Raw genomic sequence first — 54,236 nt, 5'->3', positions numbered from 1 at the left:
GGCCGGGGACCGGCCGCCATCACGATGAGATCGCCCTACAGGCTCGAGCCGACGAGCTTGACGAGGTCGACGAGGCGGTTGGAGTAGCCCCACTCGTTGTCGTACCAGCCGACGACCTTGACCTGGTTGCCGATGACCTTGGTGAGGCCGGAGTCGAAGATGCAGGACGCCGGGTCGGTCACGATGTCGGAGGAGACGATCGGGTCCTCGGTGTAGTGCAGGTAGCCCTTGAGCGGGCCCTCGGCGGCGGCCTTGAACGCGGCGTTGACCTCTTCGACGGTGGTCTCGCGGGCGAGGGTGACGGTGAGGTCGGTGGCCGAGCCGGTGGGGATCGGCACGCGCAGCGCGTAGCCGTCGAGCTTGCCCTGCAGCTCGGGCAGGACCAGGCCGATGGCCTTGGCGGCGCCGGTGGAGGTCGGGACGATGTTCAGCGCGGCGGCGCGGGCGCGGCGCAGGTCGCTGTGCGGGGCGTCCTGGAGGTTCTGGTCCTGGGTGTAGGCGTGGATGGTGGTCATCAGGCCCTTCTCGACACCGAAGGTGTCGTTGAGGACCTTGGCCAGCGGCGCCAGGCAGTTGGTGGTGCAGGACGCGTTGGAGATGACGGTGTGGGCCGCCGGGTCGTACAGGTCGTCGTTGGCGCCCAGGACGATGGTGATGTCCTCGTTCTTCGCCGGGGCGGAGATGATGACCTTCTTGGCGCCGTTCTCGGCGTGCACCTTGGCCTTGTTGGCGTCGGTGAAGAAGCCGGTGGACTCCACGACGATGTCGACGCCGACCTCGTTCCAGGGGAGGTTGGCGGGGTCGCGGTCCGCGAAGACCTTGATGCTCCTGCCGCCCACGACGATCTCGCCCGAGCCCGCCTTGACCTCCTCGGGGAAGCGGCCCAGGATGCTGTCGTACTTGAGCAGGTGGGCGAGGGTCGCGGTGTCGGTCAGGTCGTTGACCGCCACGATCTCGATGTCGGCGCCGCTGGCCTTAACGGCGCGGTAGAAGTTGCGGCCGATCCGGCCAAAGCCGTTGATTCCTACTCGGATGGTCACGACTCTCCTCAAGCGTTACGTCTACTAGCCAGGACCCGGACGCGCCCTGTTCCAGCCCGACCCTACCGAACGGGCGACGTGAACTCCGCCACTGGCAGGGGGTGAAGGGACGGGTGAGCGCACTACCCCGGACCAGGGGAGATGCCGTCCCCGAAGGAGTGATCGAAAAGGTCTAGACCGTATTGGTATAGAGGATTGGTCCAGACCAAGCGCGTGAGCAGGAGGGCTCTTCCCGTCAGCCCCGCGGCCTCGGAGGAGTGACGCGGGGCTGACGGGAAGTCCGTCACTGTACGAGCATGTCCGGGGTGAGATTCGCCTCTGTCCCGGGAAGTCCGAGATCGGACGCGCGCTTGTCGGCCATCGCGAGCAGCCTCCGGATCCGCCCGGCGATCGCGTCCTTGGTCAGCGGCGGGACCGCCAGCTGTCCCAGTTCCTCCAGCGACGCCTGCTTGTGCTCCAGCCGCAGCCTCCCGGCGGCGATCAGGTGCTCGGGCGCGTCGTCGCCGAGGATCTCCATCGCCCGCGCCACCCGGGCGCCCGCCGCGACCGCGGCGCGGGCCGAACGGCGCAGGTTGGCGTCGTCGAAGTTGGCCAGCCGGTTGGCCGTCGCCCGGACCTCGCGGCGCATCCGCCGCTCCTCCCAGGCGAGCACGCTGTCATGGGCGCCCAGCCGCGTCAGCATCGCGGAGATCGCATCGCCGTCCCTGACCACCACCCGGTCCACCCCGCGCACCTCGCGCGCCTTGGCGTGGATCTTGAGCCGCCGGGCGGCGCCCACCAGCGCCAGCGCGGCCTCGGGCCCCGGGCAGGTGACCTCCAGCGACATGGAGCGCCCCGGCTCGGTCAGCGAGCCGTGCGCCAGGAACGCGCCCCGCCACGCCGACTCGGCGTCGCAGGCCGCGCCCGCCACCACGTGCCGGGGCAGGCCGCGCACCGGCCGCCCGTGGTTGTCGATCAGCCCGGTCTGACGGGCCAGGGACTCTCCCTCCCTGATCACCCGCACCACGTACCGGTTGCCCTTGCGCAGCCCGCTGGGCGCCAGCACGATGACGTCCGAGGTGTGGCCGAAGACCTCCGCGACGTCCTTGCGCAGCCGCCGGGCGGCCGAGCCGGTGTCGAGCTCCGCCTCGATCACGATCCTCCCGCTGACCAGGTGCAGACCCCCCGCGAAACGCAGGATCGTGGACACCTCGGCCTTGCGGCAGCAGGGTTTGAGGATGGGCAGCCGGCTCAGCTCGTCCTTCACCACGCCGGTCATCGCCATGGGCATTCCCTTCTTCCCCCGCCGGCACGGCTTTGACCGTGCCCGTCAGACAGCTTCACCAGTGTCCCGGATTCCGCGGCCCACCGGCGCCGGTGGAGAAGATCTGTACGAAAGCTTGGGCGAGCAGCGCCGGATCATGGCGGGGAGAGCCGTCCTGCATGGCGACCTCGGCCAGCAGCAGGGAGCCGCCCAGCTCCTGCACCGCCTTGTCGAGCACCTCGGGCTCCTCCACCACGCCGGAGTCGGCCAGCACCACGTCGATCCTCAGATCGGGCGCGTGCCGGGCCAGCACCTCCAGGTGGGCCTGCTGGGAGAAGTCGTCGGTCTCGCCGGGCTGCGGCGCCAGGTTCAGCGCGACCGCCCGCCGGGCCTTCGTCTCCACCAGGGCCCGCTGCAGCTCGGGCACCTTCAGGTGCGGCAGCACGCTGGTGAACCAGGACCCGGGCCCGAAGACGACCCAGTCGGCCTCCTCGATGGCCTGCAGCGCCTGCGGGCTGGCCGGCGGGTCGGGCGGGACGAGCGAGACGCCCAGCACCTTGCCCGCGGTGCCGGCGCAGGCGACCTGGCCGCGCACCTGGGTGATCACGTCGGGCAGCTCGGGGTCGGCGCCCAGCACGTCGGCGACGATGTCCAGCGGGACCGTCGCCATGGGCAGCACCCGGCCCTGCGCGCCCAGCAGCCTGCCGACCCAGCCGAGACCCTCGACGGTGTCGCCCAGCAGCTCCCACAGCGCGACGATCAGGAGGTTGCCGACGGCGTGCTCGTGCAGGCCGCCCTCGCTGCGGAAGCGGTGCTGGATGACCTCACTCCACGTGCGGCCCCACTCATCGTCGCCGCACAGCGCGGCCAGGGCCATGCGCAGGTCACCGGGCGGGATGACGCCCAGCTCCCGGCGCAGCCGCCCGCTGGAGCCTCCGTCGTCGGCGACGGTGACCACCGCCGTGAGCCGGTCGGTGACCGTGCGCAGCGCGGAGAGGGAGGCGTAGAGGCCGTGGCCTCCCCCCAGCGCGACCACCTTGGGGTTCTTCAACTCATTCCCTGCCGAGGTCTCGGTGGCCGACCTGGACGTCGATCCCCTCGTCGCGCAGCCGCTGGCCCAGCTGCTCGGCCATCGCCACGCTCCGGTGCTTGCCGCCGGTGCAGCCCACCGCCAGCGTCACGTAGTGCTTGCCCTCGCGCTCGTACCCGGCGGTCAGCAGGCGCAGGACCTCGGTGTAGGAGTCCAGGAACTCCTTGGCGCCGCGCTGGCCCAGCACGTAGTCGCGGACCCCGGCGTCCCTGCCGTTCTGCGGGCGCAGCTCGGGGATCCAGTGCGGGTTGGGCAGGAACCGGCAGTCGACGACGAGGTCGGCGTCGACGGGCAGGCCGTACTTGTAGCCGAAGGAGACGACGGTCGCGCGCAGGCTGGACTCGTCGCCCGGCTCGCCGAAGTAGCCGACGACCTTGGCCCGCAGCTGGTGCACGTTCAGGTTGGAGGTGTCGACCACCAGGTCGGCCTCGGCCCGGATCTCCAGCAGCAGGGCCCGCTCCTGGGCGATGCCCTCGACGATCCGCCCGTCGCCCTGCAGCGGGTGCGGCCGGCGCACGCTCTCGAAGCGGCGCACCAGCACCTCGTCGGCGGCCTCGAGGAAGAGCACCCGGGGCCGGACCCCGCGCTGCTCCAGGTCCTTGATCGCCGACTCCAGGTCGGAGGTGAAGGCCCGGCTGCGCACGTCGACGACGACCGCGATGCGCGGCACCGCGTTCTGCACCCGGCCGCCCAGGTCGGCCATGGTGGCCAGCAGCCCGGGGGGCAGGTTGTCGACCACGAACCAGTCCAGGTCCTCCAGCGCCTTGGCCGCGGTGCTGCGCCCGGCACCGGACATCCCGGTGACGATCACTATGTCCGGAAGATGTGCTCCGGTGGTCATCCCACTCCCCCTTGGAGGGCCTTCACGATGGTCTCCGCTGTCTTGAGCCCGATTCCGGGCACCTCCGCGATCTGCTCGGCCGAGGCCTCCTTCAGCCTGCTGACCGAGCCGAAGTGCTTCAGCAGCGCGGTGCGGCGGGCCGGCCCCAGCCCGGGCACGGTGTCGAGCTCGCTGGTGGTCATGCGCTTGGAGCGCTTCGCCCGGTGGAAGGAGATCGCGAAGCGGTGCGCCTCGTCCCGGGCGCGCTGCATCAGGTAGAGGCCCTCGCTGGCGCGCGGCAGGATCACCGGGTCCTCCTCGCCGGGCAGCCAGACCTCCTCCAGCCGCTTGGCCAGGCCGCAGACGGCGACGTCGTCGATCCCCAGCTCGTCCAGGGCCCGCTGGGCGGCCGCGACCTGCGGCGGACCGCCGTCGACCACCACCAGGTTCGGCGGGTAGGCGAACTTGCGGGGCCTCCCGGTCTCGGGGTCCAGCGGGCCGTTCCGCTCGTCGCCCTCGTCGCCGAAGCCGTAGGAGGCCAGCAGGCCCTCGCTGCTCTCCCCGGTGATGCCCTCCGGGGAGAGGTCGCCCGCCTTCTGCGACTCGGCCAGGTAGCGCTTGAACCGGCGGGTGAGGACCTCGTGGATGGAGCGCACGTCGTCCTGGCCCTCGAACGTCTTGATCGTGAACCGGCGGTACTCGGACTTGCGGGCCAGCCCGTCCTCGAAGACGACCATCGAGGCGACCACGTCGGTGCCCTGCAGGTTCGACACGTCGAAGCACTCGATGCGCAGCGGCGCCTGGTCCAGGCCCAGCGCCTCCTGGATCTCCTGGAGCGCGCGGCTGCGGGCGGTGAGGTCGGAGGCGCGGCGCAGCCGGTGCTGGCGCAGCGACTCCCGCGCGTTGTGCTCGACCGTCCCCAGCAGGTCCTTCTTGTCGCCGCGCCGGGGCACCCTGATGCGCACCTGGCCGCCGCGCGCGTCCGACAGCAGCCTGTTCATGGCCTCGACGTCCGGCGGCTCCTCGGGCACCAGGACCTCGCGCGGCACCGCGTCGTTCTCGCCGTAGCACTGCAGCAGGAAGTCCTCGACGAGCTCGCCGGTGGTGCGCTCCTCGACCAGGTCGACCACCCAGCCGCGCTGGCCCCGGATGCGCCCGCCCCGCACGTAGAACACCTGGACGGCGGCCTCGAGCTGGTCGCGGGCGAAGGCGACCACGTCGCAGTCGGTGCTGTCGCCCAGCACGACCGACTGCTTCTCCAGCGCCCGCTCCAGGGCCTTGAGGTCGTCGCGGCGGCGGGCGGCCGTCTCGAACCGCTCCTCCTCGGCGGCGGCGTACATCTCCTGCTCCAGCCGCTTGAGGAAGCGGCCGGTGTTGCCGGCCATGAAGTCGCAGAAGTCCTCGGCCAGTGCCCGGTGCTCGGCCTGGCTCACCCGCCCGACGCAGGGCGCCGAGCACTTGCCGATGTAGCCGAGCAGGCAGGGGCGGCCGATCTGCCCGTGCCGCTTGAAGACCCCGGCGCTGCAGGTGCGCACGGGGAAGACCCTCAGCAGGAGGTCGACCGTCTCGCGGATGGCCCAGGCGTGGGAGTAGGGGCCGAAGTAGCGCACGCCCCGCCGCCTGGCGCCCCGCATGACCGTCACCTTGGGGAAGTCCTCGTTCAGGGTGACGGCCAGGTAGGGGTAGGACTTGTCGTCCCGGTAGCGGACGTTGAAGTGGGGGTCGTACTCCTTGATCCAGGAGTACTCCAGCTGGAGCGCCTCGACCTCGGTGCCCACCACCGTCCACTCCACGGACGCCGCGGTGGTCACCATGTTCTGGGTCCGGACGTGGAGGCCCGCGTGGTCGGCGAAGTAGGAGTTCAGCCGGGCCCGCAGGTTCTTGGCCTTGCCCACGTAGATGACCCGGCCGTGCTCGTCACGGAACCGGTAGACCCCCGGGGTCTCTGGGATCGTCCCGGGGGCCGGTCTGTAGGACGCGGGATCTGCCACCCCGTCAGACTAAGGGTTCAGATGACCGCAGCGCAGCGAGGACCATCCGAACCTCAGAGGACGACCACGGCTCCGTTCTTGACCTCCGCCGGGTACTCCCTCAGCCCGGTCTTGGCCGGGCCCTTCTTCACCGAGCCGTCGGTGATGTCGAACTCGCTGCCGTGGCAGGGGCAGTCGGCGAGGCCGTCCTTGGGGGTGCTCACCCCGCAGCCCTGGTGGGGGCACCTGGAGGTGAAGACCTTGAAGACGCCCTCGGTCGGCTGGGTGACCAGCAGTTTCAGCTCCCCGTTCAGCCTTCCGCCGCCGACGGGGACGTCGGCGACCTTGGCGGCCTCCTTGCCGGAGAGGTTGACGGGGGTCTCCGGCCCGCTGCCGCCCGCGCAGCCGGTGATCCCCGCCAGCCCGGTCAGACCGGCCACCCCCAGCGCCGCACGTCGTGTGAGTTGTTCAGACATGCGACCATCTTGGCCGACGGTTTCCGATGCCCCGCACCGGGTCGTCCCGCGACCGGAGGCTCAGTACCTGGCGGTCTTGCTCACGGCCTTCTTCGTGCCGGTGAACACCGCGCGGTAGGTGCCCTTCTTGTTCGCCTTGGCCTTGGCGGTGCCGTTGGCCGAGGTCAGCGCGGACGCCACGCGCACCCACTTGCCCTTCTTCTTCAGCTCGAAGTAGACGCGCTGGCCGCCCCAGGTGGCCTTCTTCCCGTTCAGGGTGTGGGTGAGGACGACGTTCAGCCTGCCCTTCTTGGCGCCGAGCCGGCCGAACTTCGAGGCGCCCAGCCTGCCCACCCGGGCGGGGATCAGGACGTCCTGGCCGCGGTCTTCGGTGGCGAAGTGGTCGTTGCGGCTGGCCAGGACGCACTTGACCTTGGTGCAGTCCAGCCCCTCGCCCTTGGCCGCCACGGTCAGCTTCACGCTGAAGGTCCCCTTGGCGCTCAGCTTGGAGGCCCCCATGGACTGGGACAGCGCCGAGCCGCTCACCCAGGCCTGCGAGGTGCCTTCCCGGCCGCCGTAGCAGGGACCGGGCTTCTGGCCGGCGCCGTTGTCCTGGCACAGGGCGACGTAGACGCCCTTCTTCGGGTCGTATCCGGAGCCCTTCACCGTGACCGCGGTCCGGCCTGTGGGGGCGACGACGTCGGTCGAGACCGTCAGCTTGGGCTTCTTGCCCTTCTCGGTCTGCGCCAAGGCGGTTCCGGGCATCATCGTCGCCATCATCGCCGCCACACCGGCCACTACCAGCACACGCTTCATTCCGAGCTCTCCTCTAACTTAGGTTCGCCTAACTTAATTTAGGTAAGGCTTACCTTTCAAGACAGGGAGCGCTTTTCCCTAGAAGCATCACTCTTGGTGGCATAACGGACACTCGACTCGCCCTTCCCGGCCGTCCGCGCGGATCCCCCGCCGCGGGACCAGAGGTTCTGGAGGACGTCGTAGCCCGTGACGGCCCCGTCGACGATGAGGACCACCGTCCACAGCCCGGCCAGGCTGAGGAACGGCTGGGTCCGCTCGGCGTCGCCGACGTACCAGACGCCCAGCATGAGCAGGGCCGAGCCGACCGCCCAGGCGACCGCGTGCCGCCCGAACTGCACGGCCTCGTACCGGGCGCGCGCGGCGCTCCCCTTCTCCGGCTTGACGGGCCGGGGGGCGCCGTCGAAGCGGTACGCGGCCCAGGCGTCCATGCGCCCGATGATGTGGTGCCCGAAACCGACCGAGACACCCAGATAGACGGCCGCCAGGCCGTGAACGCCCCCCACGTCCCCGCCCCCGCGCAGATCGAGGAAGGTGACCGCCAGCAGGACCAGGTCGACCAGCGGGACGGCCAGCAGCAGCGCGCCGCCCAGGCGGGGCATTCGCAGCGCGTACCGGACCAGCAGGCCCAGGGCGAGGATCACCCAGAAGGCGACCTCGGCTCCGATGATCATCGCGACCAGCATGGGACCCCCAGTTTTCGCACAGCTGTGTTTTTTAGATTAAAACACAGCTGTGCTATAAAAGGCCATGCCCAGGATCGTCGATCACGAGGCCCGGCGCAGAGAGCTCACCGAAGCCCTGTGGCGGGTCATCTATCGCGACGGCATCGAGACGGTGTCCGTGCGGTCCGTCGCGGCCGAGGCCGGCTGCTCCCCCGGCGCGCTGCGCCACTACTTCCCCGAGCAGAAGGACCTCATCGTCTCGGCGATGGACCAGATGAGCGGGCGGGCGGGCGAGAGAATCACCACCCTGGACCCGGCGGGGACACCGGTGGACCGGCTCCTGGCCTACTGCGAGCAGCTCATCCCGATGGACGCCGAGCGCCGCTTCGAGGCGGAGGCCTGGCTCGGCTTCATCACCCGAGCCCGGCGCGACGCCGACCTGAAGGAGCTGTCCACCCGCGTCCAGCACACCCTGCGGGGCTTCCTGTCCCACCTCCTGGACGAACTGGGCTTCGATGTCGGCGAGGCCGTACGACTGCACGCCCTCGTCGACGGGCTCACCCTGCACCTGCTGCTCTATCCCGAGCAGCTCACTCCGGAGAGGGCACGAGAGCAGCTGCGCGCCCACCTCGTCCGGCTGCCCCGGAAGGACGCCGGGGCGGCCGCGCCCCTCTAGCCCCCGGGGACACCCCGGCTTCCGCGTTTCTGTGGCGGACGGGATTCGAACACGTGTACGGTGACGACGGGCGCACCCGGGTTCGGGACGAAAATGTCAGCCCCTCTGGTTAGCCTGTTGGCATCCCCCTTCTTTGTTCAGGGGGTACCTCTATGAGCTGGGGAAACACACCGTGCATGATCGTCTTGTCGTTCGCGGCGCGCGCGAGCACAATCTGAAGGACGTCTCGCTGGACCTGCCTCGGGACTCCCTGATCGTGTTCACCGGGTTGTCGGGCTCGGGGAAGTCCAGCCTCGCGTTCGACACGATCTTCGCCGAGGGCCAGCGCCGGTACGTCGAGTCCCTGTCGGCCTACGCCCGGCAGTTCCTCGGCCAGATGGACAAGCCCGACGTCGACTTCATCGAGGGCCTCTCCCCCGCGGTCTCCATCGACCAGAAGTCCACCTCCAAGAACCCGCGCTCCACCGTCGGCACGATCACCGAGGTGTACGACTACCTGCGGCTGCTGTACGCCAGGATCGGCAAGCCGCACTGCCCCGAGTGCGGCAGGGCGATCTCCCGGCAGTCCCCCCAGCAGATCGTCGACCGGGTGATGGAGCTGCACGAGGGCACCCGGTTCCAGGTGCTGGCCCCGGTGATCCGCGGCCGCAAGGGCGAGTACCAGGAGCTCTTCCGCGAGCTGCAGGGCAAGGGGTTCTCCCGGGCGCTGGTCGACGGGACCGCGGTCCGGCTGGACGACCCGCCCAAGCTCAAGAAGCAGGAGAAGCACGACATCTCGGTGATCGTCGACCGGCTGGCGGTCAAGGACTCCGCCCGGCGGCGCCTCGCCGACTCGATCGAGACCGCCCTGTCCCTGGGCGGCGGCACCCTCATCCTGGACTTCGTCGACCTCCCCGAGGGCGACCCGGGCCGCGAGCGGATGTACTCCGAGCACCTCTACTGCCCGTACGACGACCTGTCCTTCGAGGAGCTCGAGCCCCGCTCGTTCTCCTTCAACTCCCCCTACGGCGCCTGCGCCGAGTGCGGCGGCCTGGGCACCCGCATGGAGGTCGACCCCGAGCTGGTCGTCCCCGACGAGGAGCGCCCGCTGTCCGACGGCGCGGTCGGCCCCTGGTCGGGCGGGCACTTCAGCGACTACTTCCAGCGGCTGCTGCAGGGCCTCGGCGCGGAGATGGGCTTCTCGCTGGACGAGCCCTGGAAGCAGATTCCCGCCAAGGCCCGCAAGGCGATCCTGCACGGCAGCAGCACCCAGGTCCACGTCTCCTACACCAACCGCTACGGGCGCAAGCGCTCCTACTACACCGACTACGAGGGCGTCATCCCGTGGATCCAGCGGAGGCACGCCGAGGCCGAGAGCGACGCCTCCCGCGAGCGCTTCGAGGGCTACATGCGGGAGATCCCGTGCGCGGCCTGCTCCGGCGCGCGGCTCAAGCCGCTGATCCTGGCGGTCACGGTGTCGGACAGGTCCATCGCGCAGGTGTCGGCCATGCCGATCGGCGAGTGCGCCGAGTTCCTGCGCTCCCTGGAGCTCGATGACCGCGACAGGCAGATCTCCGAGCAGGTGCTCAAGGAGGTCAACGCGCGGCTGGGCTTCCTGCTGGACGTCGGCCTGGACTACCTCACCCTGGACCGCGCCTCGGCCACCCTGGCCGGCGGCGAGGCCCAGCGCATCCGGCTGGCCACCCAGATCGGCTCCGGCCTGGTGGGGGTGCTGTACGTGCTGGACGAGCCGTCGATCGGGCTGCACCAGCGCGACAACACCCGCCTGCTGGACACGCTCCTGCGGCTGCGCGACATCGGCAACACCCTGATCGTCGTCGAGCACGACGAGGACACCATCCGGGCCGCCGACTGGGTCGTCGACATCGGCCCGGGCGCGGGCGAGCACGGCGGCCAGGTCGTCGTCTCCGGGACCGTCGAGGACCTGCTGACCTCGGAGCGGTCGCTGACCGGCCAGTACGTGTCGGGACGCCGCTCGATCGAGGTCCCCGCGCTGCGCCGACCGCGCGACAAGGGCCGGGAGATCACGGTCAAGGGCGCGAGTGCCAACAACCTGCAGAGCGTGGACGTGACGTTCCCGCTCGGGGTGTTCACCGCGGTCACCGGGGTGTCCGGCTCGGGCAAGTCCACCCTGGTCAACGACATCCTCTACAACGCGCTGGCCAAGCAGCTGCACGGGGCCAAGACGGTGCCGGGCAGGCACAAGCGCATCCTCGGCCTGGAGCAGCTCGACAAGGTCGTGCACGTCGACCAGTCGCCGATCGGGCGCACCCCGCGCTCCAACCCCGCCACCTACACCGGGGTGTTCGACCACATCCGCAAGCTGTTCGCCTCCACCACCGAGGCCAAGGTCCGCGGCTACCAGCCGGGCCGGTTCTCCTTCAACATCAAGGGCGGCCGCTGCGAGAACTGCTCCGGCGACGGCACGATCAAGATCGAGATGAACTTCCTGCCGGACGTCTACGTGCCGTGCGAGGTGTGCCACGGGGCCCGCTACAACCGCGAGACCCTCGAGGTGCACTACAAGGGCAAGACGATCTCCGACGTGCTGGACATGCCGATCGAGGAGGCCGTCTCGTTCTTCGAGCCGATCACCGCGATCCACCGGCACCTGAAGACGCTCAACGAGGTGGGGCTCGGCTACGTCCGGCTCGGGCAGCCCGCGCCGACGCTCTCGGGAGGCGAGGCCCAGCGGGTGAAGCTCGCCTCGGAGCTGCAGCGCCGCTCCACCGGGCGCACCATCTACGTGCTGGACGAGCCGACGACGGGCCTGCACTTCGAGGACATCCGCAAGCTGCTGGGCGTGCTGAACGGGCTGGTCGACAAGGGCAACACGGTGCTGGTGATCGAGCACAACCTCGACGTCATCAAGACCGCCGACTGGGTCGTCGACATGGGCCCCGAGGGCGGTTCCCGCGGCGGCACCGTGGTGGCGACCGGCACGCCCGAGGAGATCGCGGCGGCGTCCGAGAGCCATACCGGGCAATATTTGGCGAAGATCATGGGTTGATACCACCCGGGTCTCGGAACGGCCACAACTGGCCCAACTACCCTAAGAGATCTTCTCATCACCATTCCTCGCGTTTACGGTCCCTTTACGCCAGTCACTCAGGGATCAACTCGCGAGGAGCCTCACCGTGCGCCACCCCCAGCGCAGGGGTCTGTTTGCCGCCTCTGCCACAGCTCTGATCATGGTCGCCGCCGCGACGTCACCCGTCGCGGCGGCACCCGACCCACAGGCGCAGGCCGCCGCCGTCAAGCCGGACGCGGTCAAGCGCCACCTCCAGGCGCTGCAGGAGATCGCCGAAGCCAACGGCGGCACCCGCGCCTCGGGCACGCCCGGGTACGCCGCCTCCCGCGACTACGTCATCGGCCAGCTGAAGAAGGCCGGATACGAGCCGACGGTGCAGGAGTTCCAGTTCCCGTTCTTCTCGGAGAACTCGACGGCGGTCTTCGAGCAGCTCGCCCCGGACGCGGTCACCTACGCCCCCACCCCGCCGGACGGGAGTTCGGTGGGGGACTTCGTCACGATGGAGTACTCGGGCGCCGGTGACGCGACGGGAGTCGTCCAGCCGGTGGACGTCGTGATCCCGCCGGGCGCCGAGCCCAACTCCAGCACCTCCGGCTGCGAGGCGTCGGACTTCGCCGGCTTCACCGCCGGAGCCGTCGCCCTCATCCAGCGCGGCACCTGCCCCTTCTACGACAAGGCGGTCAACGCGCAGGCCGCGGGCGCGTCCGCCGTGATCATCTTCAACGAGGGCCAGGAGGGCAGGACCGACGTGTTCGGCGGCACCCTCGGCGCCCCCGACGTGTCGATCCCGGTCATCAGCACCAGCCACGCCATCGGCGCGGACCTCGCCTCCCCGGCCGGCACCACGGTCCGGATCAAGACCGACACCACCAGCGAGACCAAGACGACCTGGAACGTGATCGCCGAGACGAAGAAGGGCAGCGCCGCCAACGTCGTCATGTCGGGCTCGCACCTCGACAGCGTCCCGGCCGGGCCCGGTATCAACGACAACGGCTCGGGCAGCGCCGCCCTGCTCGAACTGGCGCTCAAGTCGAACAAGCTCCCGCTGAAGAACAAGCTGCGGTTCGCCTGGTGGGGCGCCGAGGAGAGCGGGCTGCTGGGCGCCGAGCACTACGTCGGGGCGCTGAGCGCCGATGACGCCGCCCGGATCAAGCTGTACCTGAACTACGACATGATCGGCTCGCCGAACCACGTCTACTTCATCTACGACGGCGACGACTCCGACGCGACCGGCGCCCCCGCGGGTCCGGAGGGCTCCGCCCAGATCGAGAAGGTCTTCGAGAAGTACTTCGACCTGCTCCGCCTGCCGCACAAGGGCACCGACTTCGACGGCCGGTCCGACTACGGCCCGTTCATCGCGGCCGGCATCCCCTCCGGCGGCCTGTTCACCGGCGCCGAGGGCATCAAGACCGCGGAGGAGGCCGCCCTGTTCGGCGGCACTGCCGGTCAGGCGTACGACCCCTGCTACCACGCCGCCTGCGACACCGTCGACAACATCAACTACACCGCGCTGAAGGTCAACCTCGGCGCGATGGCCTTCACCGCCTACACCTTCGCCGCCCTCGGCAAGCTCCCCGGCTCCGGCGCCCGTAAGAGCGCCAGGTCCTTCGCCGCTCCCGAAGACCACCACCGTCCCGCCCGCTGACCCTGGATCCGACCCGGCCGGGCCTCCTTCCGGAGGCCCGGCCTTCCGTCTTCCCCGCCCGGCGCGTCAGAAAAGAGGGGCCGGGAGCACGCCTTCCAGGGCCAGGAGGGCGCGTTTGGCGTCGAGGCCGCCGCCGAAGCCGCCGATGTCGCCCGTGGCGGTGACGACGCGGTGGCAGGGGACGACGACGGGGAGCGGGTTGGAGCCCATCGCGGTGCCGACGGCGCGGGAGGCTCCCGGATCGCCCGTCCAGCGGGCCAGTTCGCCGTAGCCGGCGGTCTGGCCGTAGCCGACCCGGGCGTAAAGGAGGCGCAGGACGCGTTCGTTGAAGCCCGAGGTCAGGCGCCAGTCCAGCGGAAGGGTGAACTCGGTCAGGTCGGCGGCGAAGTAGGCCGAGATCTGGGCGGTCGCCTCGCACAGGCCGCCGCGCATGGGCCGCAGGCCGAGCCGGGAGCCGGCCCGATGGGCGTGGTACTCGGCGTCGTGGGCGTGAAAACGCACGTTGACCAGGCCCTGCTCGGTCTCCGCCAGCATCAGCGGACCTATGGGGCTCTGGAGGATGGTCCAGCCGAAACTCTCCACGGTCCCAGCCTAGGAGAAGCCACCGACATTCCCTGCCGGAACGCCGGCGACCGGCGGCTCAGCCGAGCCAGCGTTCCAGCGCGGTGATGCGGCGGCGGGTCTCCTGCGCGGCGTCCGTCCGGCCCAGCCGGGTCTGGCAGCCCTCCAGCGCGGTGAGCGCCTCGCGGCGGCCGCCCTGGTCGCCCATCTCGGCGCGCAGGGCGGCCTCCCGCTCGAAGTGCTCGCAGGCGTCCGCCAGCCTCTCCTCCCGGACCAGGATCAGGCCGAGGACGTGGTGGGCGGCGGCCTCGTTGCGGCGGTCGCCGAGCCCGACGGACAGGGCGCGCGCCTGTTCGGCGCGGGCCAGGGCGTCCGCGAGATCGCCCAGGTGCAGCCTGGTCTCGGCGAGGTTGACCAGGGCGGTGCCGACGCCGTGGTGGTCGTCGGCCTCGGTGAGCGCGGCCAGCGCCTCCTCGGAGGTGGCCGCGGCCTCGTGCGGGCGGCCCACGCGACGCAGGATCAGCGCGTACGTGTCCAGCGCTGGACCCATCCCGTACCGGTCGTCGATCTCGCGGCGGATCTTCAGTCCCAGTTCCGCGGCGTCCAGCGCCTCCTCGTTCAGGTCCAGCCTCAGGTAGGTGCGTGCGAGGCTGCCCAGTGCGCCCGCCTCCCGTTCGCGGGCGCCCAGCTCCTGGCAGAGGGAGAGCGATTCCAGGCCGAGCAGGACGGCCTCGTCGGTGCGGCCGAGCCGGCGGGCGACGCGGCCCAGGTAGTCCAGGTCGTGCGCCTCCCCGTGCAGGTCGCCGATCTGTCGCCGGATCTCCAGGGCGCGCTGGAGGTTCTCGCGGGCCTCGGGGTAGCGGCCCAGCCAGTAGTAGGCGATGCCGAACAGGGCGGTGGCGTCGGCCTCGCCCGTGCGGTGGCCGACCGCCCGCAGGACGGGCAGCGCGTCGGAGCAGTGGGTGATGGCCTCCATGTGGCGGGCCTCGCCGATCGCGACGCGCGCGAGGATCACGAGCGTCTCGCCCTCGCCGGGCCTGGCGCCGACCGAGCGGTAGATCTCCAGGGCGCGGCCGGCGTCCCTGCGGGCCAGTTCCCAGTTGCCGAGCTGCTGGTGGACGCGGGCGAGCTCGGTGCGCGCCTCGGCCTCGCCGTGCCGGTGCTGCAGTTCCTGGTTGACCTCCAGCGCCTCCAGGGCGACCACGGCGGCCTGCTGGAAGTTGCCGCGGTGGCGGTGGACGCGGGCGAGGTTGAGCAGGGTCTCGGCCTCGCCGCGCCGGTCCTCCAGCAGCCGTCGCAGGTCGAGCGCCCGGTGGGCCTGCTCGTAGGCCTCGTCGTAGCGGCCGAGGCGTTGCAGGTTGCGGGCCAGGGTGTCCAGGGCCCGGGACTCGCCGTCCGGTTCGTCCAGTTCCCGGTGCAGGGCCAGGGCCTGCTCGGCCTGTTCCAGCGCCTGGGGGTGGCGGCCCAGGTCGGTGTAGACGGCGGCGAGTGTGTCGAGGACGGAGGCCTCTCCGGACCGGTCGCCCAGCGCCCGGAAGCCGCGCCGGGCGTCCTCGCCGTAGCCGATCGCCCGGACGCAGCGGCCCAGCTCGCGGTGCGCGGCCGCCAGGTGGTGCAGCATCACCGCGGCGGCCGCCCAGTCGCCGTTGCCCTGGGCGGAGGCCAGGCCGATGCGGTGGACGGTGATGTTGTCCTCGCTGTAGCGCCGGAACTCCAGGAAGTCGTACAGGGCGGCGGCCAGTCCGTGCGCGGTCGGGTGCAGACCGAGCCGGGCGGCGTGGCGGGCGGCCGAGACCAGGTTGCGGCGCTCGGCCTCGAACCAGGCGATCGCCTCGGCCCTGCCGGGGCCCGCCAGTTCCCCTTCCACCGTCCTGGCCGCACGCAGGTAGTACGACAGCAGCCGGTGGCGCGCTGCTCTCCGGTCGGTTTCGGAGTCCTCCTGCGCTCCCAGTTCCCGGGCGAAGTCCCGCAGCAGGTCGTGCATCCGGTACCTGCCGTGGTCGGCCGGGACGACGAGGAAGACCCGCTCCAGCCTCCGCAGGTGCGCGGCCGCGGTCTCCTCGCCGGTGCCGAGCAGCGCGGCGGCCGACGGGATCGAGAAGTCCGGCCCGACGTGCAGTCCGAGCCGGCGGAACGTCGTCCGCAACGCCGGGTCCAGCGCGTCGTAGGACACCTCGAAGGCGGCCCGCAACGCTCCGTGGGAGTCCTCGGGGAGCGCGAAAGCCGACAGGCGGTCCCTTCCGGACAGCTCCCGGACGGTGTCCGCGATGCTCTCCTGCGGGCTGGCGGCCAGCCGGGCGGCGGCGATCCGCAGGGCCAGCGGCAGGTAGGCGCATTCCCGCGCCAGTTCCTGGACGGCCTGCCGCTCCGGCTCCACCCTGTCCCTTCCGACGACCTCGGCGACGAGTTCGACGGCCTCCTGCGGCGCCATCTCCGGCAGCTCCAGCGTCGGCAGCCCGGTGCCCGACAGGCGCTGGCGGGCCGTCACCAGCACGAACCCGCCGGATCCCGACGGGATCAGCGGCCGGATCTGCTCGTCCTGTCCCGAGGCGTTGTCCAGCACGATCAGCACCCTCCGGTCGGCCAGCATCGACCGGTACAGCGCGACCAGCTCCCCCTCCCCGGCGGGCAGCTGGTCGCCGGGCACCCCGAGCCGGCGCAGGATCTGCCCGAGCGCCTCCACCGGCGTCGCCGGCTTGCCGGGCCCCCGCAGGTCGACGAAGATCCGCCCGTCGGGAAAGCGCCCGGACTCCAGATGCGCCCAGCGCAGGGCCAGCGCGGTCTTGCCGACCCCGGCCATGCCCTGGATCACCACCCCTGAAGGCCGGTCGGCCAGCAGGAAGCTGAGCCGCGACAGCTCGGCCCGCCGCCCGGTGAAGTGCTCGGACCCGGAGGGCAGCCAGGTGTGGTCGGTGGTGACCGGCGGCCGGACCGCCAGGCTCACCCTGGGCGCGGGCGGGATCCGCTCGGGGGCGTCCCATTCCTCCTCCGTCCAGGGACCCGCCTCCCTGTGCAGCCCCACCGGGTCGAGCAGCAGCAGGGAGCGCTGCACGGAGGTGTCGATGAGCCTGCCGCGCCAGCGGGCGAAGCAGCGCACCAGCGACTCGCGGGAGATCCCCACCCAGTTGGCCAGCTCGCCCTGGCTGAGCGGCATCGGGACGGTGATGCCGCGCGGGCCGACCCGTCCGGTGCGCATCGCCAGCTCCAGCAGGTGGAACGCGACGCGGGCGGGCGGTCCCGCGCCGCGCAGGGCCAGTCTGCGCCCCTCCCTCGTCCGGCGGTGGGCCAGCGACTCCATCAGCGCGTCGGTGACCCGGGGGCTGCCCGTGACGAACCCGGCGAACTTCCGGCTGTCGACGCGCAGCACCGACAGGTCGGTGAGGGCCACGACCGACGCGCGCTGCGGATGCCCCCACACCGCCAGGTCGCCCTCCAGGTCGCCCGGGCCCAGCAGCTCCAGGATCGCCTCGGTGCCGTCCTGGGCGTCGAGCTGCTCCTTGGCGTGGCCCTCGACCACCAGCAGCACGTCGCGGGACGGCATCCCCTGATGGCACAGCGTGCCGCGGGCCGGTACCCGGCTCAGATGCCCGATCGCCAGCAGCGCCTTGCGCTCGGAGTCGCCGAGCGCCCTCCAGAACGTCCCCTCACCGGGATTCCTGATCATTTCGGTGTCCCGTCGTCACGTCGACTCTCCAGAAAACCCGACGAACGGCGTCGAAACCGTAGCGTGTGCCGCATTTCTCCGAAGTCTTCCGACTCACCGGATGACACGGCGACAGCGGCGGTGCGGAAGGATGAGGGGCATGCTGGACGGAAACCGGATCCTGGCGGAGGTCGTCGCCTCCCAGAGGCGGCTGGAACAGACGGCGGACGCCCTCGACGAGCTCGCCGCACGCGGCCCGTCCCTGCTGGAGGGCTGGACGCGCGGCCACGTCCTCCAGCACATCGCGCGCAACGCCGACTCCTACCGGCGCCTGCTGGAATGGGCGCGGACGGGCGTGGAGAACCCGCAGTACCCGAGCGCCGAGTTCCGCGACGCCGAGATCGAGGCGGGCGCGGGACGGCCGGTCGCCGAGCTCGCCGCCGACATCCGCGAGTCGAACGCCCGGTTCGCCGAGCTGGCGGAGAGCCTCCCCGAAGAAGCGTGGGACGCGCCGGTCCGCGCGCTCGCGGGCTGGTCCCATCCGGCCTGGTACACCCTGTACCGGCGCTGGCGCGAGGTGGAGGTCCACCACGTCGACCTGGACGCCGGCCGCACCCCCGCCGACTGGCCCCTCCCCTACGTCCGGTGGGAGCTGGCCGACTCGCTGCCTCCGCTGCGCGGTAGGCTCCCGATCTCCCGGGTCACCGCCACCGACCTGGACCTGACCTTCGAACTCGACGGCGACGGCCCCGCCCTGGAGGACGAAGGACACCGCCTGCTGGCCTGGCTGACCGGCCGGGCCGCCACCTCCCGGATCGCGGTCCCCTCTCCCGAGTGGCCCTCCGCGCCGGCCGTCGATTGGAGCCAGGTCTGATGAGCTACACCGGCGACGTCACCGTCGGAGGCCCCGCCGACACCCGGGAGCCGCTGCCCGGGCTGGTCCTGCGCAAGCTCGCGGTCGGCCCCTACGACAACAACGCCTACCTGCTGCACGACCGGGCCTCGGGGGACCGCATCCTCATCGACGCCGCGGCCGAGCCCTCCCGCCTGCTGGAGCTGGTCGGCGACGGCCCCCTGTCCCGGGTCGTCACCACCCACCGCCACCAGGACCACTGGCAGGGCCTGGCGGACGTGGTCCGCGCGACCGGCGCCGCGACCATCGCCCACCCCCACGACGCCGAGCCGCTGCCCGTCCCCGTCACCACCCCGGTCGAGCACGGCGACGTCATCCCCCTGGGCTCCCACTCCCTCGAGGTCATCCACCTGCGCGGCCACACGCCCGGCAGCATCGCGCTCCTGCTCCAGGCCCCCGACCGCGCCCACCTGTTCACCGGCGACAGCCTCTTCCCCGGCGGCGTCGGCAACACCTGGGGCGACACCGCCCTCTTCGAGCAGCTCCTGGCCGACCTCACCGAGCGCGTCTTCGACCGCCTCCCCGACAACACCTGGTTCTACCCGGGCCACGGCAAGGACTCCACCCTCGGCAAGGAGCGCCCGAGCATCCCCGACTGGCGCGAACGCGGCTGGTGACCGCGGAGGCGAGCATGCCGGAGGAGTCCGTCAGCCGCCGTGTGGAGGGGCCGACGCCCAACGGGGGCGCCTACTCGGTCGGGTACTTCTTCCGCGGCGGGCTGGCCGTGCCGCAGCGTTACGCCGACCGGATGCTCATCGTCGAATACGACGAGGACGACCGGCCGTTCCACCGGACGTGGGGGCACACCACCCCGAGGGAGCCGCTTCCGGAGGACTGGGACGGGCGGGGGACGCCCGGCTGACCGGACGTCCCCTTCACACGGGCTTGATCAGCAGTACCCGAGCATGGTGGTGAGGGCGCTCTTCTCGGAGCTCTGCAGCTTCAGGCCCCAGTAGTGCTTGGTGGCGATCCAGGACTTGGCGTAGGTGCACCAGAAGCCGGTCAGCGAGGGCTTCCAGGCGGCGGGGTCCTTGTCGCCCTTGGCCTGGTTGACGTTGTCGGTGACGGCCCACAGCTGGGGGCGGCTGAGGTCGTTGGCGAAGGACTGGCGCTTGCTGGTGGTCCAGGCCGAGGCGCCGGACCTCCAGGCCTCGGCGAGCGGGACGAGGTGGTCGATGTCGACGTCGCTGGCGGCGGTCCATGTGGCGCCGTCGAAGGGGCTGTACCAGCTGCCCGAGGTGGCGGCGCAGGAGGAGTTGGTGACGACGTTGGAGCCGTCCCGCTTCAGCACGGTCTCGCGGGTGTTGCAGGCTCCGGAGATCGTGATCCAGTGCGGGAACAGGTCGCGGTCGTAGGTCGAGGCGTTGGCCTCGGCGGCGACGGTCAGCGCGGCGAGCTGGCTCTGCGCGGTGGACAGGGAGGGGATGCCGGGCGGGGTGGCCGCGGCGGGCGAGGGGGCGAGGACCGCGGCCAGGAGGAGGAAGGGTGCGGCCAGTGCGACAAGGACCCGCTTCACGAGTCTCTCCTTCTGCGCCGGAGATCTCGGCCGGGTCAAGGGGGGTCCCGGTCGTGACGAGTTCCGGCGCAGGGCGAGTATTACAAAAGCCGCTAACCGTATTAAAGCGCCCAGTCAGAAGTTCAGATCATCATCAAAGAAAAGCCATGAATGAGACATCTCTGATTGGAGAAGTTCACCAGGAATGAGATTCCCCGTACCACTCAGACGGCCGTGGAGCGCGCCGGGAAGACCGGCCGGACGCCCGTCAGCGCCTCGGACTTCAGCCACAGGTTGCGGGCGCGATCCCGGTCGCGGACGGGCCCGGGCAGCGGGATCAGCCGGGGCGCCCTCCCCCGGCCGCCGGACGCCGTGTAGAAGCCGCCGGGCACCACGTCCGGGGCGGTGGCCACGTAGAGGATGGCCGACGCGGCCTGCTCGACCGACTGCCTCAGCAGCCGGTCCACGCCGTTCCGCACGCGCCAGATCGGGCCGGAGGTGTGCCGGTACAGCTCGGTACCGGCCCTGCCCGGTTTGACCGCCACGCTGGTCAGCGCTCCGCCCGCCCGGCGCTGGAGCTCCAGGGCGAACAGCAGCGCCGCCACCTTGGACCTGGCGTAGGCCGCCATCGGGTGGTAGTTCCGCTCGCTCATCAGGTCGGGCAGGTCCAGGACGGGCAACCGGGAGGTGACCGAGCCCACCGTGACCACCCGGGGGTCGGGCGCCCGCAGCAGCAGGGGCAGCAGCCGCCCGGTCAGGGCGAAGTGCCCGAGGTGGTTGGTGGCCATGGTCAGCTCGAACTCGTCGTCGGTGTGGGTGAGCCGCGGAATGCCCAGGACCGCCGCGTTGTTGACCAGCAGGTCCAGGGGGCGGCCCCGCTCCGCGAGGCGTCCGGCGAGCTCCCGGACCGAGGCCAGCGAGGCCAGGTCCAGCCGTTCGCCGCGGATCCGCGCCTCGGGGAGCCCGGCCCGGACTCGGTCGGCGGCGTGCCGCAGGCGGTCGGGGTCGCGGCCTGCGATGATGACCTCGGCGCCCGCACGGGCCAGCTCGGTGGAGGCGGCCAGGCCCAGACCGCCGGCGCCCCCCGTCACTAGGGCAAATTTGTCCGACATATCTGGAATGTCATTTACGGTCCAGTCGCGAGCCACGGGTCCCCCGATCCCAGGTCGTCACCATGATAATTGCCGGTTATGTCCGTTTCTACTCGGGGAACGACGGACGTCCCCTCGGCGTTGCATCGAAGGAACGTGATGAGGATCATCACGGAAGAAGAGGAGCCATGCCCGAGCAACAGGACCTGATCTTCCCCACGGGCTCACTGGTCCTGGTGGCCGGCCTTCCCGGCGCAGGAAAGAGCACCCTGCTGCGTCGCCTCTACGGGCTGACCGACTCCGAGACCGAACCCGTCACGGTCGGCGGCGCCCTGGTGATCGACTCCACCCAGGCCCGCAACTGGTGGTCGGCCTACCTGCGCCCGCTGCCCCAGCGCGGCCGCATCCCCTTCGTCTACGCCACCCACGTGTGGCGGATCGGCAGGGCCCTGACGGACGGCCGGTCGGTGGTCGCCCACACCCGCGGCACCTGGCCCCACCTGCTGTACGGATTCGGCTGGCTGGCCCGCAGAGGCGGGGCCGGGCTGCACCTGGTGCTGCTGGACGTCCCCCCGGACCTCGCCAGGGAGGGCCAGTACGAGCGCGGCAGGGTGCTGACCAGCCCGGTGTTCGCGCGGCACGTCCGGCGCTGGCACAAACTCGTCGACCGGGCCCACGACGGCTCCCTTCCGCCGGCCGCCTCCGTCACCGTCCTGCGCCGCGAGGACGCCGACCAGGTGCGGGACATCCGGTTCGACTGAGCGGGACCGCTTCCCCCTCTTCCCCTCCCCTCGTGTTTGACTGAGTCAATGAACGATGAGATCGAGGTGGTCAGGACCTTCAACCGCGAGTACACCCGGCTGCTGGGGGTCCTCGACGAGGGGCTGCTGGACAGCCCCTACTCGCTGACCGAGGCCAGGCTGCTGTTCGAGCTGGCCGGAGGCGGGGAGATGGCGACGCTCGGGCTGCGCGAGTCCCTGGGCCTGGACCCGGGATACCTGAGCCGGCTGCTGGCCCGGCTGGAGGGCGACGGGCTGGTCGCCCGCTCCCGGTCCGACGCGGACCTGCGCCGCCAGCTCGTCCGGCTGACCGAGCGCGGCCGGGAGGTCTTCACCGACCTGGACCGCCGGTCGGCCGCCCAGGTGGCGGGACTGCTCGAGGAACTGCCCCGCGACCGGCGCCACCGGCTGGCGGCGGCGATGACCGCCGTCCGGGAGATCCTCGCGGGCGCCTCCCCCGAGCCTTACGTCCTGCGCCCCCTGCGGCCGGGTGATCTGGGCTGGGTCGTCTGGCGGCACGGCGTCTTCTACGCCGAGGAGCGCGGCTGGGACTCCACCTACGAGGCCCTGGTCGCCCGGATCACCGCGGGCTACGGCGACCACCACGACCCGGCCCTGGAGAACGCCTGGATCGCCGAGATCGACGGGGAGCCGGTGGGGAGCGTCTTCTGCGTGCGCGCCGACCGGCCCGGATCCGTCGCCCAGCTGCGGCTCCTGCTGGTCGAGCCGCAGGCGCGCGGGCTCGGCCTCGGGCGGCGGCTGGTGGACGAGTGCCTGGCCTTCGCCCGGGCCGCCGGATACGAGGAGATGGTGTTGTGGACGGTCGCCGGGCTGCCGGCCTCCCGCCACCTGTACGTGAAGGCGGGTTTCGAGCTGGAGTCCGAGAAGGCCGAGGAGCGGTTCGGCGACACGATCACCGGCCAGTGGTGGCGGCTCCGCCTCTGATCGCCGATATCAATCTCTCCGGGGCCGCGTCCAGCGAAGTAAGACCTCTCTTCCCTTTGAGCCAGGTACTTGTCACTGAGCGGACTGATTGACCGTCCGGTCAATCAGGAGGACTTTCGAGGCAGGACGAAGAAGTCCAATCCCGGAGGTGGCGGATGTCCCTGAAGTACTCCTACGAAGCCGCGGTGGCCTTCCTGGCCGGACTGGCGGCCCTGCTCGCGCCGGACCTGTGGGCCGACGGCGCGGGCCGCGTCCCCCTGATGGTGCTCGGCGTCCTGCTGGCGCTGGCCGGCCTGTACGGGCTGCTCGGCGCGCCCGGACCCGGCGCCTGGACCGCGACGGCGTTCGCCGCCCTCCTGTTCGTCTCCCCCTGGGCGTGGCAGTTCACGGGTGACGACGGTGCAGCCTGGACGGCATGGATCGCTGGCGGCGCGGCGGTTATCGTCGCCCTGTACACCGCCCTGCGGCCGGTGCCGACCGAGGCCTGACGAACCAGACGGGCCCGACGGACCGGCGACCCGTCCGCACAGGGCCGAAATGGTCCCCGGCACCCCCGGTGCCCGGGGACCTCTACCGTTCGCGGGGGAGCGGCCATGAGCGACTCACGGACCCGGATTCTCGACGCCGCCGAGACCCTGTTCGCCGAGACCGGCTACGAGGCGACGTCGCCCGCCCGCATCGCGCGGGCCGCCGACGTCCCCAAGGGCCTGGTGTTCCACTACTTCCCGCAGAAGATGGACGTCCTGCTCACCCTGATCGACGAGCGCACCGAGATCGAGGAGTCCCCCGAGGAGCCCCCGCCCGCCGACCCCGCGGGCGCGCTGCGCCGCCTCGCCGACCGCCTCCCGCTGCGCGCCTCCCCCAGCATGCGCCGCATCCTCTTCCGCGAGGCCGACACCCACCGCACCGCCCGCGACCGCCTGACCGCCCTCAACCACGAACTCGTCCACCGCGCCCGCCGCGCCCTGGAACTCGCCCTCCCCGGCTCCCGGGGAGACGCCGCCCGCCTGGAAGTGGCCGCCGCCACCTTCGCCACCGTCCTCCTCTACCAGGAGAACCTCTTCCACCTCACCGGCGCCCACATCGACCCCGGCGCCCTCGCCGACCTCATCACCCGGGCCCTCTCCTTATCCATATGTGTCACATCGACATGGAGGCCGTCGTAACAGTCGTGCCGTTCACCGCGTCATGGGCCGGCCGGCCCATTTCTCAGCCCGCCCGCCGGAGTCCTCGGAGGAGCAGTGCGATCAGTCGGCGGGGGTCGTAGCGCGGATCGCTGTCGCGTCCGATGCAGAGGTTGCCGATGCCGCGCATCAGCTCGTAGGGGTGTGTTCCGGGTCGGATGTCGCCCGCGTCGACCGCGGCGTCGATCAGCCGGGTGGCGACGGGCGACAGGCGGTCGAGGAAGTGGGCGTGCAGTGCGGCGAAGCGGTCGCTGTCGGATTGCAGGGCGTCGGCGAGTCCGTGCTTGGTGACGAGGAAGTCGACGAAGAGGTCGATCCACTGGCTCAGTGCGGCGAACGGGGTCTCGGCGCCGGCCAGCAGGGCGGGACCGGCCTCGGCGAGCTCCTCGATCTGATGGTTGTAGACGGCGGCGATGAGGTCGGCCCGGGTGGGGAAGTGGCGGTACATGGTGGCGAGCCCGACGCCCGCCCGGGCGGAGATCTGCCGGATCGGCGCGTCGACGCCGGAGGTGAGGAACACCTCGGCGGCGGCGGCGAGCACCGCCTGCCGGTTGCGCAGCGCGTCGGACCGCCTGCTCTTGGGCGGCGGCGTCCCGGCAGGGCTTTCGGGGGGCATCACGCGTTCCTTCCGGCATCGTTTGACAAAACGGATCGATGTTCCACATACTAAATGGATCCTCGTTCCGCTTTAGTCTAACCCAGGCGGAACGCCCCTGACCTCCTGGTCCATCCCTGGACCGCAGGGTTGAGAAAGGAACCACGCATCATGAGCGGACCCACCACCGTCATCCCGCCCGCACCGGTCCTGTCCTTCAGCCCGGTGGTGCTGTCCGTGCCGGGACGCCCCGCAGCCCTCCAGGTGCGCGTCTCGGCGCCCGCCACCGGGACGGGCCTGCCCGTGATCCTGCTGTCCCATGGGCACGGCAACTCGAACAACCTCTCCTCGCTGAACGGCTACGCGCCGATCGCCGACCTCTGGGCGCAGGCCGGATTCGTCGTCATCCAGCCCACCCACCTCTCCTCCAGGTCGCTGGCCGAGCAACTCGCCGACGCCCCCGGAGCGCCCTTCTTCTGGCGTTCCCGCGCCGAGGACATGACCTTCATCCTCGACCGGCTCGACGTGATCGAGCACACCGTGCCGCAGCTCGCCGGGCGCATCGACCACGACAGGGTCGCCGTGGCCGGACACTCGCTCGGCGGCTTCACCGCCAACCTCCTGCTGGGCGCGCAGGTCACCGAGAACGGGGAGCCGGTGAACCTCCTGGAGCCCCGGATCAAGGCGGGCGTGGTGCTCGCCGCCCCCGGCAGGGGCGACGTCATCCACGCGTCCATGGGCGAGCGGCTGCCGTTCTTCCAGACCATCGACTTCTCCACGATGGTCACCCCCGCGCTGATCGTCACCGGTGACAGGGACGACTCCCGGCACTTCACGGACATGGGCCCGGACTGGCACGCCGACCCCTACACCCTCGCCCCGGGCCCCAAGACCCTGCTCACCCTGGTCGACGCCGAGCACGGACTGGGCGGGATCGCCGGATACGACGCCGACGAGACCACCGACGAGAACCCCGGACGAGTCGCCGCCGTCGGCCACCTCACCTCGGCCTACCTCGCCACCGCGCTCCACCTCGACGACCACGCCTGGCAGACGGCGTGCGACGCGCTGACGAGCGGCCTCCACCCGGTCGGACACGTCGTGTCCAAGTAGAACCGGCACAGACGCACCCCACGGCAGCCCGTGCCGTGACCGCCGTCCGTGCCCGAGTTCGACACCTCACCACCCCCTGCCGCATGCCAGGGACCATCTGTAGCTCCACGTGATGTGGACTCGGACAATCAGGAGACCGTCATGAACATCGCCATCATCGGCAAGGGAAAAGTGGGCTCCGCCCTAGGGGCAAGGCTCGCGTCCGCAGGCCACAAGGTGGTCTACGGCTCGCGTGCTCCCGAGGACCACGCCGGGACCGTCAGCCAGGCGGAGTCCGTCCAGGGCGCCGAAGTGGTCGTCACCGCCGTCCCCGGCACTGCTGTCGTTCCCACGCTGGAGGCGATCGGGGAGGACGTCCTCGCCGATCGGATCGTGCTGGACGTGTCGGCCGCCTTCACACCGGACATGGCGCTGGCCTACCCCAACGACAGCGTCGCCCGGCGGGTGCAGGCGCGCTTCCCCCGGGCCCGGGTCGTCAAGTCTCTGAACACCATGAACTACACGATCATGGTGGACCCGCTGGCCTCGCTCTCGCAGGCAACGGTGTTCGTCAGCGGTGACAGCCAGGACGCCAAGGCGACCGTCAAGGAGTTGCTGGCCGACCTGGGGTGGACCACGAAGAGCATCCTCGACCTGGGGGGCGTGGAGAGTGCGACAGCCACCGAGCACCTCGCGCCTTTGTTCTTCTCGACCTACGCGGCCTTGCAGACGATGCGGTTCAACATCACCATCTCGCGCTGAAGATCCCGGTCGCGGAGCCGGTGAGCGAGGAGGACGGGGTGTCTGTAAGACAGGTGTCACCAGGTACGCGCAATCGAGTTCGCCCAGATCACACGGGTGGTGAAGACCGAGCGGAACCCCGGGTTCGGTCCGGTCGACGCAGTCCATCCGACCAGCGCGAACGCGAACGCCTGTCCTTGGTCGCATGAGCCTTGCCGACGTCCCGGACTCCCGCGAAGGCAACAGCCGATCCCCGCTTCGCCGCGGTAGGGTGAGCCGCCTCCGGGCTCGGCGTCTCTTGAACCCCCGCCCCCGCACCGCCTCCGCGGGGCGGGTCAGGCGAGGAGTTCGACGAAGTCGGCGAGCTGGGTGAGGTTGCGGCATTCGTGCATGTCGATGACCTCGCCGTAGGCGGAGGCGGCGGAGTCGCCGGTGTCCCAGTCGCGGACGGGCTCGGGGTTGAGCCAGTAGGCGTGGCGGGCGGTGGCGGCCATGTTCCGGACCAGCGGGAGGGACAGCGGCCCGTAGTTGGAGCGGGCGTCGCCGAGGATGAGGAGGGCCGTCTTGGAGGTGACGGCGTCGGCGTACTTGTCGTCGAAGGTCTTGAAGGCGTGGCCGTAGTTGCTGCGGCCGGTCAGCCAGACGAGGTCGGCCTCGCGGGCCATGCGGGTCATGGCGTCCGCGACGTCCGTGCCGGGCTGGAAGAACCTGGTGATCTCGTCGGTGGCGTCGATGAACGCGAAGGCCCGGACCTTGGTGAACTGCTCGCGCAGCGCGAAGGTGAGCAGCAGGGTGAAGTGCGCGAACGCCTGGCAGGAGTCGCTGGCGTCGCAGAGGATCACCAGCTCCGGCTTGTGCGGGCGCCTGGGCTTGAAGTAGGTGTTCAGCGGGACGCCGCCGGTCGACAGGGAGGCGCGGACGGTGCGCCGGAAGTCCAGCCGCCCCCGGTCCCCGCGCCGGTTGCGCTGCACGAGGCGGGCGGCGAGCCTGCGGGCCAGCGGGTGGACCTCCCGGCGCAGCGCGGCCAGGTCCGCGCGGTTCGCCCGGTTGAAGTCGAGCTGCTCCAGCGGCGGGCGGGCGGTGGTCCGGGAGGTGCGCTCCACCCCGGTGTCCTCGGCGATCCGGCGGCGCACCTCGGTCGCGACCGCCTGCTCGAACCCGGTGATCCGGGTGCGGAACATCTGGCGGGCCGCCCTCTCCTCCAGGCCGCCCCGCTCGCTGAGGACGGCCTGGAGCAGCCCCGCCATCAGCGTGTCCGCGGACATCGCCCTGACCACGGGCGACGACAGCCACGACTGGCCTCCCCGGGTGCGTCCGAGCCGCCCGACGGCCGTCCGGGCGAACCGCCGGATCCCGCCCTCGTCGCCGTTGAGCAGCAGGTCGAACAGCTCCTGGCGCATCCGCTGGACGTCCGGGTCCAGCGCGGGGGGCGTCGTGGAGCGCACCTCGTCGGGATCCCTGTCGGTGTTGCCCTCTCCCGCGCCCAGCGCGGCCGGGAACCACAGGTCGAAGAGCACGTCGAACTGGGGCCGGTGCGTCGGGCGCTTCACCAGCGTCGCCGCGTAGGCGGCGCGCAGCGACTCCCTGTCCAGCAGGTCGACGTGCCTCAGCGCCCGCGCCGCGTCCAGCCCCTCGGCCGGCGACACCGGCAGCCCCGCCTCGCGCAGCGCCTGCACGAAGCCGGTCTGCCGGTCGACCAGTCCCATCAGCGGCCGTCCATCAGAGGTTGAGCTCCTTGACGGCCCGCCGCTGGTCGGAGACGTGCTTGAGCACGACCCCGAGGGTGGCGCGGACGGTGTCCTCCTCGAGGGTGTCCAGGCCCAGCGCCAGGAGGGTGCGCGCCCAGTCGATCGTCTCGGCGATGGACGGCGGCTTCTTGACCTCCAGGGCGCGCAGCGTGCCGATGACCTTGACGAGCTGCTCGGCGAGGTCGGCCTCCAGGCCGGGGACACGCGACAGGACGATGTCACGTTCCCGCTCCAGCGACGGGTACTCCAGGTGCAGGTAGAGGCAACGGCGCTTGAGCGCCTCCGACAGCTCCCGCGCCGCGTTGGACGTCAGGACGACGAACGGGCGGTGCACGGCGGTGATCGTGCCCAGTTCCGGGATGGTCACCTGGAAGTCCGACAGGACCTCCAGCAGCAGCCCCTCCACCTCGACGTCGGCCTTGTCGGTCTCGTCGATGAGCAGGACCGTCGGCCCGTCCCGGCGGATGGCCGCCAGCAGCGGCCTCTCCAGCAGGAACTCGTCGGTGAAGATGTCGTCGTGGGTGGCGTCCCACGACTCCTCTCCCGCCGCCTGGATGCGCAGCAGCTGCTTCTTGTAGTTCCACTCGTACAGCGCGCGGGCCTCGTCCAGGCCCTCGTAGCACTGCAGGCGGATGAGCTCGGCCCCCGTCGCGGCGGCGACCGCCTTGGCCAGTTCGGTCTTGCCGACGCCGGCGGGCCCCTCCAGCAGCAGGGGCTTGCCGAGGGCGTCGGCGAGGAAGACCGTGGTGGCGATGGCCGGGTCGGCGAGGTAGCCGGTCGTGGCCAGCGCCTCGGCGGCCTGGTCCGGGGAAGTGAAGAGCGTCATGTGGTGGGTTTCTTGGTGGTGTCCGCCGCGGCGGGCTTCTTGACCTTCTTGTACACCTGGCCGTTGGCGGCGAAGGTGAGCTCCTTGCCCTCGGCGTTCAGCTGGACCTGCCAGTAGGCCGCTCCCGGGTCGGTGCCCTGCCAGGAGAGCCGGAAGACGTTCTTTCCGGCGGGGATGACGGTGCCGGTCCACAGCTCCTGGCCGGAGGCGATCAGCTTGCCCGAACCGTCCGCGGCGAAGACGAAGTACTCCTTCACCGGGGTGGAGCTCTGCCAGGTGCCGACCAGGGACTTGACCTGGGTGGGCTTGGGCGTCGGCGCGGGCTTGCCGCTCTCGGTCGGTTCGGCCAGCGGGGTGCCGCTCTTGGGAGACAGCCCCGGCGCGCCGGAGTCCTGCGCCGCCGGCGAGGAGGCCTCGGCCGACGAGGACGTCTCGGGCGAGGCGTTCTCGCCCTCCCCGCCGCCGCAGGCGGAGAGTGCCAGCATGCCGGCCAGAACGAGAGCGAGGGGTTTCACGGTGCCTCCGGGTGGGCTGGGGGGAGTCGTCGGGTCCGGGCGTGAAGTGTACCCAGCGGTAGGGGCGGCGTCATGATCCATTGCCCCTACCGCCGGATTTCCCTTTACCACCCATGCCCGTCCTGCACCCGGGACGGGCGTTCGCTGCTACTTGCCCGGTTCGGGGTCTCGGGGAAGGCCGAGGAGGCGCTCGCCGATGATGTTGAGCTGGACCTCGGTGGTGCCGCCGTAGATGGTCATGGCGCGGCTGAACAGCATGGCGCGCGCGACGATGCCGGTGGCGGCCATCGGCTCCTCGAGCGCGGCCAGGGCGCCCTGGGACGCCCAGCAGTAGTCGGCGACGTTCTGGTTGAACTGCACGCCCAGCAGCTTGCGGACCGAGGCCTCGGCGCCGGGGTTGACGCCCGACAGCTGCTTGAGGGTGGTGCGCAGGCCCAGCAGGTCGATCGACTGGCCCTCGGCGATCAGCCTGCCGGCCTCGGCCTTGGCGTCCGCCGACAGCTCCTTGCCCCGGAACCAGGCGAGCAGCTCCGGCACGCCCATGCCCAGGCCGCCGCCGGTCGACAGGGAGACCCGCTCGTTGGAGAGGGTGTTGCGGGTGACCTGCCAGCCCTTGTCGACCTCGCCGACCACGCAGTCGTCCGGCACGAAGACGTCGTCGAGGAAGACCTCGTTGAACAGCGCGTCGCCGGTGAGCTCGCGCAGCGGGCGCACGTCGACGCCGGGGGCCTTCATGTCCACCAGGAAGTAGGTGATGCCCTCGTGCTTGGGCGCGTCGGGGTTGGTGCGGGCGATGCAGAAGCCCCACTCGGCCCGGTGCGCGACCGACGTCCAGATCTTCTGGCCGGTCAGCCTGAAGCCGCCCTCGACCCGCTCGGCCTTCATCGACAGGGCCGCCAGGTCGGAGCCGGCGCCCGGCTCGGAGAACAGCTGGCACCAGATGATCTCGCCGCGCAGGGTGGGGCGCAGGAAGCGCTCCTTCTGCTCCTCGGTGCCGTAGGCGACCAGGGACGGCACCAGCCACGCGCCGATGACCAGGTTGGGGGCCTTGACCTTGGCGGCCTTCAGCTCCTGCTGGATGAGGACCTGCTCGACCGGGTTCGCGCCCCTGCCCCACGGCTCGGGGAAGTGCGGGACCGTCCAGCCCTCGTCGCCCATCTTGGCGTTCAGCGCCTCGCGGTCCTCGACGGCCTTGAGCTCGGCCACCTCGGCGCGGATGCGCTCGCGGACGGGCTCGGTGTCCTCGTCCAGCTCCAGCTCGACCTCGCGGCGGCCGCCGGCCAGGGCCAGCTCGGCCACCTCGGCGGCGGCGTCGCGCACCGGCGCCGAGAAGGACTTGTTGGTCAGGACGCGGCGCAGGTAGATGTGCGCGTCGTGCTCCCAGGTGAAGCCGATGCCGCCGAGGATCTGGATGGCGTCACGGGCGATCTGCGCGCAGGTGTCCGGGGTGATCACGGCGGCCACCGCGGCGGCGAAGCGGGCGTCCTCGGCGTCGTCGCCCACGGCGCGGGCGGCGTCCCAGACGGCGGCGCGGGCCTGCTCCAGGCCGATGAGCATGCGGGCGGCCTTGTGCTTGACGCCCTGGAACTGGCCGATGGGGCGGCCGAACTGCTCGCGGACCTTGGCGTACTCGGCGGCGGTCGTCACGCACCAGGAGGCCGCGCCGACGCTCTCGGCGCCCAGCAGCACGGAGGCCAGGTCGCCCACCCGCTCGTCGGTGACCCCGTCGAGGACCCGCTCGGCGGGGACGGCGAGGCCCTCGGTCTCGATCCGGCCGGATCGGCGCACCGGGTCGAGGCTGGGACGGGCGGTGACGGTCAGCGCGGAGGCGTCGACGGCCACCCAGTCCTGGCCGGCCTTCAGCACGATCACGTCGGCGAGGACGGCGCCCAGCACCGGCTCGGCGGAGCCGCTGACGACCAGCGAGTCGCCCTCGCGGGTGGCGGTGAAGCCCTCGGCCAGGCAGAGCGCGCCGGTGCGGGAGCCGTCGGCGAGCCCGGACAGCAGCCCGTGCGCCTTGGCGTTGGTGGAGGAGGCGATCACCGCGCTCGCCAGCACGGTGGGCAGGAACGGTCCCGGCGCGGCGGCCCGGCCCAGTTCCTCGACGACCACGGCCAGCTCCAGCAGCCCGGCGCCCTGGCCGCCCTGCTCCTCGGACAGGTGCAGGCCCAGCAGACCCTGCTCGGCCAGCCGGGGCCAGAACGCGGGGCTGGTCTCCTCTTCGGCGTCGAGCGCGGCGCGCAGCACCGTCTGGGTCACATAACGCTCGGCGAAGCCCCGCACCGACGCGGCCAGGTCCTCGTGCTCCTCGGTCAGTCCGATGGCCATGTGCACACCTCTCCAGTAGTCCGGACACGGCCCCGCCCAGGGGTGCGGTCCCGTTATCGAGGATTATTCTAGAACGGGATTCAAGCACACCGGAGAGTCGTGATTCCACTCACTCCCTCCTTCCGCGGAGAAACCCCTTGTAGTACCCCAGAAGCTGACTGACCGCCTCGTCCTCGCCGGGCAGCGCCTCCGCCCGCCGCGCCGCGGCCCCGGCCAGCCTGCGGGCCAGCTCCGGATCCTCCAACACCGCCGTCACCGCCTTGGCCAGCGCCCCCGCGTCCTCCGGCGGCACCAGCAGCGCGGCCTCCCCCACCATGCCGGGGATGCCGCCGACCTCCGTGGCCACCAGCGGGCGGCCCGCCCGCAGCGTCTCCTGGACGAACAGCGGCTGCCCCTCCCACAGGCTGGGCACCACCACGAGGTCGGCGGCGGCCAGCAGCGCCGGGACGTCCTCGCGCCGCCCCAGCAGCCGGACCGGCAGGTCGTCCGCGGCGATCCGCTCCCGCAGCCGGGCGTCCAGCGGCCCGTCGCCCACCAGGAGGAAGAGCGTCTCCTTCTCCCGCAGCCAGCCGGCCACCTCCAGCAGGTCGAACAGCCCCTTCTGGTCGGCCAGGCGGGCCACCGTCAGCACCGCCTTCTGGCCGCCCAGGCCGAGCTCCTCGCGCAGCCGCTCCCTCGTCTCCCCGGTGACCTTCTCCTCCCCGGCAGGAGGGGCGGGCACCAGCGCGTGGCCGACCCGGCGCGCGCCCAGCGACCGCATGCGCTCCTCGAGGTCGGGCGACACCCCCAGCACCCCGGAGGCTCCCCGCGCCACGACGCGCTCCAGCGCCGCGTAGGCGGCCCCGATCGAACCGCCGGCCAGCACCGCGTTGTGCAGGGTGACCACCACCGGCGGGCCCGTCTCGATCCGGAGTCCGGCGAGCCGGCCCCGGGCCAGCACCGCCAGCCCCCCGGCCCGCAACCCGTGCGCGTGCACCACGTCGGCCCCCCGGACCAGCGACCGCAGCCGGCCGACCGCCCGCAGGTCCGAACCCGGCCGGGGCCGGTCGGCGATCTCCACCGGGGCGAACCGCACCCCCGGCCCGGTGAAACCGAAGGTCTTCTCGGTGTCCGCGGGCCCGCACACCAGCACCCGGGCGCCCCGGGCCGCCAGCCCGGCCGCCACGGACCTCACGTGCCGTCCGACCCCGCCCGCACTGGTGCCCAGCACCAGCGCCACCCTCATGCCCTGACCTTCGTCCATGTCCTCACCTCGCCGTAGTCGAAATTCCCCGAGGGACCGCTCCGCCGGCCCAGCGAACGGCCCGTCCCCCGACCGTAGCCCGGCGGCCCGCCCCGCGGATCAACCCTGTGGAGAACTCGCCGATCAAGGCCGTCCCGGGACCCCTACCCCCGCCCGACCTGCCCTAGCGCCGCCGCGCCAGGATCTCCCGGAGATCGTCCCGGGACATGAAGGCCGCGACCGCGCTGAAGACGAGAGCGGCGGCCAGCGCGGCGGCGGCGGCGCTCAGCAGGTTGTGCAGCTGCCCGTCCACCCCGAACGCCGCGGCGGTCGAGTATCCGGCCGCCGCGCCCACGGCGCCGCCCAGCAGGCCGCCCAGCGCCGCGCGGGGCAGTCCCTCGACCGCGGCCAGACCCCGGGCGCGGACCAGCGCCACCAGAAGAAGGACCCCCGCCACGCTCATTCCCAGGGTGTTGCCGAGGCCGAAGGCGGCGACCACCCAGTCCTTGGGCGCCAGCTGGACGAGCACGACGTTCGCGACGAGCACCGTCACCCAGCCGATGACGACGGCCTTCGCCGACTCCCTGCCCCGCCCGCAGGCGTACAGGGCCCGTCCCAGATGGGCGACCAGCCCGTAGCCGAGCAGTCCCGGCGCGAACGCCAGCAGCGCCCGGGACAGCACCTCGGGCTCGGCCTCCTGGTCGAAGAAGGCGGCGACCGGGACCGCGACCGAGGCGACCATGGCCGCGCCCAGGCAGGAGACCAGCACCACCGCCCGGGTGGTGGACGCGGCGATTCGGTCGAACCCGGCCGGGTCGGCCTCCTCGGAGCGGGCCGACAGCGACTGGAAGGCGCTGGTGGCGATCGGCACGGCCAGGATCGCCCACGGCAGAAGGTAGACCGACCAGGCGTAGCTGTAGTCGGTCAGCGCGCCCCGCGTCCCTTCGCTCTTCAGCACCAGGACCGACAGCATCGCCACCTGCTGCGCCACCACGGTCGCCAGCCCCGCGAACGCCAGCGTGCGCACCTGCCGCCCCACCCCATCAGGGAAGCGCAGCGTGGGCCGCAGCCTCATCCGCAGCGGCCACCCGGCCACCAGCGCCACGACGACCATCGCCGACACCCCCACCGTCGTGCCGACCGAGAGCATGAGCTCGGCGTCGCGCGGCACCTCGGACAACCGGTTGGGGCTGTGGCCGTCCATCACCGGCACGTAGGCCAGGTACGCGCCGATCACCACCAGGCTGGAGAGCAGGGGGGCGAGGGCGGGCCCGGTGAACCTGCGGTGGGACTGCAGCACCCCGTACAGCACGACCGCCAGCCCGTACATCACGATCTGCGGCGCGAACACCACCAGCATCCGCGCCCCGATCGCCCGGTACGCCGTGACGTCGCACCCTCCCAGGGCGCCCTGGCTCAGCGCCGTCATGATCGGCCCCGCCAGCAGCGCCACCAGCAGCGCCAGCGGCACCAGCAGCATCAGCACCCAGGTGAGCATCGCCGAGGCCGTGCGCCGGACGGTCTCGGCGTCGCCGCGTTCGGCGGGTCCCGCCAGCACCGGCACGACCATGCTCGCCAGCGCTCCCCCGGCGACGATCTCGAACACGATGTTCGGCACCTGGTTGGCGGCCAGGTAAACGTCACTCAGGCACGATTTGCCGACCGTCTGGGAGAAGACCGCGGTGCGGCCGAAGCCGGCGATACGCGACAGGACGGTGAGGACGGCGATGAGGACGGCGGCACCGGCGATGCCGCTCGCGAGGCGTTTCACCGGACCTGGACGGGCTCCGGCTTGGTCTCGACGGGGCGCCTGCCCAGCATGTCCACCCAGTTCAGCGGCGGGCTCTCCCGGATGACCTTGGTGAAGCTGACGTACTCGCTCGCCGCGTTGAGCGCGACCAGCCCTCCCAGCACCCCCAGCCGGGCCGGCAGCGGCAGCCGGGTCGCCGACAGGCCGAGCAGCGCGCCCAGCGCGTTGGCCCCGGCGTCGCCGAGCATCGCCCGCTCGCCCAGGTCCTCGGGCAGCAGCGCCACGGCCGCGCCCAGCGGCGCGGCCACCACGGCGGCGCCCGCCCCGGCGGCCAGCGGCAGCCCGGTGAGCAGCCCGACCTTGATCGCCCGGCCGGGCCGCAGGTCGAAGAGGTTCATCAGGTTGGCGGAGGCGGCGATGATCGCCCCGTTGAGCAGGGTGTCCAGCGCCCTTCCCGGCGCGGTGCGGGCCGGAGACCCGGCGAGCGCGGCGGCGGCCAGGCCGGTCGTGCCGATGCCCAGCACCTTGACGGCCCCGGTCGTCACCTCGCCGCGGGTCAGCGCCGTCAGGTGGCCCTTGAACCCGCGCGAGGACCCGTTGCCGGCCAGGTCGTCGTAGGCGCCCAGCAGACCGGAGGCGGTGCCCGCGACCAGCGCGGCGGCCCGCAGCCGGGCGGGCAGGCCGGGGGCGGCCAGGGTCGCGGCGGCGGCCCCGGCGACGAACGCCGGGCCCTCCAGCAGGGTGACCGGTTCGGACCGGTGGTTGACGCGTCCCCACACCTCCTGCCCGGTGAGCCCGTTGAGGCCGGGCGGGCGGCGGGTGAGGGCGGTGTAGGCGGCGCGGGCGGCGGCTGCGCCCAGCACTCCGCCGATCAGAAGGCGCTTCACGGCTTGGCTCCAGTGGTCGGGACTGCGGGCAGGGGATCGGGCAGGTAGCCGCTGACGTCCGATCCGGTGCCGTAGTGGCCGGACTTCCCGCCCAGCTCGCCGTTGAGCGCCAGGACGGTGACGACCTGCCCGGAGGAGGTGTCCGCGGCGTCCACCGAGGAGACCGACGAGGACGCCTCCGACGAGCGGAGGGCGGCCAGCAGGCCGCCCGTGCCCGCCGAGGAGACGTCGCCGGCCGCCACGGTGCCACGGGTTCCCCGGTCGAACGCCGCCGTCAGCGCGACCAGCGCCTGGTTGTCGTCCTCGGCGCCGGCGCCCTCGTACGGCTTCGCCGGGGCCACCACTACCGCGAGTGTGGCACGGGCGCCCGGCTTTCCGCCGGTGGTCAGCAGACCCTGGTCCCGGAAGGCCTGCAGGACAGAGCCGGAGCCGACCTCCTCGTGTCCCGCCTTCTCCGCGTCCCTGGTCACCAGCATGGACGCCAGCAGCGCCCCCGCCTTCTCGTACGTCCCCGCGCCCTCGGGATAGGTGAGCCCGGCGGGCTTGTGGATCTCGGCGAGCTGGTCGACGGCCGGGACCTGGTCGTCCGCGAGGAACTTCTCCTCGAGGTTCACCCAGCCGGTGACGGTGCCGCCCGCGGCCTTGACCGCCGCGTCCAGGCCGGTGCGGGTCTTGTCCTCCGCGCCGGGCGCCAGGACGAAGACGACCGACTCGTTCTTCAGCCGGTCGGCCAGCACCTGCGGGCCCGTGATCCGGGCGAACTGGTCGTCGCCGGAGATCTGCTCGCCCTGCTGGGTCACCTGCGCCCGCAACTCGTCGTTGTTGCGCTGGATGACCTGGACGTTCTGGTCGACGATCTTCTTGGACGCCTCCTGGGCCGCGGTGGTGGAGCCCAGCAGCAGGCCCGTCGCCAGGGCCAGGAAGACGGCGACGATGGAGACGAGGTGGTAGCGGAAATCGATCACGTGAAGAATCCGGTCAGCCAGAAGAGGAAGGAGTGCCAGTACTCGATCAGGGCCGACATGATCTTCGGCCCGGACGGTGAGATGGCCAGTGCGGCGACCATGGCGACCAGCGCGGCGGCCACCAGGACCAGCAGTGCCGAGGAGGAGATCCGGCTGCGGTACAGCAGGCTCACGCCCTTGGCGTCGACCAGCTTGCTGCCCACCCGCAACCGGGTGAGGAACGTGCTGGACATGCCGGCGCGGCCCTTGTCGAAGAACTCGACCATGTTCATGTGGGTGCCGACCGCGACGATGAGCTCGGCGCCCTTGTCGTCGGCCAGCAGCATCGCGCAGTCCTCGCTGGTGGCCGCGGCGGGGAAGACCACCGCGTCCTGGCCGAGGGCCTCGACCCGCTGGAGGCCGGGCGCCCGCCCGTCGCGGTAGGCGTGCACGACGATCTCGGCCCCGCAGGTGAGCGCCTCGTCGGACACCGAGTCCATGTCCCCGACGATCATGTCGGGTTTGTAACCGGCCTTCAGCAGCGCGTCCGCGCCGCCGTCCACGCCGATGAGCACCGGCTTGTACTCGCGGATGTAGGGGCGCAGCGTGGCGATGTCCTCGCGGTAGTGGTAGCCGCGCACGACGATCAGCGCGTGCCTGCCCTCGAACGAGGTGCGCACGTCGGGAACGCCGACGCCGTCGATGAGGAGCTCCTGCTCCTTCTTGACGTACTCCATCGTGTTGGCGACGAACGACTCCAGCTGCTCCGACAGTCCGGCCTTGGCCTGCTCGATGGCCCGCTCGACCGTCTCGGGGGTGTGCCGGATGCCCTTGGCGATCAGCTCCTCGCCCCGGTAGACGGCGGCGCCGTCCAGCCGCAGCACGTCCCCCTCCGAGACCTTGTCGAAGATCTCGGAGTCGACGTCGTCGAGCAGCGCGATGCCCGCCTCGATCAGGATCTCCGGGCCGAGGGTGGGGTAGCGCCCCGAGATGCTGGGCGCGACGTTGACCACGGCGGCGATCCCGGCCGACACCAGCGAGTCGGCGGCGACCCGGTCGAGATCGACGTGGTCGATCACCGCGATCTCGCCCGGTTGCAGGCGCTTGGCCAGGTTCTTGGTGCGCTTGTCGATCCTGGCGGTGCCGCTCACCTCGGAGCGGCCGTCCTCCCCGCCGGAACGGCGCAGGCCGAGGAGACGCACACCACGCAGGAAACGCGTGCGCGTGTCGGATTCGGCCCCCGGTTCGCTCATGACCTCTACATCCTGCCAGAGCCGTACAACCCGCCGGTCTGGCGACGGGATCAGGCGTGTCCGTTCTTGTCCCGGGCGGCGATGGCCAGCAGCTCCTCCGCGTGCGCGCGGCCCAGCTCGCTGTCCTCCAGCCCGGCCAGCATCCGGGACAGCTCCCGGATCCTGGCGTCGATGTCCAAGGTTTGCACACCGCTGCGGATGATGGTGCCATCATCGGACTTTTCGACCAGCAGGTGCTGGTCGGCGAACGCCGCGACCTGGGGCAGGTGCGTGACCACTATCACCTGCGCGGTCCGGGCCAGCTTGGCGAGCCTGCGGCCGATCTCGACCGCGGCCTTGCCGCCGACCCCCGCGTCGACCTCGTCGAACACGAACGTCGGCACCGGGTCCGCGCCGGCGAAGACCACCTCGATGGCGAGCATCACCCGGGAGAGCTCGCCTCCGGAGGCGCCGCGGTTGAGCGGCAGCGCGGGCGCGCCCGGATGGGCGGCCAGCCGCAGCTCCACCTCGTCGACCCCGTGCGGGGTGAACCCGGAGCTGCGGGTGAGCGCGACCACCACGCACGAGTGCGGCATGGCCAGCGCCGTCAGCTCGGCGGTGACGGCCTCGGAGAACCTCTCGGCGGCGGCCTCGCGCACCTCGGTGACCCGGGCGGCCAGCTCGTGCAGCCGGGACGCCAGTTCGGCCTCCTCGGCCTCCAGCTCGGCGATCCGCTCGTCGTCGCCCTCCAGCTCCTGCAACCGGGCCACGGCGTCCCGAGCCCAGGCCAGCGCCTCGTCCACGGAGCCGCCGTACTTGCGGGCGAGCATCGACAGGTCGGCCCGGCGCCCCTGAACGGCTGCCAGGCGCTGCGGATCCGCCTCGACGGAATCGGCGTAGGCGGCCAGTTCCCCGCCGATGTCGGAGATCAGGTAGCCGGCCTCGGTCAGCCGGTCGGCGAGAGCGCCCAGCTGCGGGTCGTAGTCGCGGACGGCGTCCAGCGCGCCGCGCGCGGTGCCCAGCAGGCCGGTGACGTCGGCGAAGGCCTCCACCTGGGACGGGTCCCCCAGCAGCGCCGCGTGCGCGGTGTCGGACGCGGTGCGCAGCGCGTCGGCGTTCGCCAGCCGCTCGTCCTCGGCGGCCAGTTCGGCGTCCTCGCCCTGCTTGGGGTCGATCTTCTCGATCTCCCCCAGCCCGAACCTCAGCCGCTCCGCCTCGTCAGCGCGGGCGCGCGCCTGAGTGGTGAGCTCCTCCAGCAGCTTGCTGACCTCGCGGTGCCGCCGGTAGGCCTGGACGTACTCGTGCAGCGGCTTGACCAGCCCGTCGCCCGCGTAGCGGTCCAGCGCCTCGCGCTGGCGGCCGGGCTGCAGCAGCCGCTGCTGGTCGGATTGGCCGTGTACGGCCACCAGGTCGTCCGCGAGTGTCAGCAGGGTGCTCACCGGGACCGAACGTCCGCCCAGGTGGGCGCGGGAGCGGCCCTCGGCCGACACCGTACGGGTGATGATCAGCGCGCCCTCGTCCAGCTCGCCGCCGGTCTCCTCGACCCGGGCCGCTGCCCGGCCCGCCGGGTCGAGCGTCAGCCGCCCCTCGACGACCGCCTTGTTCGCGCCGGGACGCACCCGCTGCGGGTCCCCCCTGCCGCCGAACAGCAGCCCGAGGCTGGTCACGACCATGGTCTTGCCCGCCCCGGTCTCGCCCGTCACCACGTTGAAGCCCGGCGACAACTCCAGCACGGCCTCGTCGATGACACCCAGGCCCTTGATCCGGACCTCTTCGACCATCGGTCTCAAGGCAACCTCATCCGCTCGCGCAGTAGCAGTATCCGTTTTCCCGCCGGACCCGGACGGGCGGCCCGGCTCCGGGAAAGATTATCGCTCTTGTGTGCGAACGCGACCCCTCCAGCCCGCCACGGGGAGCCCGAACTTGGTGACGAGGCGGTCGGTGAACGGGGTGAGGTGCAGCCTCGCCAGCCGTACCGGGACCTCGCTGCGCCGCACCTCGACCCGGGCCCCGGGAGGAAGATCGAGGGTTCTGCGCCCGTCACACCACAGTACGGCCCCCTCGTTCTCCTGGGTCACCTCGACGGCGACCGTGGAGGCCGGGGAGACCACCAGCGGCCGGGCGAACAGGGCGTGCGCGCTGATCGGCACCACCAGCATCGCCTCGACCTCCGGCCACACCACCGGCCCGCCCGCCGAGAAGGCGTAGGCGGTGGAGCCGGTCGGGGTGGCGACCACCACCCCGTCGCAACCCCAGTGCGACAGCGGCCGCCCGTCGATGCCGACGACGAGCTGGAGCAGCCGCTCCCGCGCCACCTTCTCCACCGAGGCCTCGTTGAGCGCCCAGGTGCGGTGGTCGGTGCCGTTGTGCCGGACCAGGACGTCGATCACCATGCGCTCCTCGACGTCGTACTCGCCGGTGACGACACGGGCGGCGACCGCCGCCAGGTCGGCCCGCTCGGCCTCGGCGAGGAACCCGACGTGGCCCAGGTTGACGCCCAGCACCGGGGTGCCGGTCTCGCGGGTCAGCTCGGCGGCGCGCAGCAGGGTGCCGTCACCGCCCAGGACGATCATCAGTTCGGCGCCCTCGCTGGCCTCCGGGACCGCCGGGTAGACCTCGGCTCCGACGCAGCCGATGTCCTCGGCCTCGTCCTCCAGGACCCGGACGCCGATCCCGGCCTCCTCCAGCTGCCGGATCACCAGCCGGGCGCTGGTGACCGCGCCGGGCCGACCGGTGTGCGCCATGATCAACACGGTGCGGCTCATCTCGGTCCCTCCGCCACCGCGCGCTCCAGGTCCTCCTCGGCCAGCGGCGGGGCCCCCGCGCGCAGCCACAGGAAGTACTCGACGTTGCCCGACGGGCCGGGCAGCGGACTGGCCGCCACCCCCAGCACGCCGAGCCCGAGCGTCGCCGCGTACCCCGCGACGCCGCGCACCGCCTCCTTGCGCAGCTCCGGGTCGCGGACGACCCCGCCCGCGCCGACCCGCTCCTTACCCACCTCGAACTGGGGTTTGACCATCATCGCGTAGTCGGCGTCCGGCGCGACGCACGCCCGGATCGGCGCGAGGACCTTGGTGAGGGAGATGAACGACAGGTCGCCGACGACGAGGTCGGGCGGCTCCCCCACGTGCTCGGGCGTCATCTCCCTGATGTTGAGCCGCTCCACCACGGTGACCCGCTCGTCGGTGCGCAGCGACCAGGCGATCTGCCCGTAGCCGACGTCGACCGCCACCACGTGGGCGGCGCCCGCGCGCAGCAGCACGTCGGTGAACCCGCCGGTGGAGGCGCCCGCGTCCAGGCAGCGCCGGCCCTCCGGCTTCAGGCCGGGGAACGCCTTCAGCGCCCCGGCGAGCTTGTGGCCGCCCCGCGAGACGTACTCGGGGCCCTCTTCCCTCTCCTCGACCAGCAGCGCCGCGGACGTCTCGACCTGGGTCGCGGCCTTGGCGGCGACCTGGCCGCCGACCTTCACCCGCCCCTCGGCGATCAGCTGCCCGGCGTGCTCGCGGGAGCGGGCGAGCTTGCGGCGCACCAGCTCCGCGTCGAGCCTGCGTCGGCTCATCCGGCGTCCCGTCCCGTCCCGTCGGTGTCGGCGAGGACCTCCTGCAGGCCCAGATGCACCCGCTCGAAGGCCGCCACATGCCCGGCGACCGGCGTCCCCTGCAGCGCGCCGAGCGCCGCCAGCACCGCGTCGACCCGCTCGTCCCCGGTGGACCCTGGCTCCATCTCCCCGCCCATTCCGCTCGACGATCACTCTGCCCGCGACGAAACCGGGCGTTTTCGGAGGATCCGGTGTCCCGGCGTGCCGCGGTTCGCGTGCGGCACACCAAGAACGCTACCGTCCTGTGACGACCATGATGTCGACGGAACGGGGAATAGGCCTGTCATGGCGACGGTGAAGGAGTGCGAGGAGGCCCTGGCCGGACTCGTGTCCCGTCTCGACGAGGTCGACCCGGACAAGTGGGCCCAGCACGCGGTCGACCGCACGATCAGCTGCCACATCAGCGATCTGGGCATTTCCTACGCCAGCCGGCTCGGCAAGAAGGGCGTGGCCCCCTTCACCCCCACCGGCGACCCGAAGACGGCCCAGGTCCGCCTGACGATCTCCGCCTCCGACCTCGTCGACCTCGCCGCCGAACGCCTCAGCCCCACCAAGGCCTGGGTCTCCGGCAAGCTCAAGATCGAGGCCAGCGTCCTGGACCTCCTCCGCCTCCGCAAGGTCCTGTGATCTTCCCGTTGACAACTCCGGGGAGAACTGTTCTCATCTTCTCCGTGTTCGCGTGACACCGGCCGAAGAGCAGTGGGCAGGCCGGTGACCGGGCGGCACCCGACACCAAGGAGCCGAGCCATGGGCATCTCCCCCTCGCGCATCTGACGCCCGCCGTCCCGCACGGCCTTTCTCCGCACGCGGTCCTCCGCTTCGCCGTGCGTTCGCGCCTTTCTCCTCTTCCACCGGCTTGCGCCGGCCTTTCACTTTCCGTATTCCTCGCGTTCCCCGCGACCTTTCCCCTGGAGTTCCGAACACCCATGCCCCTGTCCTTCAACGACGCGATCATCAAGGAGTTCCGTGCCAACGGCGGCCGGGTCGGCGGCCCCTTCGAGGGCGGCGACCTGCTGCTGCTGACCACCACCGGCGCCCGGTCGGGCGAGGAGCACACCGTGCCCCTCGGCTACGTGCGCGACGGCGCGGACCTGCTCATCGTGGGATCCGCCGGCGGCGCCGACCGCCACCCCGCCTGGTACCACAACCTGCTCGCCCACCCCGTGGTCCGCATCGAGGTGGGCGACGAGACGTACGACGCCATCGCCGCCCCCGCCGAAGGCGAACGGCGGGAGGCCCTGTTCTCCCAGGTGGTCGCCACGGCCCCCGGTTACGCCGACTACCAGAAGCAGACGTCCCGCACCATCCCGGTCGTCGTGCTGCGAAGCCCGGAGCCCGAGACGGCCGCTCCCCCGGCCGCCGACCCGGCCGACGAGCAGTAGCCCGCCCGCCCCTTTCTCCATGGATCCGCGCCGCGGGACCGAACGGTTTTCCACAGGCTGGGGACTCTCCGAAATCGAACTGACACTCGGTGTTATGTTCGGGGTGAGGCCGAAGCGGCCTCCGGGGAGGCGTGATGGGCCGGTGGAAACCCCTGGTCGTACTGGGGGCCGCGCAGTTCCTCATGGTGCTGGACACCTCGGTGATGAACGTGTCGATCAGCCGGCTGGTCGAGGACTTCGACACCGAGGTCACCGCGATCCAGGGGGTCATCACCCTGTACTCGCTGGTGATGGCGGCGTTCATGATCACTGGGGGCAGGCTCGGGGACATGTTCGGGCGCCGGCGCGTGTTCGGCGTCGGGCTCGTCGTCTACGGGACGGGATCCGCGGTGACCGCGGTGGCGCCGACGCTGGGGGTGCTGGCGCTCGGCTGGTCGATCGTCGAGGGGCTGGGCGCCGCCCTGGTCCTCCCGGCGCTGGCCGCCCTGGTGGGCGGCGCCTACCGGGGCCGGGACCGCGCCGTCGCCTACGGCGTCATCGGCGGGCTGGCCGGAGCCGGAATCGCGGTGGGGCCGCTGCTGGGCGGCTGGGTGACCACCTACCTGACCTGGCGGCTCGTCTTCGCCGGCGAGGTCGTCGTCGTGGCGGCCATGCTCGCGGTCCTGCGCTGGATCCCGCACGACCCCCCGGCCGGCCGCCGGATCCGCCTCGACACCGTCGGGGCCGTGCTGTCGGCCGGAGGGCTGGCCCTGATCGTCCTGGGAGTCCTGCAGAGCAGTTCCTGGGGCCTCCTGCAACCGCGCAACCCGCCGGTCACCGTCTTCGGGTTCTCCCCCACCGTGTTCGTCATCGCGGCGGGCGCCGTCCTCCTGTTCCTCTTCCGCTCCTGGGAGCGCCGCAGGGAGGAGCAGCGGAAGGACCCTCTCGTGAGGTTCGCCCTCTTCGAAATCCCCGCACTGCGCTCGGGGCTGTCGGTGCTCATGGCCCAGAACACCATCCTGCTGGGCCTGTTCTTCGCCATCCCGCTGTACCTCCAGGTCGTGCAGGGGCTCGACGCCTTCCAGACCGGGCTGCGGCTCCTCCCGGTCTCGATCACGATGCTCCTGGCCTCGATGAGCGGCCCGTTCCTGGCCAGGGTCGCCGCGCCCCGGACGGTGGTCCGCTGCGGCCTGCTGGTACTGCTCGCGGCGATCCTGTGGCTGCTCACCACCATCCGGCCCCGGGTCGACGACCTGTCGTTCGCCCTGGCGATGGCGGTGCTGGGCCTGGGCATGGGCCTGCTCGCCTCCCAGCTGGGCAACATCGTGCAGTCCAGCGTCGGAGAGCGGGACCGCAGCGAGGTCGGCGGTTTCCAGTACACCGCCCAGAACCTGGGTTCCGCGCTGGGCACCGCCCTCATGGGAGCCATCGTGATCAGCGCCCTGGCCGCGGCGCTCTCCTACCGCGTCACCGACGACCCGCGCCTGTCCGACGCCGTCGAGCGGCAGGCGGGCATAGCCCTCCAGGCGGGCGTCGGCTTCGTGCCCACCTCGGATCTGCGCGCCGCGCTCGCCACCACCGCGGTCCCGCCCGCCGAAGCCGACGTCCTGGCCGAGGAGTACGCGGCGGCTCAGCTCACCGGGCTCAAGGTCGCCATCCTCACCGCCGGTGCCATCACCCTCCTCGGCTTCGCCTTCACCCGTACGCTGCCCTCCGAACGTGCCGCGAAGGCCCCCGTCCCCGCCGGGACGGACTGATGGGCCGCCTAGGCGAGGCCCAGGGCGTCCAGGGCGGGTTCGACGGCCTCGCGGGGCGCGGGGGTCTCGGCGCGCCAAGCGGCGGCGGCCAGGGCGTACAGGCCGTGCCAGGGGTTTCCGTCGCCGGAGAGCCCGATCGCGGGGCCGTCCCAGGAGGCCGTCCAGCCTCCGCAGGTGTGAGCGCCGTCCCGCTCCTCCACCGGCGGGTGGTCGAGGAGCAGGCCTGTCAGGTCGGGCGCCAGGTAGGTGGGGCGGTGGTGCGGCGGGGCGGTCAGGGCCATCAGGGGGTCGGTCACGCCGGTGAAGACCAGGAGGCTGTCGGCGCCGCCGTTGTGGGCGCCCTCGATGTCGGTGTCGAGGCGGTCCCCGACGATCAGGGGGCGTTCGGCGCCCGTCCGCAGGATGCTCTCGCGGTGCAGGGGCGTCTCGGGCTTCCCGGTGACGATCGGGTCGACGCCGGTGGCGTACCTGATCACCTGGGCGAGGGAGCCGTTTCCGGGCTTGGGCGGCCCCGAGTGGGCGGGGACGGTGAAGTCGCCGTTCGAGGCCACGAACAGCGCGCCGTCGCGGACGGCCTGGGCGCCCTGGGCGATCAGGCTGTACTCCAGATTCGGCGAGAAGCCCTGCACGACGGCCCGCGGGCGCTCGGCGGCCGTCGAGACCGGCTTCAGCCCCTGCGCGTACAGCGCGTGGCGCAGGGACGTGCCGCCCACGACGAGGACCTTCGACCCGGAGGGAAGCCGTTCGGCGAGCAGCCTGGCGGCGGCCTGCGCGGAGGTCACCACGTCCTCGGCGACGGCGGGGATCCCCAGGCTCGTCAGCAGCTCGGCGACGGCGCCGGGCGTCCGGGCCGCGTTGTTCGTCACATAGGCCAGCCGCATGCCCTGGGCCCTGGCCTTGGCGAGGGACTCGGCGGCGTTCTCGATGGGGTGGCGGCCTCGGTAGACCACACCGTCGAGGTCCAGCAGCGCCACGTCGTAGGCGTCGATCAGCATTCGGTCATCTCCGGGAGTCGAGGGTGGCTCGGGCGTGCTTCAGTGCGGAGGCGTAGTCCCGGTTGTCCGGCCGCATCGCCACGGCCAGGGCCAGGTGCTCCACCGCGGCCTCGAACTCGCCCATCCGGCTCAGCGCCAGGCCCAGCCCGAACCGGGCGTAGTCCTCCGCCGGATTCTCTTCGATGATCGATCGGAAGCTCTCGGCGGCCTCCGCGTAGTGCCGCGCGCCGAACAGGGCGCGCGCCAGCGCCTCCCGGATGCTGGGCGACTGGGGCTCGACCTCGACCGCCCTGGTCAGCAGTTGCACGGCCGCCGCCGGACTCCCCGAGCCCAGCAGCTTCATCCCGCGCGAGTAGAGATCGTAGACGTCCACCGGGGTTTCCTGCGGCTCACCTGAACCTTGGACCAAGGTGCGCACCTCCCATACACCTCAATCCCTAACATGCCCCAACATCGGTTGCACGGACCATCTCCCCTACGGGAATCCTCCGGTCCGTCCCCGCCTTGGAAGGAACGTGAGCACTTCCTCTGACGCACCGTCCGCACGCCGCCTCGGCGCCTCTCCCGCCGGACCGGGAAGGGGGCTGGAACTCGCGCCCTTCGCCGGAGTCCGGTTCTCCCCCTCCGTGGTGGGGAGCCTGGAGGCGGTCACCTGCCCGCCCTACGACCTCATCGACGAGGAGGACCTGGGGCGGCTGAGGGCGGGGGCCGACCACAACATCGTGCAGATCACCCTGCCCCGCGACGGACACGAGGCGGCCGGAAGGAAGCTGCGGGAGTGGCTCGCGAACGGGACTCTGGTCGTGGACGGCGCCCCCGCCCTGTACGTCTACGAGATGGGCGGGCCGCGGTTCCTGCAGCGCGGCCTCATCGGCTGCGTGGGGCTGCGGGACGAGTCCGAACGGGTGATCCTGCCGCACGAGAACGTCTATCCGGGTCCGGTCCGCGACCGGTCCGGGCTGATGGAGGCCACCCGGGCCAACCTGGAGCCGATCTTCCTGACGTACGAGGGGGGCGGCCCGGCCAGCGACCTCGTGGACAGGGTCGCCGACGGCTCCGCACCCGTCCTGGAGATCGTCTCCGGGGACGGGACACGGCACCGCCTGTGGCGGCTGGAGGACGACGGGACCGTCGCGGACGACCTCCGCGGCCGCCAGGCGCTGATCGCGGACGGCCACCACCGCTACGCCGCGTACCGGGCTTTCCAGGCGCGCCAGGACGGGCCGGGGCCGTGGGACTACGGGCTGGCGCTCCTCGTCGACTCCCTGCGCTATCCCCCTCACCTGGGGGCCATCCACCGCGTCCTGCCCGCCCTCGACCCGCAGGAGGCGGTGACGCGGGCCGCCGAGGCGTTCAAGGTCACCCCGCTGGAGGGCGGCCTGGCCCGGGCGCTGGCGGAGCTGGAGGCCGCCCCGGACGGCCTGCTGATCGCCGGTTCCGGATGCCGTCTATGGCTGCTCAGCGATCCCGACCCGGTCCGGCTCGCCGCCGCCCTTCCTCCCGAACGGTCCGAGCGTTGGCGTTCCCTCAGCACCGCCGTCCTCGACGGGCTGCTGATCTCCGACCTGTGGAAGATCACTCCGGACGAGCACAGCGTCCAGGTCGTGCACGACGACCCGGCGCACGCGGTGGCGCGCGCGAGCCGAACGGAGGGGACCGCGGTGATCCTCAACCCTCTGACGGTCCCCGAGGTGATGGCGCTGGCCGCCGGCGGGGAGCGGGTGCCCAGGAAGTCGACGTCGTTCGGGCCGAAGCCGCGCACCGGCCTGGTGATGCGGCTGATCTGAGACCCGGCGCCTTTACGTTGTAGATCAACATCGGGGGATTATGGTGAGGGCATGGCGAACCTGATCACGCCGCTCGGCGACGACGTCTACGAGATCGACACCCAGATGGCCGGATACCAGGGCATCACCGCCGGCTATCTGATCCTCGGCGACCGGCCCTGCCTCATCGAGCCGGGCACCTCCGGTTCCGCGCCCGTCGTCCGGGAGGCGCTGTCCTCCCTGGGCGTGTCGGCGGACGACCTGGCCTCCGTGGTCGTCACCCACATCCACCTCGACCACGCGGGCGGCGTCGGCGACATCGCCTCGCTCTACCCGTCCGCCGAGGTCGTCGTCCACGAGAAGGGCGCCCGCCACCTCGCCTCGCCCGAACGGCTCATGCGCAGCGCGCGCATGGTCTTCGGCGACGCGCTGGACACCCTCTTCGGCGAGCTGAAGCCGACGGACGCCGCCCGCATCACGTCCGTGGAGGACACCGGAGTCGTCGACCTGGGCGGCGGACGGCGGCTGGAGACCTACTACTCCCCCGGCCACGCCCGCCACCACGTCGGGCTCCTCGACTCCCTCACCGGCGACCTGTACGTCGGGGACGCCGCCGGGATCTACATCCCCGAGACGGCCGAGGTCCGCCCCGCCACTCCCCCGCCGGACTTCGACCTGGAGACGGCGCTGGCGTCCCTGGACCGCTTCCGCGAACTTCAGCCGACCCGGCTGCTGTTCGCCCACTACGGGCCCGTGACCGACGTCCCCCTCACCCTCGACCGCTCCGAGGAGGAGCTGCGGCTGTGGGTCGAGACCGTTCAGCGGGCCCACGACGCCGGGATGGACGCCGACCACGCCGTCTCCATGGTGCTGGAGCGCACCGCCGGGCGGTACCGCGCCTACGAGGACCCCGAACTGCGCGAGAAGTACGAGGTCCTCAACAGCACCCCGAGCAACGTGGCCGGGATCATGCACTCGCTCAGGACCTGAACGGGCCGCTCCGCTCCGCGCCCCGCCAAGCGCCCGCTCTCAGAGAACCGGGTCACGCGTCACCGCGCTCTCCGGGAAGAATCTCAAATGGCAAAATTACGCGTTGCCGCGTTCTCCGGGAAAGAACAGGTGGCAGGAACCAGGGGTAACGCACCCGAACAGCGGCGGAGCAACGATGAACCTGGGAATCAGCGTCCTCTTCAGGGCCATCCCGTTGGTCATGGGCGCCGTCTGCCTCGCGTTCGGCCTCTACCTGCTCCGCGTCGACGACGCCGTCCATTTCGTCGCCGGTCACGTCAACATCGCGCTGGCCGGCATCTGCTACGCGCTGTTCACCACCGCCGCGACGATCATCCGGCAGCTGATCGAGCGCTACCGCACCCTCTGGCGCATTCTGCTCCCGGCCTCCGGCTACCTGGTGGCCCTGATCACCGTCATCTGGGGCATCGTCCTCATGCGCCGGGGCCCCGCGCCGGAGAACGACCTCGCCGGCCATGTGGTGCTCGGCATCGGACTCATCTCCGCCTGCGTCAGTACCGTGGCCACCTCCTCCACCTACTTCACCTTCATCTCGCGCAACGCCGCGAAGGGCCCCGAGGCGGGAGCGCCCGACGAGGTGTACTCGGCGGCGACCGGACGGGTCCTCATCACCATCCCCTTCGTCTGCGGCCTCATCGAAATCATCCTGGCGATCGTGTTGTGGACCGGGAGCACCACCGCCTCCTGGGTCGCCGGCCACGTGGTGTTCGGCCTGGGCACCGTCTGCCTGAGCCTGGTCTCCCTGGTCGCCAGCATCGTCCGCCAGGTCCGCAACGGCTTCGGGGATCCCGAACGCTACCGATGGAGCCTGATGGTCATCGCGCTGGGGACGATCAACATCCTCCTCGGCCTGGGGGTGCTGCTCTTCGCGGACTCCTCCGCCCGCATAGCCCCCGGCTGCATCCTCATCGGACTCGGCCTGATCTGCTACAGCATTCTGTCCAAGGCGCTGCTGCTGGCCCTGGTCTGGCGGCGCCAGGCGCCCCTGGCCAACCGAATCCCCATCCTGCCGATCATCACCGCTCTCACCTGCCTGTTCTTCTCCTCCTTCCTCGCCGAGGCCGCCGACACGGACTCCGCCTTCTTCGTCGCCGCCCGTGTCCTGGTCGGCCTCGGCGCCGTCTGCTTCACCCTCTTCTCGATCGTCTCCATCCTCGAGGCCGGGACCTCGACCTGAGGGCTCAGGAGCGGAACGGGCCCCTGACCTCGTAGGTCACCCCGCCGGTGCCGAGGATGACGCCGTCGGACCCCCGCTGGGAGGAGAAGTACAGCCGCGTCCCGTCCGGGGAGAAGGCCGGACCGGTGATCTCCGAGTCGGGGTGCCCCTCGAGCCGCAGGAACGGCGTGACGACCCCCTCAGGGGTGATCAGATTGATCTCCATGTCGGCTCCGTCCTCGGCGACGTAGAGGTCTCCGCCCGGAGTGCCCGTGATGTTGTCGACTCCCGTCAGCGGAGCGCCCCCGCCCTCCACCAGGTCGTCGTCATAGGCGATGCCCAGCACGCCGTTCACCGCGTCGTACGCCCACACCCGGTTGTCGCCCTTGGTGGTGAAGTAGCAGACGCCGTCGCTGTAGTAGCAGCCCTCGCCGCCCTTGAACCGCAGCGCTCCGGCCACCTGGTCGCGCGGCGCGGTGAGCCACAGCTGCGGCTGCGGGACCTGCTTCCAGCCGACCTCGCCGGGCCCCGAGCCCACCAGCACTTCCAGCGTCCCCGCCGACAGATCGCCCCAGACCTTCGGAACGAACCGGTAGAAGCACCCGTCGGACTGGTCCTCGGTCAGGTAGACGACCTTCCGCACCGGGTCGCAGGCCGCCGCCTCGTGCTTGAACCGGCCCATCGCGGAACGCTTCTTCGCGGCGTTCCTCCCGTACGGGTCGGTCTCGTAGACGCAGCCGTAGTCGTACTCCTCGCACGACAGCCACGTCCCCCACGGCGTCGCCCCGCCCGCGCAGTTGATCTGCGTCATGGAGAGCGTCCGGTAGGCGTCGACGATCGTCCCGTCCGCCGCGAACCGCACCGCCGAGACTCCGCCGACGAGCGGCACCTCGGAGTTGCTCACATAGATCCAGCCGTCGCCGTCGGGGAAGCAGGCGCCTCCGTCAGGCGCCGCATGCCACACGTAACCGGTTCCGGCGACCTCCTTCATCGACCGGGCGATCACCCGGCTGGTGAACCCTTGCGGCAGCCGCAACCCGTTGGCGTCCACCGCTCCCAGCGGACCGTAGGGCCCCGCCCCCGGCTGCGCCGGTCCCGCAAAGGCGCTCTGCCACAGCCCTCCGGTGAAAGCCGTGGCGCCCGCGCCCACCACCGTCAACCGCAGGAAATTCCGCCGGTCCACACCGCGCATAGCGTCCACTCCTCCTCGAGTACCACCGAACGCCGTGTAGTCGATCACCCGATTCCACACCGGACCACAACAGCCCCGTGAATATGACGCGAACACCACCTTCCGTCAAGGCCCGATTTCCCCCATTTTCCTAACTTCCCTTCCATCGGCGACGAAAGCCTCGGTGAAGCACAGCTCATCGCCCTCCCCCACTGCCGGAACTCCGCGATCCCGCGACCGAAATCCCTCGTTCCCTTCGCGACCGCGATCGCTCTGGCGGGCCCCCACCGCCTTCTTCACGCCTCCGCCTCCCACCGGGTCGAACCGGCCGAAGGCTCCTCGAAACCGCTCCTCCGATGACGGCCGTGGCTTCGAAGCGGAAGCCGGAAACAGAGAAGGCCCACTGCGTGGGCAGCGGGCCTCCGTCCGGCCTCTCCGAACCGGAGAGGCCCCGCTCGATGGTCTCCTCGGGCGGCGGACTCCGAAGCGGGACGAGGACGGAGAAGGCCGGCCACGGAAACAGGCCTCCGCCCGTCCGGGCTCTCCGGGCCGGAGAGGCACCGGCTCGGTGGTCTCCTCGGGCGGGGCTTGAGAGCGGGCGGGAACGGAGAAGGCCCACCGCTTGGAGCGGTGGGCCTTCTCCGTCAGTCCCGCGTCAGTCGGATTCCCCTTCGGGTTCGGGGTCCTCCGGGTCGGGGGCGGGGGTGGTGTCCGGCGGGGGCTGGAAGGAGAGGGTCAGGGGGGACTCCGGTTCGGAGCTCTCCTCCGGGGTCTCCTCGTCGACGGTGTCGATGATCTCCAGGCCGTCGAGTTCGGCGTAGCGCTCGGCGGCGTCGGTCTCCTCCTCGCGGTCGGCGGCGGCCGAACGCAGGAACCAGTCCTTGGCCTCCTCCTCCCGGCCCGCGGCGACGAGGGCGTCGGCGTAGGCGTAGAAGAGGCGGGCGGACCAGGGGCGCAGCCGGCGGTCCTTCAGCTCGGGGATCTGCAGGGCCACGACCGCGGCGGCGAACTGGCCGAGGTCACGGCGGGCTCCGGACTCCACGATGTGGAGCTCGATCCGCTCCTCCTTGGGGAGCGCACCGGACTCCTTCGACCGCGTGATGTCCAGGGCCCGTTCGGGACGGCCCAGGCCGCGCTCGCAGTCGGCCAGGATGGGGAGGTAGAGCTCCTCACGGCCGGGCAGGCGGCGCGCGGCGCGCAGTTCCGACAGCGCTTCCGACCAGGCTCCGGCGTGGTAGGCGGCCAGACCGCAGGCCTCGCGGACCACCCCGACCCGGCTGGCGAGCCGACGTGCCGTCTTGGCGTGCCGGTAGGCGAGGTCCGGGTCGTCCTCGATCAGCTGCCCGGCCGCGACCAGGTGGCGTGCCACCAGCGCGGCCAGGTCCTTCGGCAGCGTCCGCAGTTCCTCGCGCGCCTCGGCGTCCAGCTCCTCGCCGGTGATCTCCTCGGGGATCACCGGGTCGTCGTAGGACGTCCGCTGCGGGTCCCGGTCCTCCCTGGCCCCGTACCCGCCGCGCTGGAGCCGCTCCTCGCGCCGCTCGCCGAACCTCTCCTCGGCCGACCGCTCCTCACGCCCGAACCCGCGACGCTCACCGCTCTGCGGACGGTCATCACGCCGCCCAGGTCCACGGTTGTCATCACGACGGAACTCACGGCGCTCGCCCGACTGCGGGCGGTCATCACGGCGGAACTCACGGCGCTCGCCCGACTGCGGGCGGTCATCACGACGGAACTCACGACGCTCACCCGACTGGGGACGGTCATCACGACGGAAGCCCCGGTTGTCGTCACGGCGGAACTCGCGACGCTCACCGGTCTGCGGACGGTCGTCACGCCCGGGTCCACGACGCTCACCCGACTGCGGGCGGTCATCACGGCGGAACTCACGGCGCTCACCCGACTGGGAGCGCTCATCACGACGCCCGGCTCCACGGTTGTCGTCACGGCGGAACTCACGGCGCTCACCGGTCTGCGGACGGTCATCACGACGCCCGGCTCCGCGGCTGTCATCGCGACGGAAGTCGCGACGCTCACCGGACTGCGGGCGGTCATCACGACGGAAGTCGCGGCGCTCACCCGACTGGGGACGCTCGTCACGACGCCCGGCTCCACGGTTGTCGTCACGGCGGAACTCACGGCGCTCACCCGACTGGGGACGCTCGTCACGACGCCCGGCCCCGCGGCTGTCGTCACGACGGAACTCGCGACGCTCACCCGACTGCGGGCGGTCATCACGACGCCCGGCTCCACGGTTGTCGTCACGACGGAACTCGCGACGCTCACCCGACTGGGGACGCTCGTCACGACGCCCGGCTCCGCGGCTGTCGTCACGGCGGAACTCGCGACGCTCACCGGACTGGGGACGGTCGTCACGCCCGGGTCCACGACGCTCACCCGACTGCGGGCGGTCATCACGGCGGAACTCACGACGCTCACCGCCTTGCGGACGGTCATCACGACGGAAGCCCCGGTTGTCGTCACGACGGAAGTCGCGACGCTCACCCGACTGAGGACGGTCATCACGACGCCCCGTCCCACGGTTGTCGTCACGGCGAAACTCACGGCGCTCACCCGACTGCAGGCGCTCGTCACGACGCCCGGCCCCGCGGCTGTCGTCACGACGGAACTCGCGACGCTCACCGGTCTGCGGACGGTCGTCACGCCCGGGTCCACGGCGCTCACCCGACTGGGGACGCTCGTCACGACGGAATTCCCGGCGTTCGCCGGAACGGTTGTCTTCCCTCTTCACGAAGGGGCGCTGGGAACGCCCCTCACCCGATCGCCCCTCGTCACGGCGATCAGAAGGACGCCCCCGCTCCTCACGAGACTGGGGCTTCCCAAAACGATCTTTCGGGCGTTCACCCGACTGGCCCTGCCAACCACCGGTGCGTTGTCCCGAACCCGCCGACTGAGGCCGACCCTTCTTGACGGCACCCGGCTTGAACGGCTTACGAGCACCAGGCTTGTGCGCCGGCCGACCGTTCCCACGGCCCCCGTTCGTCCCCTGCTGCCCCTGACGTCCCTCGCGGTTGTCGCCGCGGCCTTCCTCTTCCTTCACCTCTACATGGTAGACGGAACACAGCGAGCCTCAGACGTCGAACGCTTCGGGCCCCCGAAAACCAAACCCGCAGAAATAAAAAAATCCTAAAAAATCCTCCCGCCACTCTCGAATCATCCGCCAGGCACCCCACCTGGAAAAACAGCTTCCGCGACACTCGCGACACACGAGCCCCAGAAGCCCCTCCTCGCACATCGCCTTTCCGCCCCCTCCGGTGCGGAAATACAAAGGCCCAGAAGCGTTCTCCAGGCCTTTCCGGAAACCACTACGCGCTCCGTGCAGAACCTGCAGAGATCTTCTTCCAGACGCGCGGGCTCCGAAGAAAACCCCGGGAAATACGGAAAGGCCCCCGACGGATGTCGGGGGCCTTTCTCGATGTTGATTGCGGCGGTGACCTACTCTCCCA

General features: G+C 71.5%; 49 protein-coding genes. 19 read left to right on the top strand and 30 right to left on the bottom strand.

Annotated elements, in window-relative coordinates; all coding sequences use genetic code 11:
• Positions 1-35 precede the first annotated feature (35 nt).
• The 8 genes from gap to ABD327_RS32815 form a co-directional block, all read right to left on the bottom strand.
• Positions 36-1,040, bottom strand: coding sequence for a type I glyceraldehyde-3-phosphate dehydrogenase (gap, locus tag ABD327_RS32850; protein ID WP_344456594.1), 1,005 nt, complete (start codon positions 1,038-1,040; stop codon positions 36-38).
• A 283-nt stretch (positions 1,041-1,323) separates the two neighbouring features.
• Positions 1,324-2,304: a DNA-binding protein WhiA gene (whiA, locus tag ABD327_RS32845; protein WP_344456592.1), complete on the bottom strand. Its 981-nt coding sequence runs from the start codon at positions 2,302-2,304 to the stop codon at positions 1,324-1,326.
• 55 nt (positions 2,305-2,359) lie between these two features.
• On the bottom strand, positions 2,360-3,334 hold the full coding sequence (locus ABD327_RS32840) for a gluconeogenesis factor YvcK family protein (RefSeq protein ID WP_344456590.1): 975 nt from the start codon (positions 3,332-3,334) through the stop codon (positions 2,360-2,362).
• 1 nt (position 3,335) lies between these two features.
• A complete protein-coding gene (gene rapZ, locus ABD327_RS32835; protein ID WP_344456588.1) occupies positions 3,336-4,214 on the bottom strand; it encodes an RNase adapter RapZ in 879 nt (292 codons plus the stop codon).
• The gene (gene uvrC, locus ABD327_RS32830) at positions 4,211-6,184 is read right to left on the bottom strand and encodes an excinuclease ABC subunit UvrC (protein ID WP_344456586.1); all 1,974 of its coding nucleotides are present in this window, start codon (positions 6,182-6,184) and stop codon (positions 4,211-4,213) included. The genes rapZ and uvrC overlap by 4 nt, the downstream gene beginning before the upstream one ends.
• Before the next feature lie 53 nt (positions 6,185-6,237).
• On the bottom strand, positions 6,238-6,639 hold the full coding sequence (locus ABD327_RS32825) for a Rieske (2Fe-2S) protein (RefSeq protein ID WP_344456584.1): 402 nt from the start codon (positions 6,637-6,639) through the stop codon (positions 6,238-6,240).
• Positions 6,640-6,699: 60 nt separating this feature from the next.
• On the bottom strand, positions 6,700-7,434 hold the full coding sequence (locus ABD327_RS32820) for a hypothetical protein (RefSeq protein ID WP_344456582.1): 735 nt from the start codon (positions 7,432-7,434) through the stop codon (positions 6,700-6,702).
• Between the two features lie 56 nt (positions 7,435-7,490).
• A complete protein-coding gene (locus tag ABD327_RS32815) occupies positions 7,491-8,117 on the bottom strand; it encodes a hypothetical protein (protein WP_344456579.1) in 627 nt (208 codons plus the stop codon).
• Between the two features lie 64 nt (positions 8,118-8,181).
• Between ABD327_RS32815 and ABD327_RS32810 the strand changes: the two genes are divergently transcribed.
• The 3 genes from ABD327_RS32810 to ABD327_RS32800 all read left to right on the top strand — a co-directional run bounded on the left by ABD327_RS32810 (position 8,182) and on the right by ABD327_RS32800 (position 13,448).
• On the top strand, positions 8,182-8,772 hold the full coding sequence (locus ABD327_RS32810) for a TetR/AcrR family transcriptional regulator (protein ID WP_344456576.1): 591 nt from the start codon (positions 8,182-8,184) through the stop codon (positions 8,770-8,772).
• Between the two features lie 172 nt (positions 8,773-8,944).
• Entirely contained in the window at positions 8,945-11,782 is a 2,838-nt protein-coding gene (gene uvrA / locus ABD327_RS32805; protein ID WP_344456574.1) for an excinuclease ABC subunit UvrA, read from the top strand.
• Positions 11,783-11,963: 181 nt separating this feature from the next.
• Positions 11,964-13,448 carry a M28 family metallopeptidase gene (locus ABD327_RS32800; protein WP_344456572.1) on the top strand — a complete coding sequence of 495 codons (1,485 nt, stop codon included), beginning with the start codon at positions 11,964-11,966 and terminating at the stop codon, positions 13,446-13,448.
• A gap of 66 nt (positions 13,449-13,514) precedes the next feature.
• Here ABD327_RS32800 and ABD327_RS32795 read toward each other — a convergent pair whose 3' ends face one another.
• Entirely contained in the window at positions 13,515-14,030 is a 516-nt protein-coding gene (locus ABD327_RS32795) for a methylated-DNA--[protein]-cysteine S-methyltransferase (protein WP_344456570.1), read from the bottom strand.
• 58 nt (positions 14,031-14,088) lie between these two features.
• Positions 14,089-17,673, bottom strand: a complete 3,585-nt coding sequence (locus ABD327_RS32790; protein ID WP_344456568.1) for a tetratricopeptide repeat protein — start codon at positions 17,671-17,673, stop codon at positions 14,089-14,091.
• Positions 17,674-17,812: 139 nt separating this feature from the next.
• Between ABD327_RS32790 and ABD327_RS32785 the strand changes: the two genes are divergently transcribed.
• The 3 genes from ABD327_RS32785 to ABD327_RS32775 are packed head-to-tail and all read left to right on the top strand — an operon-like array spanning position 17,813 to position 19,427.
• Positions 17,813-18,526, top strand: a complete 714-nt coding sequence (locus ABD327_RS32785; protein ID WP_344456566.1) for a maleylpyruvate isomerase family mycothiol-dependent enzyme — start codon at positions 17,813-17,815, stop codon at positions 18,524-18,526.
• Positions 18,526-19,182, top strand: coding sequence for an MBL fold metallo-hydrolase (locus ABD327_RS32780; protein ID WP_344456564.1), 657 nt, complete (start codon positions 18,526-18,528; stop codon positions 19,180-19,182). The genes ABD327_RS32785 and ABD327_RS32780 overlap by 1 nt, the downstream gene beginning before the upstream one ends.
• A 14-nt stretch (positions 19,183-19,196) precedes the next feature.
• Positions 19,197-19,427, top strand: a complete 231-nt coding sequence (locus tag ABD327_RS32775; RefSeq protein WP_344456562.1) for a hypothetical protein — start codon at positions 19,197-19,199, stop codon at positions 19,425-19,427.
• Positions 19,428-19,454: 27 nt separating this feature from the next.
• Here the strand turns inward: ABD327_RS32775 and ABD327_RS32770 are convergent, their stop codons facing one another.
• Together ABD327_RS32770 and ABD327_RS32765 are read right to left on the bottom strand one after the other, a co-directional pair.
• Positions 19,455-20,081 (bottom strand): GmrSD restriction endonuclease domain-containing protein, encoded by a 627-nt coding sequence (locus ABD327_RS32770; protein ID WP_344456560.1) that lies wholly within the window; start codon positions 20,079-20,081, stop codon positions 19,455-19,457.
• Between the two features lie 203 nt (positions 20,082-20,284).
• A complete protein-coding gene (locus tag ABD327_RS32765; RefSeq protein WP_344456558.1) occupies positions 20,285-21,151 on the bottom strand; it encodes an SDR family NAD(P)-dependent oxidoreductase in 867 nt (288 codons plus the stop codon).
• Positions 21,152-21,339: 188 nt separating this feature from the next.
• On the opposite strand from ABD327_RS32765, the gene ABD327_RS32760 reads away from it, so the two are divergent.
• The 4 genes from ABD327_RS32760 to ABD327_RS32745 all read left to right on the top strand — a co-directional run bounded on the left by ABD327_RS32760 (position 21,340) and on the right by ABD327_RS32745 (position 24,041).
• Entirely contained in the window at positions 21,340-21,912 is a 573-nt protein-coding gene (locus ABD327_RS32760; protein WP_344456556.1) for an AAA family ATPase, read from the top strand.
• A gap of 48 nt (positions 21,913-21,960) precedes the next feature.
• Complete coding sequence (locus tag ABD327_RS32755; protein ID WP_344456554.1) at positions 21,961-22,875, top strand: bifunctional helix-turn-helix transcriptional regulator/GNAT family N-acetyltransferase; 915 nt, start codon at positions 21,961-21,963, stop codon at positions 22,873-22,875.
• A 155-nt stretch (positions 22,876-23,030) separates the two neighbouring features.
• Positions 23,031-23,363 carry an SPW repeat protein gene (locus tag ABD327_RS32750; RefSeq protein ID WP_344456552.1) on the top strand — a complete coding sequence of 111 codons (333 nt, stop codon included), beginning with the start codon at positions 23,031-23,033 and terminating at the stop codon, positions 23,361-23,363.
• Positions 23,364-23,468: 105 nt separating this feature from the next.
• A complete protein-coding gene (locus tag ABD327_RS32745) occupies positions 23,469-24,041 on the top strand; it encodes a TetR/AcrR family transcriptional regulator (RefSeq protein WP_344456550.1) in 573 nt (190 codons plus the stop codon).
• Positions 24,042-24,084: 43 nt separating this feature from the next.
• On the opposite strand, the gene ABD327_RS32740 is transcribed toward ABD327_RS32745, so the two are convergent.
• Positions 24,085-24,675 carry a TetR/AcrR family transcriptional regulator gene (locus ABD327_RS32740; protein WP_344456548.1) on the bottom strand — a complete coding sequence of 197 codons (591 nt, stop codon included), beginning with the start codon at positions 24,673-24,675 and terminating at the stop codon, positions 24,085-24,087.
• 150 nt (positions 24,676-24,825) lie between these two features.
• Between ABD327_RS32740 and ABD327_RS32735 the strand changes: the two genes are divergently transcribed.
• Both ABD327_RS32735 and ABD327_RS32730 read left to right on the top strand, forming a co-directional pair.
• Positions 24,826-25,767, top strand: a complete 942-nt coding sequence (locus tag ABD327_RS32735) for an alpha/beta hydrolase family protein (RefSeq protein ID WP_344456546.1) — start codon at positions 24,826-24,828, stop codon at positions 25,765-25,767.
• Between the two features lie 141 nt (positions 25,768-25,908).
• Positions 25,909-26,508 (top strand): NADPH-dependent F420 reductase, encoded by a 600-nt coding sequence (locus ABD327_RS32730; protein WP_344456544.1) that lies wholly within the window; start codon positions 25,909-25,911, stop codon positions 26,506-26,508.
• A 314-nt stretch (positions 26,509-26,822) separates the two neighbouring features.
• Here the strand turns inward: ABD327_RS32730 and ABD327_RS32725 are convergent, their stop codons facing one another.
• From ABD327_RS32725 to ABD327_RS32665, 13 genes are all read right to left on the bottom strand, one after another.
• Positions 26,823-28,193 carry a vWA domain-containing protein gene (locus ABD327_RS32725; protein WP_344456542.1) on the bottom strand — a complete coding sequence of 457 codons (1,371 nt, stop codon included), beginning with the start codon at positions 28,191-28,193 and terminating at the stop codon, positions 26,823-26,825.
• Between the two features lie 13 nt (positions 28,194-28,206).
• Positions 28,207-29,061 carry an AAA family ATPase gene (locus ABD327_RS32720; protein ID WP_344456540.1) on the bottom strand — a complete coding sequence of 285 codons (855 nt, stop codon included), beginning with the start codon at positions 29,059-29,061 and terminating at the stop codon, positions 28,207-28,209.
• Positions 29,058-29,576, bottom strand: a complete 519-nt coding sequence (locus tag ABD327_RS32715; RefSeq protein WP_344456538.1) for a hypothetical protein — start codon at positions 29,574-29,576, stop codon at positions 29,058-29,060. The genes ABD327_RS32720 and ABD327_RS32715 overlap by 4 nt, the downstream gene beginning before the upstream one ends.
• Positions 29,577-29,723: 147 nt before the next feature.
• Complete coding sequence (locus tag ABD327_RS32710; protein WP_344456536.1) at positions 29,724-31,904, bottom strand: acyl-CoA dehydrogenase family protein; 2,181 nt, start codon at positions 31,902-31,904, stop codon at positions 29,724-29,726.
• Positions 31,905-32,013: 109 nt separating this feature from the next.
• Positions 32,014-33,147, bottom strand: a complete 1,134-nt coding sequence (locus ABD327_RS32705; protein ID WP_344456534.1) for a glycosyltransferase — start codon at positions 33,145-33,147, stop codon at positions 32,014-32,016.
• Positions 33,148-33,310: 163 nt separating this feature from the next.
• On the bottom strand, positions 33,311-34,897 hold the full coding sequence (murJ, locus tag ABD327_RS32700) for a murein biosynthesis integral membrane protein MurJ (RefSeq protein ID WP_344456531.1): 1,587 nt from the start codon (positions 34,895-34,897) through the stop codon (positions 33,311-33,313).
• On the bottom strand, positions 34,894-35,763 hold the full coding sequence (locus ABD327_RS32695) for a hypothetical protein (RefSeq protein WP_344456529.1): 870 nt from the start codon (positions 35,761-35,763) through the stop codon (positions 34,894-34,896). The genes murJ and ABD327_RS32695 overlap by 4 nt, the downstream gene beginning before the upstream one ends.
• A complete protein-coding gene (locus ABD327_RS32690) occupies positions 35,760-36,728 on the bottom strand; it encodes a copper transporter (RefSeq protein ID WP_344456527.1) in 969 nt (322 codons plus the stop codon). Before ABD327_RS32690 ends, ABD327_RS32695 begins: the two co-directional genes overlap by 4 nt.
• Positions 36,725-37,960, bottom strand: a complete 1,236-nt coding sequence (gene steA / locus ABD327_RS32685; protein ID WP_344456525.1) for a putative cytokinetic ring protein SteA — start codon at positions 37,958-37,960, stop codon at positions 36,725-36,727. The genes ABD327_RS32690 and steA overlap by 4 nt, the downstream gene beginning before the upstream one ends.
• A 50-nt stretch (positions 37,961-38,010) precedes the next feature.
• A complete protein-coding gene (gene recN / locus ABD327_RS32680) occupies positions 38,011-39,720 on the bottom strand; it encodes a DNA repair protein RecN (protein WP_344457152.1) in 1,710 nt (569 codons plus the stop codon).
• Between the two features lie 87 nt (positions 39,721-39,807).
• Entirely contained in the window at positions 39,808-40,704 is an 897-nt protein-coding gene (locus ABD327_RS32675) for an NAD kinase (protein WP_344456523.1), read from the bottom strand.
• On the bottom strand, positions 40,701-41,498 hold the full coding sequence (locus tag ABD327_RS32670; RefSeq protein WP_344456520.1) for a TlyA family RNA methyltransferase: 798 nt from the start codon (positions 41,496-41,498) through the stop codon (positions 40,701-40,703). The genes ABD327_RS32675 and ABD327_RS32670 overlap by 4 nt, the downstream gene beginning before the upstream one ends.
• Complete coding sequence (locus ABD327_RS32665) at positions 41,495-41,662, bottom strand: hypothetical protein (RefSeq protein WP_344456518.1); 168 nt, start codon at positions 41,660-41,662, stop codon at positions 41,495-41,497. Before ABD327_RS32665 ends, ABD327_RS32670 begins: the two co-directional genes overlap by 4 nt.
• A 160-nt stretch (positions 41,663-41,822) precedes the next feature.
• Here ABD327_RS32665 and ABD327_RS32660 point away from each other — a divergent pair, with 160 nt between their 5' ends.
• From ABD327_RS32660 to ABD327_RS32650, 3 genes are all read left to right on the top strand, one after another.
• On the top strand, positions 41,823-42,164 hold the full coding sequence (locus tag ABD327_RS32660; RefSeq protein WP_344456516.1) for an SCP2 sterol-binding domain-containing protein: 342 nt from the start codon (positions 41,823-41,825) through the stop codon (positions 42,162-42,164).
• Positions 42,165-42,463: 299 nt separating this feature from the next.
• Positions 42,464-42,919 (top strand): nitroreductase family deazaflavin-dependent oxidoreductase, encoded by a 456-nt coding sequence (locus ABD327_RS32655; RefSeq protein ID WP_344456513.1) that lies wholly within the window; start codon positions 42,464-42,466, stop codon positions 42,917-42,919.
• A gap of 134 nt (positions 42,920-43,053) precedes the next feature.
• The gene (locus ABD327_RS32650; RefSeq protein ID WP_344456511.1) at positions 43,054-44,655 is read left to right on the top strand and encodes an MFS transporter; all 1,602 of its coding nucleotides are present in this window, start codon (positions 43,054-43,056) and stop codon (positions 44,653-44,655) included.
• Between the two features lie 8 nt (positions 44,656-44,663).
• Here ABD327_RS32650 and ABD327_RS32645 read toward each other — a convergent pair whose 3' ends face one another.
• Positions 44,664-45,650 carry an HAD-IIA family hydrolase gene (locus ABD327_RS32645; RefSeq protein ID WP_344456509.1) on the bottom strand — a complete coding sequence of 329 codons (987 nt, stop codon included), beginning with the start codon at positions 45,648-45,650 and terminating at the stop codon, positions 44,664-44,666.
• A gap of 4 nt (positions 45,651-45,654) precedes the next feature.
• Positions 45,655-46,023, bottom strand: coding sequence for a tetratricopeptide repeat protein (locus tag ABD327_RS32640; RefSeq protein ID WP_344456508.1), 369 nt, complete (start codon positions 46,021-46,023; stop codon positions 45,655-45,657).
• A 142-nt stretch (positions 46,024-46,165) separates the two neighbouring features.
• Between ABD327_RS32640 and ABD327_RS32635 the strand changes: the two genes are divergently transcribed.
• The 3 genes from ABD327_RS32635 (at position 46,166) to ABD327_RS32625 (ending at position 49,622) form a co-directional block, all read left to right on the top strand.
• Positions 46,166-47,437 (top strand): DUF1015 family protein, encoded by a 1,272-nt coding sequence (locus tag ABD327_RS32635; protein WP_344456507.1) that lies wholly within the window; start codon positions 46,166-46,168, stop codon positions 47,435-47,437.
• Between the two features lie 51 nt (positions 47,438-47,488).
• Positions 47,489-48,406 carry an MBL fold metallo-hydrolase gene (locus tag ABD327_RS32630; protein ID WP_344456506.1) on the top strand — a complete coding sequence of 306 codons (918 nt, stop codon included), beginning with the start codon at positions 47,489-47,491 and terminating at the stop codon, positions 48,404-48,406.
• Between the two features lie 175 nt (positions 48,407-48,581).
• Positions 48,582-49,622 (top strand): DUF2776 family protein, encoded by a 1,041-nt coding sequence (locus ABD327_RS32625; RefSeq protein ID WP_344456505.1) that lies wholly within the window; start codon positions 48,582-48,584, stop codon positions 49,620-49,622.
• A 4-nt stretch (positions 49,623-49,626) separates the two neighbouring features.
• Here the strand turns inward: ABD327_RS32625 and ABD327_RS32620 are convergent, their stop codons facing one another.
• Positions 49,627-50,793 (bottom strand): alkaline phosphatase PhoX, encoded by a 1,167-nt coding sequence (locus tag ABD327_RS32620; protein WP_344456503.1) that lies wholly within the window; start codon positions 50,791-50,793, stop codon positions 49,627-49,629.
• Positions 50,794-51,427: 634 nt separating this feature from the next.
• On the bottom strand, positions 51,428-52,228 hold the full coding sequence (locus tag ABD327_RS32615; RefSeq protein ID WP_344456501.1) for a tetratricopeptide repeat protein: 801 nt from the start codon (positions 52,226-52,228) through the stop codon (positions 51,428-51,430).
• Between ABD327_RS32615 and ABD327_RS32610 the strand changes: the two genes are divergently transcribed.
• Positions 52,130-53,920 carry a hypothetical protein gene (locus ABD327_RS32610; protein ID WP_344456499.1) on the top strand — a complete coding sequence of 597 codons (1,791 nt, stop codon included), beginning with the start codon at positions 52,130-52,132 and terminating at the stop codon, positions 53,918-53,920. The two genes, ABD327_RS32615 and ABD327_RS32610, sit on opposite strands and share 99 nt — an antisense overlap.
• Positions 53,921-54,236: the final 316 nt, after the last annotated feature.

This window comes from Actinocorallia aurantiaca (genome assembly GCF_039533685.1).
GTDB classification, from domain to species: Bacteria; Actinomycetota; Actinomycetes; order Streptosporangiales; family Streptosporangiaceae; genus Actinocorallia; species Actinocorallia aurantiaca.
Note: the sequence above shows the minus strand (reverse complement) of the source record. Positions and strands in the feature narration are given on the sequence as shown.

What these genes read in the sequence shown, in the direction of transcription:
- ABD327_RS32660 (WP_344456516.1), top strand. Translation starts at nt 41,823, where the DNA reads ATGGCGACGGTGAAGGAGTGCGAGGAGGCCCTGGCCGGACTCGTGTCC.
- ABD327_RS32745 (WP_344456550.1), top strand. Translation starts at nt 23,469, where the DNA reads ATGAGCGACTCACGGACCCGGATTCTCGACGCCGCCGAGACCCTGTTC.
- ABD327_RS32760 (WP_344456556.1), top strand. Translation starts at nt 21,340, where the DNA reads ATGCCCGAGCAACAGGACCTGATCTTCCCCACGGGCTCACTGGTCCTG.
- ABD327_RS32630 (WP_344456506.1), top strand. Translation starts at nt 47,489, where the DNA reads ATGGCGAACCTGATCACGCCGCTCGGCGACGACGTCTACGAGATCGAC.
- ABD327_RS32655 (WP_344456513.1), top strand. Translation starts at nt 42,464, where the DNA reads ATGCCCCTGTCCTTCAACGACGCGATCATCAAGGAGTTCCGTGCCAAC.
- ABD327_RS32800 (WP_344456572.1), top strand. Translation starts at nt 11,964, where the DNA reads ATGGTCGCCGCCGCGACGTCACCCGTCGCGGCGGCACCCGACCCACAG.
- ABD327_RS32620 (WP_344456503.1), bottom strand. Translation starts at nt 50,793, where the DNA reads ATGCGCGGTGTGGACCGGCGGAATTTCCTGCGGTTGACGGTGGTGGGC.
- ABD327_RS32785 (WP_344456566.1), top strand. Translation starts at nt 17,813, where the DNA reads ATGCTGGACGGAAACCGGATCCTGGCGGAGGTCGTCGCCTCCCAGAGG.
- ABD327_RS32675 (WP_344456523.1), bottom strand. Translation starts at nt 40,704, where the DNA reads ATGAGCCGCACCGTGTTGATCATGGCGCACACCGGTCGGCCCGGCGCG.
- ABD327_RS32780 (WP_344456564.1), top strand. Translation starts at nt 18,526, where the DNA reads ATGAGCTACACCGGCGACGTCACCGTCGGAGGCCCCGCCGACACCCGG.
- ABD327_RS32650 (WP_344456511.1), top strand. Translation starts at nt 43,054, where the DNA reads ATGGGCCGGTGGAAACCCCTGGTCGTACTGGGGGCCGCGCAGTTCCTC.
- ABD327_RS32705 (WP_344456534.1), bottom strand. Translation starts at nt 33,147, where the DNA reads ATGGACGAAGGTCAGGGCATGAGGGTGGCGCTGGTGCTGGGCACCAGT.
- ABD327_RS32710 (WP_344456536.1), bottom strand. Translation starts at nt 31,904, where the DNA reads ATGGCCATCGGACTGACCGAGGAGCACGAGGACCTGGCCGCGTCGGTG.
- ABD327_RS32720 (WP_344456540.1), bottom strand. Translation starts at nt 29,061, where the DNA reads ATGACGCTCTTCACTTCCCCGGACCAGGCCGCCGAGGCGCTGGCCACG.
- ABD327_RS32725 (WP_344456542.1), bottom strand. Translation starts at nt 28,193, where the DNA reads ATGGGACTGGTCGACCGGCAGACCGGCTTCGTGCAGGCGCTGCGCGAG.
- ABD327_RS32810 (WP_344456576.1), top strand. Translation starts at nt 8,182, where the DNA reads ATGCCCAGGATCGTCGATCACGAGGCCCGGCGCAGAGAGCTCACCGAA.
- ABD327_RS32740 (WP_344456548.1), bottom strand. Translation starts at nt 24,675, where the DNA reads ATGCCCCCCGAAAGCCCTGCCGGGACGCCGCCGCCCAAGAGCAGGCGG.
- ABD327_RS32750 (WP_344456552.1), top strand. Translation starts at nt 23,031, where the DNA reads ATGTCCCTGAAGTACTCCTACGAAGCCGCGGTGGCCTTCCTGGCCGGA.
- ABD327_RS32755 (WP_344456554.1), top strand. Translation starts at nt 21,961, where the DNA reads ATGAACGATGAGATCGAGGTGGTCAGGACCTTCAACCGCGAGTACACC.
- ABD327_RS32825 (WP_344456584.1), bottom strand. Translation starts at nt 6,639, where the DNA reads ATGTCTGAACAACTCACACGACGTGCGGCGCTGGGGGTGGCCGGTCTG.
- ABD327_RS32790 (WP_344456568.1), bottom strand. Translation starts at nt 17,673, where the DNA reads ATGATCAGGAATCCCGGTGAGGGGACGTTCTGGAGGGCGCTCGGCGAC.
- ABD327_RS32820 (WP_344456582.1), bottom strand. Translation starts at nt 7,434, where the DNA reads ATGAAGCGTGTGCTGGTAGTGGCCGGTGTGGCGGCGATGATGGCGACG.
- ABD327_RS32645 (WP_344456509.1), bottom strand. Translation starts at nt 45,650, where the DNA reads ATGCTGATCGACGCCTACGACGTGGCGCTGCTGGACCTCGACGGTGTG.
- ABD327_RS32730 (WP_344456544.1), top strand. Translation starts at nt 25,909, where the DNA reads ATGAACATCGCCATCATCGGCAAGGGAAAAGTGGGCTCCGCCCTAGGG.
- ABD327_RS32775 (WP_344456562.1), top strand. Translation starts at nt 19,197, where the DNA reads ATGCCGGAGGAGTCCGTCAGCCGCCGTGTGGAGGGGCCGACGCCCAAC.
- steA (WP_344456525.1), bottom strand. Translation starts at nt 37,960, where the DNA reads ATGAGCGAACCGGGGGCCGAATCCGACACGCGCACGCGTTTCCTGCGT.
- ABD327_RS32670 (WP_344456520.1), bottom strand. Translation starts at nt 41,498, where the DNA reads ATGAGCCGACGCAGGCTCGACGCGGAGCTGGTGCGCCGCAAGCTCGCC.
- ABD327_RS32815 (WP_344456579.1), bottom strand. Translation starts at nt 8,117, where the DNA reads ATGCTGGTCGCGATGATCATCGGAGCCGAGGTCGCCTTCTGGGTGATC.
- ABD327_RS32665 (WP_344456518.1), bottom strand. Translation starts at nt 41,662, where the DNA reads ATGGAGCCAGGGTCCACCGGGGACGAGCGGGTCGACGCGGTGCTGGCG.
- ABD327_RS32625 (WP_344456505.1), top strand. Translation starts at nt 48,582, where the DNA reads ATGAACCTGGGAATCAGCGTCCTCTTCAGGGCCATCCCGTTGGTCATG.
- whiA (WP_344456592.1), bottom strand. Translation starts at nt 2,304, where the DNA reads ATGGCGATGACCGGCGTGGTGAAGGACGAGCTGAGCCGGCTGCCCATC.
- recN (WP_344457152.1), bottom strand. Translation starts at nt 39,720, where the DNA reads ATGGTCGAAGAGGTCCGGATCAAGGGCCTGGGTGTCATCGACGAGGCC.
- ABD327_RS32735 (WP_344456546.1), top strand. Translation starts at nt 24,826, where the DNA reads ATGAGCGGACCCACCACCGTCATCCCGCCCGCACCGGTCCTGTCCTTC.
- rapZ (WP_344456588.1), bottom strand. Translation starts at nt 4,214, where the DNA reads ATGACCACCGGAGCACATCTTCCGGACATAGTGATCGTCACCGGGATG.